Source organism: Pseudomonas syringae (assembly GCF_021605415.1).
Taxonomy (GTDB): domain Bacteria; phylum Pseudomonadota; class Gammaproteobacteria; order Pseudomonadales; family Pseudomonadaceae; genus Aquipseudomonas; species Aquipseudomonas syringae_S.
Map to the genome: position 1 here is coordinate 1 of NZ_WKEQ01000005.1, position 57,671 is coordinate 57,671.

47 protein-coding genes are annotated in these 57,671 nt (G+C 59.6%); 30 read left to right on the top strand and 17 right to left on the bottom strand.

Annotation, left to right across the window (positions count from 1 at the left end; genetic code table 11):
• The first annotated feature begins 398 nt into the window (after window positions 1–398).
• Entirely contained in the window at window positions 399–1,286 is an 888-nt protein-coding gene (rhtA, locus tag GIW69_RS04660) for a threonine/homoserine exporter RhtA (protein WP_236480967.1), read from the top strand.
• A gap of 169 nt (window positions 1,287–1,455) precedes the next feature.
• Window positions 1,456–1,737 (top strand): hypothetical protein, encoded by a 282-nt coding sequence (locus GIW69_RS04665; protein WP_236480968.1) that lies wholly within the window; start codon window positions 1,456–1,458, stop codon window positions 1,735–1,737.
• On the opposite strand, the gene GIW69_RS04670 is transcribed toward GIW69_RS04665, so the two are convergent.
• Window positions 1,724–2,317 (bottom strand): TetR/AcrR family transcriptional regulator, encoded by a 594-nt coding sequence (locus GIW69_RS04670; protein ID WP_236480969.1) that lies wholly within the window; start codon window positions 2,315–2,317, stop codon window positions 1,724–1,726. The genes GIW69_RS04665 and GIW69_RS04670 overlap by 14 nt on opposite strands.
• A gap of 91 nt (window positions 2,318–2,408) precedes the next feature.
• Here GIW69_RS04670 and GIW69_RS04675 point away from each other — a divergent pair, with 91 nt between their 5' ends.
• Window positions 2,409–3,137: an SDR family oxidoreductase gene (locus tag GIW69_RS04675; RefSeq protein ID WP_236480970.1), complete on the top strand. Its 729-nt coding sequence runs from the start codon at window positions 2,409–2,411 to the stop codon at window positions 3,135–3,137.
• Between the two features lie 32 nt (window positions 3,138–3,169).
• Window positions 3,170–3,784, top strand: a complete 615-nt coding sequence (locus tag GIW69_RS04680; RefSeq protein WP_236480971.1) for a 2-hydroxychromene-2-carboxylate isomerase — start codon at window positions 3,170–3,172, stop codon at window positions 3,782–3,784.
• An 11-nt stretch (window positions 3,785–3,795) separates the two neighbouring features.
• On the opposite strand, the gene GIW69_RS04685 is transcribed toward GIW69_RS04680, so the two are convergent.
• The 4 genes from GIW69_RS04685 to GIW69_RS04700 form a co-directional block, all read right to left on the bottom strand.
• Window positions 3,796–5,604, bottom strand: a complete 1,809-nt coding sequence (locus GIW69_RS04685; protein ID WP_236480972.1) for an aminopeptidase P family protein — start codon at window positions 5,602–5,604, stop codon at window positions 3,796–3,798.
• A 61-nt stretch (window positions 5,605–5,665) separates the two neighbouring features.
• Entirely contained in the window at window positions 5,666–6,832 is a 1,167-nt protein-coding gene (locus GIW69_RS04690) for an aminotransferase class V-fold PLP-dependent enzyme (RefSeq protein WP_236480973.1), read from the bottom strand.
• Between the two features lie 205 nt (window positions 6,833–7,037).
• Complete coding sequence (locus tag GIW69_RS04695) at window positions 7,038–7,652, bottom strand: LysE family translocator (RefSeq protein WP_236480974.1); 615 nt, start codon at window positions 7,650–7,652, stop codon at window positions 7,038–7,040.
• Window positions 7,653–7,755: 103 nt separating this feature from the next.
• The gene (locus tag GIW69_RS04700; protein ID WP_236480975.1) at window positions 7,756–8,028 is read right to left on the bottom strand and encodes a hypothetical protein; all 273 of its coding nucleotides are present in this window, start codon (window positions 8,026–8,028) and stop codon (window positions 7,756–7,758) included.
• A gap of 323 nt (window positions 8,029–8,351) precedes the next feature.
• Between GIW69_RS04700 and GIW69_RS04705 the strand changes: the two genes are divergently transcribed.
• The 10 genes from GIW69_RS04705 (at window position 8,352) to GIW69_RS04750 (ending at window position 16,324) form a co-directional block, all read left to right on the top strand.
• The gene (locus GIW69_RS04705; RefSeq protein WP_236480976.1) at window positions 8,352–8,810 is read left to right on the top strand and encodes a VOC family protein; all 459 of its coding nucleotides are present in this window, start codon (window positions 8,352–8,354) and stop codon (window positions 8,808–8,810) included.
• A 138-nt stretch (window positions 8,811–8,948) separates the two neighbouring features.
• Window positions 8,949–9,824, top strand: a complete 876-nt coding sequence (locus GIW69_RS04710) for an alpha/beta fold hydrolase (RefSeq protein ID WP_236480977.1) — start codon at window positions 8,949–8,951, stop codon at window positions 9,822–9,824.
• Between the two features lie 248 nt (window positions 9,825–10,072).
• Window positions 10,073–11,272, top strand: coding sequence for a PepSY-associated TM helix domain-containing protein (locus tag GIW69_RS04715; protein WP_236480978.1), 1,200 nt, complete (start codon window positions 10,073–10,075; stop codon window positions 11,270–11,272).
• On the top strand, window positions 11,269–11,811 hold the full coding sequence (locus tag GIW69_RS04720; protein WP_236480979.1) for a PA2404 family protein: 543 nt from the start codon (window positions 11,269–11,271) through the stop codon (window positions 11,809–11,811). Before GIW69_RS04715 ends, GIW69_RS04720 begins: the two co-directional genes overlap by 4 nt.
• The gene (locus GIW69_RS04725) at window positions 11,808–12,140 is read left to right on the top strand and encodes a hypothetical protein (protein ID WP_236480980.1); all 333 of its coding nucleotides are present in this window, start codon (window positions 11,808–11,810) and stop codon (window positions 12,138–12,140) included. Before GIW69_RS04720 ends, GIW69_RS04725 begins: the two co-directional genes overlap by 4 nt.
• Window positions 12,137–12,709 carry a DUF6162 family protein gene (locus GIW69_RS04730; protein ID WP_236480981.1) on the top strand — a complete coding sequence of 191 codons (573 nt, stop codon included), beginning with the start codon at window positions 12,137–12,139 and terminating at the stop codon, window positions 12,707–12,709. Before GIW69_RS04725 ends, GIW69_RS04730 begins: the two co-directional genes overlap by 4 nt.
• Window positions 12,710–12,744: 35 nt before the next feature.
• Window positions 12,745–13,674, top strand: a complete 930-nt coding sequence (locus GIW69_RS04735; RefSeq protein ID WP_236480982.1) for a metal ABC transporter substrate-binding protein — start codon at window positions 12,745–12,747, stop codon at window positions 13,672–13,674.
• Window positions 13,671–14,510, top strand: coding sequence for a metal ABC transporter ATP-binding protein (locus GIW69_RS04740; RefSeq protein ID WP_236480983.1), 840 nt, complete (start codon window positions 13,671–13,673; stop codon window positions 14,508–14,510). The genes GIW69_RS04735 and GIW69_RS04740 overlap by 4 nt, the downstream gene beginning before the upstream one ends.
• Entirely contained in the window at window positions 14,510–15,409 is a 900-nt protein-coding gene (locus GIW69_RS04745) for a metal ABC transporter permease (RefSeq protein WP_236480984.1), read from the top strand. The genes GIW69_RS04740 and GIW69_RS04745 overlap by 1 nt, the downstream gene beginning before the upstream one ends.
• On the top strand, window positions 15,410–16,324 hold the full coding sequence (locus tag GIW69_RS04750; RefSeq protein WP_236480985.1) for a metal ABC transporter solute-binding protein, Zn/Mn family: 915 nt from the start codon (window positions 15,410–15,412) through the stop codon (window positions 16,322–16,324).
• A gap of 142 nt (window positions 16,325–16,466) precedes the next feature.
• Here the strand turns inward: GIW69_RS04750 and GIW69_RS04755 are convergent, their stop codons facing one another.
• From GIW69_RS04755 to GIW69_RS04775, 5 genes are all read right to left on the bottom strand, one after another.
• A complete protein-coding gene (locus tag GIW69_RS04755; protein ID WP_236480986.1) occupies window positions 16,467–16,691 on the bottom strand; it encodes an MbtH family protein in 225 nt (74 codons plus the stop codon).
• Window positions 16,692–16,774: 83 nt separating this feature from the next.
• Complete coding sequence (locus tag GIW69_RS04760) at window positions 16,775–18,187, bottom strand: aspartate aminotransferase family protein (protein ID WP_236480987.1); 1,413 nt, start codon at window positions 18,185–18,187, stop codon at window positions 16,775–16,777.
• A 149-nt stretch (window positions 18,188–18,336) separates the two neighbouring features.
• Window positions 18,337–18,816 carry a GNAT family N-acetyltransferase gene (locus GIW69_RS04765; protein ID WP_236480988.1) on the bottom strand — a complete coding sequence of 160 codons (480 nt, stop codon included), beginning with the start codon at window positions 18,814–18,816 and terminating at the stop codon, window positions 18,337–18,339.
• 210 nt (window positions 18,817–19,026) lie between these two features.
• A complete protein-coding gene (locus GIW69_RS04770; RefSeq protein WP_236480989.1) occupies window positions 19,027–20,355 on the bottom strand; it encodes an ATP-binding protein in 1,329 nt (442 codons plus the stop codon).
• Complete coding sequence (locus GIW69_RS04775; RefSeq protein ID WP_236480990.1) at window positions 20,355–21,035, bottom strand: response regulator; 681 nt, start codon at window positions 21,033–21,035, stop codon at window positions 20,355–20,357. The genes GIW69_RS04770 and GIW69_RS04775 overlap by 1 nt, the downstream gene beginning before the upstream one ends.
• A 324-nt stretch (window positions 21,036–21,359) precedes the next feature.
• Between GIW69_RS04775 and GIW69_RS04780 the strand changes: the two genes are divergently transcribed.
• The 6 genes from GIW69_RS04780 (at window position 21,360) to dsbG (ending at window position 27,026) form a co-directional block, all read left to right on the top strand.
• Window positions 21,360–22,040: a hypothetical protein gene (locus GIW69_RS04780; protein WP_236480991.1), complete on the top strand. Its 681-nt coding sequence runs from the start codon at window positions 21,360–21,362 to the stop codon at window positions 22,038–22,040.
• 75 nt (window positions 22,041–22,115) lie between these two features.
• Window positions 22,116–22,802, top strand: a complete 687-nt coding sequence (locus tag GIW69_RS04785; protein ID WP_236480992.1) for a hypothetical protein — start codon at window positions 22,116–22,118, stop codon at window positions 22,800–22,802.
• Window positions 22,803–22,876: 74 nt separating this feature from the next.
• Window positions 22,877–23,554 (top strand): hypothetical protein, encoded by a 678-nt coding sequence (locus GIW69_RS04790; protein WP_236480993.1) that lies wholly within the window; start codon window positions 22,877–22,879, stop codon window positions 23,552–23,554.
• A gap of 123 nt (window positions 23,555–23,677) precedes the next feature.
• Window positions 23,678–25,411, top strand: coding sequence for a protein-disulfide reductase DsbD (gene dsbD, locus GIW69_RS04795; RefSeq protein ID WP_236480994.1), 1,734 nt, complete (start codon window positions 23,678–23,680; stop codon window positions 25,409–25,411).
• Window positions 25,411–26,283: a TlpA disulfide reductase family protein gene (locus GIW69_RS04800; RefSeq protein WP_236480995.1), complete on the top strand. Its 873-nt coding sequence runs from the start codon at window positions 25,411–25,413 to the stop codon at window positions 26,281–26,283. The genes dsbD and GIW69_RS04800 overlap by 1 nt, the downstream gene beginning before the upstream one ends.
• Window positions 26,259–27,026, top strand: a complete 768-nt coding sequence (dsbG, locus tag GIW69_RS04805) for a thiol:disulfide interchange protein DsbG (protein ID WP_236480996.1) — start codon at window positions 26,259–26,261, stop codon at window positions 27,024–27,026. The genes GIW69_RS04800 and dsbG overlap by 25 nt, the downstream gene beginning before the upstream one ends.
• A gap of 85 nt (window positions 27,027–27,111) precedes the next feature.
• Here dsbG and GIW69_RS04810 read toward each other — a convergent pair whose 3' ends face one another.
• Both GIW69_RS04810 and GIW69_RS04815 read right to left on the bottom strand, forming a co-directional pair.
• A complete protein-coding gene (locus GIW69_RS04810) occupies window positions 27,112–27,933 on the bottom strand; it encodes an alpha/beta fold hydrolase (RefSeq protein WP_236480997.1) in 822 nt (273 codons plus the stop codon).
• Between the two features lie 228 nt (window positions 27,934–28,161).
• Window positions 28,162–41,157 (bottom strand): non-ribosomal peptide synthetase, encoded by a 12,996-nt coding sequence (locus GIW69_RS04815; protein WP_236480998.1) that lies wholly within the window; start codon window positions 41,155–41,157, stop codon window positions 28,162–28,164.
• A 363-nt stretch (window positions 41,158–41,520) separates the two neighbouring features.
• On the opposite strand from GIW69_RS04815, the gene GIW69_RS04820 reads away from it, so the two are divergent.
• Window positions 41,521–42,075 (top strand): RNA polymerase factor sigma-70, encoded by a 555-nt coding sequence (locus GIW69_RS04820; RefSeq protein ID WP_236480999.1) that lies wholly within the window; start codon window positions 41,521–41,523, stop codon window positions 42,073–42,075.
• A 129-nt stretch (window positions 42,076–42,204) separates the two neighbouring features.
• Here the strand turns inward: GIW69_RS04820 and GIW69_RS04825 are convergent, their stop codons facing one another.
• From GIW69_RS04825 to GIW69_RS04835, 3 genes are all read right to left on the bottom strand, one after another.
• A complete protein-coding gene (locus GIW69_RS04825; RefSeq protein WP_236481000.1) occupies window positions 42,205–43,218 on the bottom strand; it encodes a GNAT family N-acetyltransferase in 1,014 nt (337 codons plus the stop codon).
• An 87-nt stretch (window positions 43,219–43,305) separates the two neighbouring features.
• A complete protein-coding gene (locus GIW69_RS04830; protein ID WP_236481151.1) occupies window positions 43,306–44,082 on the bottom strand; it encodes a type 2 periplasmic-binding domain-containing protein in 777 nt (258 codons plus the stop codon).
• Between the two features lie 112 nt (window positions 44,083–44,194).
• A complete protein-coding gene (locus tag GIW69_RS04835) occupies window positions 44,195–44,818 on the bottom strand; it encodes a TetR/AcrR family transcriptional regulator (protein WP_236481001.1) in 624 nt (207 codons plus the stop codon).
• A gap of 178 nt (window positions 44,819–44,996) precedes the next feature.
• Here GIW69_RS04835 and GIW69_RS04840 point away from each other — a divergent pair, with 178 nt between their 5' ends.
• The 8 genes from GIW69_RS04840 to ppnP all read left to right on the top strand — a co-directional run bounded on the left by GIW69_RS04840 (window position 44,997) and on the right by ppnP (window position 54,270).
• Window positions 44,997–46,793, top strand: coding sequence for an acyclic terpene utilization AtuA family protein (locus GIW69_RS04840; protein ID WP_236481152.1), 1,797 nt, complete (start codon window positions 44,997–44,999; stop codon window positions 46,791–46,793).
• Between the two features lie 14 nt (window positions 46,794–46,807).
• A complete protein-coding gene (locus GIW69_RS04845) occupies window positions 46,808–47,677 on the top strand; it encodes an SDR family oxidoreductase (protein ID WP_236481002.1) in 870 nt (289 codons plus the stop codon).
• Window positions 47,678–47,680: 3 nt separating this feature from the next.
• Entirely contained in the window at window positions 47,681–49,297 is a 1,617-nt protein-coding gene (gene atuC / locus GIW69_RS04850) for an acyl-CoA carboxylase subunit beta (protein WP_236481003.1), read from the top strand.
• Window positions 49,298–49,321: 24 nt separating this feature from the next.
• Window positions 49,322–50,479, top strand: coding sequence for a citronellyl-CoA dehydrogenase (gene atuD, locus GIW69_RS04855; RefSeq protein WP_236481004.1), 1,158 nt, complete (start codon window positions 49,322–49,324; stop codon window positions 50,477–50,479).
• On the top strand, window positions 50,479–51,273 hold the full coding sequence (locus tag GIW69_RS04860; RefSeq protein WP_236481153.1) for an enoyl-CoA hydratase-related protein: 795 nt from the start codon (window positions 50,479–50,481) through the stop codon (window positions 51,271–51,273). Before atuD ends, GIW69_RS04860 begins: the two co-directional genes overlap by 1 nt.
• A gap of 64 nt (window positions 51,274–51,337) precedes the next feature.
• Window positions 51,338–53,299: an acetyl-CoA carboxylase biotin carboxylase subunit gene (locus GIW69_RS04865; protein WP_236481005.1), complete on the top strand. Its 1,962-nt coding sequence runs from the start codon at window positions 51,338–51,340 to the stop codon at window positions 53,297–53,299.
• Between the two features lie 69 nt (window positions 53,300–53,368).
• A complete protein-coding gene (locus tag GIW69_RS04870; RefSeq protein ID WP_236481006.1) occupies window positions 53,369–53,911 on the top strand; it encodes an exonuclease domain-containing protein in 543 nt (180 codons plus the stop codon).
• A gap of 74 nt (window positions 53,912–53,985) precedes the next feature.
• A complete protein-coding gene (gene ppnP / locus GIW69_RS04875; protein WP_236481007.1) occupies window positions 53,986–54,270 on the top strand; it encodes a pyrimidine/purine nucleoside phosphorylase in 285 nt (94 codons plus the stop codon).
• Window positions 54,271–54,341: 71 nt separating this feature from the next.
• Here ppnP and GIW69_RS04880 read toward each other — a convergent pair whose 3' ends face one another.
• Window positions 54,342–55,148, bottom strand: coding sequence for an MOSC domain-containing protein (locus GIW69_RS04880; RefSeq protein WP_236481008.1), 807 nt, complete (start codon window positions 55,146–55,148; stop codon window positions 54,342–54,344).
• Window positions 55,149–55,351: 203 nt separating this feature from the next.
• The gene (locus tag GIW69_RS04885; RefSeq protein ID WP_236481009.1) at window positions 55,352–56,287 is read right to left on the bottom strand and encodes a chemotaxis protein CheV; all 936 of its coding nucleotides are present in this window, start codon (window positions 56,285–56,287) and stop codon (window positions 55,352–55,354) included.
• Between the two features lie 443 nt (window positions 56,288–56,730).
• Between GIW69_RS04885 and GIW69_RS04890 the strand changes: the two genes are divergently transcribed.
• The gene (locus GIW69_RS04890; protein ID WP_236481010.1) at window positions 56,731–57,198 is read left to right on the top strand and encodes a hypothetical protein; all 468 of its coding nucleotides are present in this window, start codon (window positions 56,731–56,733) and stop codon (window positions 57,196–57,198) included.
• The last annotated feature ends 473 nt before the right edge of the window (window positions 57,199–57,671 follow it).

Here is a 57,671-nt window from a genome sequence, read left to right on the forward strand (position 1 = left end):
ACCACTTGCGCTTCCGATCTCTCGTTAGCGGGAGGCGAATTCTACAGCGTTACTCGCTGTTGTCAACACCTCTTTTTCACCGCTTTCGACCGAGAAGATCGAACCGTTAAAAGAGCCACACATCACGGCCCTTCCAACTCCTTCCAGGCTTCGATGATCTGAAGCCAGTCGCTGTCGAAAACTGCTTAACTCATTGTTTACCAAGGAGTTTTCCGTTTCGACTGCGCCGGAAGTGGGGCGAATTATAGACACTCAGATTTTGCCGTCAACACTTAATTTCGCTTTTCTACGGAAAGCATAAAAAGCTCGCTTATATATAGACGCGCCCTCAAGCAATGCGCAATATATTGCTCATTACAACAACGTTAGCTTCTCCTTACTCTGGAAACTGCCTGTCAATGAACGCCCAGCCCCGCAGTCTTGCCTCGATCTTGTTCCCGGTTGGCCTGCTACTAATAGCCATGGCATCAATCCAGTCCGGCGCCTCACTGGCCAAAAGCATGTTCCCAATCATCGGTGCTCAGGGAACCACCACGCTGCGCCTGATTTTCGCCAGCATCATCATGCTGCTACTCCTGCGTCCCTGGCGCGCCAAGCTGACAGCCAAATCCTTGCGCACAGTAGTTGTCTATGGCTTGGCCTTGGGCGGAATGAACTTTCTCTTCTATATGTCGCTGCGAACGGTGCCGCTCGGCATCGCCGTTGCACTCGAATTCACGGGACCATTGGCCGTTGCGATTTACGCATCACGCCGGGCCATCGATTTTCTCTGGATCGGGCTGGCCGCCATTGGACTACTATTGTTGATACCCACCGGCACGGCAACCGCCAGTATTGATCTGGTAGGCGCCGGCTATGCCCTTGGTGCCGGCGTGTGCTGGGCGCTCTATATTATGTTCGGGCAAAAGGCTGGCGCTGATAACGGCGTACAAACTGCCGCACTCGGCGTGATGATTGCTGCACTCTTCGTCGCTCCCATCGGTATCGTTCATGCCGGTGCTGCACTGTTGACGCCTTCGCTGATCCCCATCGCCATCGGCGTTGCGATTTTGTCCACAGCGCTGCCATACACACTGGAAATGGTCGCCCTCACCCGCATGCCTGCACGCACTTTCGGTACTTTGATGAGTATCGAACCTGCATTCGGTGCGCTGTCCGGCCTGCTGTTTCTTCAAGAATATCTTTCCTTGTCACAATGGATGGCCATCCTGTGCATCATCTCGGCTTCTGTCGGTGCCACGATGACCATGGGCAACACTGCTAAACCGGCCATTGCAGCAGATTGAGACAGGAATTGACGAAAGTCTGGTAATCGGAATCCATTTAGGCCATGTTTAGGCACGCAACCCAATGCCAGACATGGATTTTTTCAGACAGGGACTTCAGAACGCTTCAAACGCAAGCGAATGTGGGGCAGATCCGAGCATCAGACTCGAGGCTGCCATAAGGACAGTGATGAAACGAATTTTGATACTGATCGCCGTACTGGCTGTTGCCGGTTGCACAGCGACCTCGAAAACCCAGGTCAAACACGGTAAAAGAGGGCTTCACATCAATTGCTCCGGTCTCTCGTCCTCATGGGACAAGTGCTACACCAGCGCTGCCAATTCCTGTGCGCCAAAAAGCTACAAGGTGATCGCCAAGTCAGGGGATGCGGTAGAGGAGCCGGGTGATTATCCTTTTGGCCTCAATCCGGCCGGATATACAAGTCGCAGCATGATCGTCATCTGCAAGTAAGTCCGCCGTCTGATTGGACTCGTTGAACGGCGAGTTGGCGGCCGATCTCTTCGTAACTGGAACTCAGCACGTTGCGCTGGATGGCCGGTGTGACCAGCATCCGCGCCACCACCAACGCGCCGACACATTGCGACAGAATCGCCCAAGCCAGGCTGTCGCTCTCCAGAATTTTTGCCCAACTTTCATGAAGCCTGCATATCCATTCTTGCGCCTCTTCGCGCACGGGCACGTCCGAACGCGCAATTTCCGCCCCTAATGTCGGAAGCGCACAGCCTGATTCAGGATGTTCGACATGGGCCATGCTCAAATATTTCTTGAGGCAGCGCTCAAGCCGGTCTCGATCCTGCGCCCCCTGTCCACCCAATCGTTCCAGACTCTGACTCAGCTCTCGCTCGACGATGCTGGTGAACAACGCGTCCTTTGACGAAAAGTGGCTGTAAAAAGCTGCACCGCTCAACCCGATGGCTTTCATCAACCCATCCACGCCTACCGCAGAGAAGCCCGACTTCTTCGCCGACAACGCACTGCTCTGCAGGAGTTTCTCTTTGGTTTCGAGCTTGTGACTGGCGGAGTAACGCACGCGACTGCCTCTTTTCTGATCACCTTGACGTTGTCAAAATCGTAGCATAACGTCCGTTCACTTAACGATCGTTAACTAAAGGGATCCACCCATGAATAACAAAAAGGTCGTATTGGTGGTTGGTGCGGGTGATGCAACGGGCGGTGCGATTGCCAAGCGTTTTGCCCGAGAAGGTTTCGTGGCCTGCGTTACTAGGCGAAGCGCCGATAAACTGCAGCCACTGGTCGATGCCATCAACGAGGACGGCGGCGAAGCGCATGGCTTCGCGTGCGATGCTCGTAAGGAAGAAGAGGTGATCGCGCTGATCGAGGACATTGAAACGCGCATCGGCCCCATCGAAGCCTTTGTTTTCAACATTGGCGCCAACGTGCCATGCAGCATTCTTGAAGAAACCGCGCGCAAGTATTTCAAGATATGGGAAATGGCCTGTTTCTCGGGCTTCCTCAATGCCCGCGAAGTTGCCAAGCGGATGGTCACCCGTCAAAGGGGAACGATTGTGTTCACCGGCGCGACTGCCGGATTGCGGGGTGCGTCCGGCTTTGCCGCGTTCGCAGGCGCCAAGCACGGCATCCGCGCGCTGGCACAAAGTATGGCGCGCGAACTTGGGCCAAGGAACATCCATGTCGCCCATGTCGTGGTTGATGGGGCGATCGATACCGACTTTATCCGCGACAGCTTCCCGGAAAAATACGCAACCAAGGATCAGGATGGCATTCTCGACCCGCAGCACATTGCCGAAAACTACTGGTATCTGCATAGCCAGCCACGAGACGCCTGGACATTCGAACTGGATCTACGGCCCTGGAACGAACGCTGGTAGCCCCCCTCAGAACAAGAAAGAGCCCAACGACCATGAGCAAATCCGTGGAGTTCTATTTCGACCTCGGCAGCCCGGCCACCTACCTGGCCCATACCCAACTGCCGAAAGTCTGTGCCGCAACCGGCAGCCATTTGATCTATATCCCGATGTTGCTGGGTGGAGTGTTCAAAGCCACCGGCAACGCCTCCCCGGCCATGATCCCAGCCAAGGGCCGTTACATGCTTGCGGATCTTGATCGTTATGCCAAACGTTACGGCGTACCGCTGAAATTCAATCCCCACTTTCCGATCAACACGCTGCTGCTGATGCGTGCAGTCACCGGCATTCAGTTGCGCCATCCGCAACGTTTCCACGCGTTCATTGATTGCTTGTTCGATGCTCTTTGGGTAGAGGGCCGCAGCCTCGACGAGCCTCAAACCGTCGTGGCGGTATTAAACGAGCATGGCTTCGATCCCGATGAAGTCCTGGCGCTGACCAACGACGAGGCCGTTAAGGCAACACTCAAAGAAAACACTGAAGCCGCCATCAAGCGGGGCGTTTTCGGTGCGCCGAGCATGTTCGTCGACAACCAGTTGTACTTCGGCCAGGATCGTCTCGACTTTGTCGAGCAAGCCCTGCGTCCTTCAGGCGCTAGTAGCAGCGCCTGAAGGACAAGCGGTCAGATAGCCGCCGTGCGGGTATTCAGCCAGTCCAGCGCCGCGCCGTCGAGCAGCGGGCTCAGGCGCTCACGCACTTGCGCGTGATAGGCGTTGAACCATTGTTTTTCTTCCAGGCTGAGTAAGGATGGCTCGAGGCAACGGGTATCGATCGGGCACAACGTCAACGTTTCGAACTTGAGAAACTCGCCGAACTCGCCGCCGCCAGCCTCGCAGTTCAACGCCAGGTTTTCGATTCGCACACCCCAGCGACCCGGACGGTAGGTGCCCGGTTCGATGGACGTGATCATGCCCGGCTGCATGGCCGTTTGCGGCGCCGGCACGGCCTGGTAGGCAATCACCTGCGGGCCTTCGTGCACATTGAGGAAGTAGCCGACACCGTGCCCGGTGCCGTGACCATAATCGACGTTATCGGCCCAGATCGGTGCACGAGCGATGGCATCCAGCAACGGCGAGAGAATCCCCTTGGGAAAGTGCGCACGAGACAGCGCAATCACGCCTTTAAGCACACGGGTGCAATCGCGCTTCTGTTCAGCGCTTGGCGTACCGACCGGCACCATGCGCGTGATATCAGTGGTGCCGCCCAGGTATTGACCGCCAGAGTCGATCAACAGCAAGCCATCCCCCTCGATCACCGCATGTTCTTCTTCCGTGGCGTGATAGTGCGGCATCGCGCCGTTGGCGTTGAACGCGGCAATGGTATTGAAGCTCAGCGAAACATAATCCGGACGCCGCTCGCGGGCTGCCGTCAGTTTTTCGTCGATGGTCAGCTCGGTAATGCGCTCGCGACCCCAAGCCGATTCCAGCCAGGCGAAGAACTCGCACAGCGCCGCGCCGTCCTGCTCCATTGCCTTGCGGATGTGTTCAGCGTCGGCAAGGCTTTTTTGCGATTTGGCCAGCGTGGTCGGGTTCAAGCCTTCGACCAGTTTGACGTTGCTGTCGAGGTGATCCATTAAACCGGTGGTGACCCGCGCCGGATCGACCAACAGGCTCGCGCCGCCAGGAATCGCCCTTAATGCATCGGCGACTTCGCTGTAGTCACGCAATGTGACGCCGTCCTGTTCCAGCGTGGCGCGCAGTGACGCATCAATCTTGCTCAACGCCACGAACAGCGTCGCTTGCTGGTGACCAATCAACGCAAACGACACAAACACCGGGTTAAACGACACATCGCCGCCGCGCAGGTTAAACAGCCAAGCGATGTCGTCCAGTGTGGCGATGAAATGCCAGTCGGCGCCACGCGCCTGCAACGTTTCACGCAGCTTGGCGAGCTTTTCGCTGCGGCTGACCGTCGCCTGCGGCGGCAGATGCGCATATATCGATGCGGTTGGGAGGCTCGGACGATCACTCCAGACTTCATCGAGCAGATCGAAATCAGTACGCAAACGAGCGCCTCGCGCTTCAAGCTTGCTAGCCAACGTGCGCGCCGATGCCACGGCCATTACTGCGCCATCAACGGCCACGACGCCGCCTTCCGGCGTTTGCTCGGCGAGCCAGTCCAGCGGACTCGGCTGACCCGGTTGCAGCTTGACCAGTTCGATACCGCTGCCGTTGAGTTCTTTGGTCGCTTGTTCCCAGTAGCGGCTGTCGGCCCAGACACCGGCGAAATCTGCGGTGACAATCAACGTCCCGACCGAACCGTAAAAACCGGACAGCCATTGCCGGCCCTGCCAGTAACCCGGCAGATATTCCGAAAGGTGCGGGTCGGCGGACGGAACCAACAGTGCATGGATGCCTTCGCGACGCATCAGTTCGCGGGTGTGCGCCAGGCGCTGGGGAACCGTTCCTTCGGTCAAAGACTGCGTACTCATCATGTCTCCTGCTAACCACTTGGTCATTATTGTTCGCGGCCGATCATTGTCGGTGCATTTATCAGAGCCCTGTCGCCCAGAATGCCGGAGCACTGGCGCAGGCGGTTTTAATCAACTTAACGGCTTCGTCGATATCTTCGGCGGTGGTAAAGCGGCCGAGACTCAAGCGGATGGTACGTCCGGCCAGCCGGGCATCATGCCCCAGCGCCAGCAAAACGTGAGAAGGCGTATTGCTCGCGGAATTACAGGCCGAGGTCGCAGAAAATGCGATGGAATGGCTCAACGCCGCACTGTTGAACTCACCTTCGCCGAACGTCAGGCTCAGGGTGTGCGGAATGCGCTGGGTGGCGCTGCCGTTCAGGCGTACGCCGGGCAGGCTGAGCAACTGCTCAAGCAAACGCTCGCGCAACCGGACGATGGTGCTTTTCTCCTCATCGAATGCCGCGCCAGCCAAGGCGAATGCCGCACCCATACCTGCGATTTGATGCGTCGCCAATGTGCCGGAGCGCAATCCGCCCTCGTGTCCGCCACCGTGAATCTGCGCCTGCAAACGCTGTTGCGCACCCGGGCCGACATACAGCGCGCCGATGCCCTTGGGGCCGTAGAGTTTGTGGGCGGAGAACGACATCAGATCCACTGGCCACTCGGCCAGATTGATCGCGACTTTACCGGCACCCTGGGCGGCATCGACATGGAACAGTGCGCCGCGACTGCGCACCACTTCGCCGATGGCACGGATGTCGTTAACGGTGCCGAGTTCGTTGTTGACCAGCATCAGCGAGACCAGAAAGGTGTCGTCGCGCAGAGCTTCGCTGACCGCTTGCGGCGTAATCAGACCATCGACGTCCGGCACCAGATACGTCACCGCGACGCCTGCGTCCTGCAATTGCCGAGCAGTGTCGAGAATCGCTTTGTGTTCGATTTGACTGGTGATGATGTGGCCGCCCGACACCGCGCGCGCCTGGGACACGCCTTTGAGGGCAAGGTTGTTGGATTCCGTGGCGCCGGAGGTCCAGACGATCTGCTCGGTTTGCGCGCCGACCAAATGGGCGACCTGGCGCCGGGCCAGCTCGACCGATTGCCGGGCTTTTTGGCCGAAGACATGGGAGCTTGAAGCCGGGTTACCGAAATTACCGTTGAACCCCAGGCAATCGACCATCACCTGGATGACCCGCTCGTCGACCGGAGTGGTGGCGGCGTAGTCGAAATACAATGCACGTTTATTCATAAAGGACTCGCAGAGCGTGTTCCGGGATCAGGAAGCGCGTCTCGGCAAACGACGAAACGCAGCTTTGTGAGCCGCGTCGTGTTTGCAGAACGTCATCAATACCCGATCGGATGCCGTTAAAGAAGTAGGGCTTCATTTAAAAGTGCGTAGGAACGCTCCTGAAACCGAGCTTAACAGGCATCAGGCCAACGGTTGAAGCGATGCGTCAGCGGATGTTTTCCAGCAACAGTGGATACAGCGAAATCACCAGCAACGCCGCCATGCCCCAATTGAACACGCGCAACCAGCGGCGATCCTTCAACACATTGCGCAACAATGTTCCGCACGCCGCCCAGACGCCAACACTCGGCAGGTTAATGATGGCAAACACCGCTGCAATCACCACCACGTTGGTGAAATAGCCCTGCATCGGCGTGTACGTGCTGATGGCGCCAATGGCCATGATCCACGCCTTGGGATTGACCCATTGGAAAGCAGCGGCGCCGAGATAACTGATCGGCTTGGCCTCGCTGTTCTCGTTATCGCCGACCGGCCCTGAGTGGGCGATTTTCCAGGCCAGAAACAGCAAATACGCCGCGCCTGCATAACGCAGCAACGTGTAGAGCAATGGATACGCTTGAAACACCGCACCCAATCCAAGGCCCACCGCCACCACCAACACGAAGAACCCGCAGGTGATGCCAAGCATGTGAGGAATGGTGCGGCTGAAACCGAAATTCACGCCCGACGCCAATAACATCGTGTTATTCGGTCCCGGCGTGATTGAGGTAACAAGCGCAAACAGGGCAAAGCCCATTAGCAGGTCAAGCGAAAGGGTCATGGAGGGCAGTCCTGGCAGGGTCATTCAATGTGTTGACCCTATCGCACGCCATCTCGCTAGCACACGGACAGTTGGAAGAAACTTGCGGCAGTACAGTTGGGGCTCAACTCGGACGGCCGTGCAGCTGTACCGCGCGCTCGGCACTCATTTCGCCCTGATTGTCGAAACCGAATGTTTTGCGTTGCGGCTCGCCGAGTAATTTGGCTCGTTGAGCGTGGTATTCATCGAAAGACAAGCCGCGACGGCCCAACGCCTCAAGGGCCAATTCACGGGTCTCCTCAGCGGTGTAGGGACGCAATTCGGGAGACACATGACTCGCGCAACCGGCGAGTACGGAGATGGCGAGCATTAAAACAACGGTCAGTGAGTGATTCATGGGAGCGTCCTGGCGAGCAATGTGGGTCGATGGACAAAGGCTACGCCCGGGCACTCTTCGGCAGAAATCAACGCTTTCAATAGTAGCTATCGGAATTCATGACCAAGGACTGCTTATTCTCAAAATGGCCCTTTGCACGATCTGCTGGAGTCCATCTCGACGCACCAGAACCAATCGCATACCAGTCTTTGCAGGTGCGCAGCTGAGACCGCCCGCAAGTCGCTGCTCGTCGCGCATCACGCCCCGGGCGCAAGACGGTTCTATAGTCAATCGACCGGACAACCGGCGGAGACTTTTTCAGAAAAAGAAACAGGGAGAACGTCATGAGCGTCAAACCCATCCCCGAGGGGTATCACAGCATTACCCCCTACCTCGGCATTCAGAAGGCTGCCGAGGCCATCGATTTCTACAAGAAAGCGTTCGGCGCCACCGAGGTCATGCGCTTGAGCATGCCCGACGGCGGTATCGGCCACGCGGAGCTGCGCATTGGCGACAGCGCGATCATGCTCGGCTCGCCGTGCGACCAAGGGCCGCTGAGCAACCCGGACCGTGCGGTATCGGTCGGATTGCACCTGTATGTGACCGATGTCGACAAATCGTTTCAACGCGCAATAGATGCCGGGGCGACTTCGGTGTCTGAGGTGAAGGATCAGTTTTATGGTGATCGCAGTGGCACGTTGAAGGATCCCTATGGCCACCTCTGGTTTCTGGCGACGCGCAAGGAGAATCTGACTCAGGAGGAAGTTGAGCAGCGGGCGAAGGAGATGTTTCAACAGGGTTGAACGTTTTTGTGAACGTAACGACCGCTTCGCGGGCAAGCCCGGCTCTTGTAGGTTCGTGTCGTATACATCGTCGATTCCTCCGCGAGCCATTCGATTAGACGATGCAGCCCAAAAGCCCCCTGAACAAGGATCAGCCCGATGTTTGCCGGATTTCAAAAAGACCAGCGCCATGTCAACGGTGTCGACATTGCCTATCGAATGGGCGGCAGCGGGCCGGGGTTATTGCTGTTGCACGGACACCCGCAAACCCACGTGATCTGGCACAAAGTCGCCGAACAACTGGCCCGGTATTTCACCGTAGTTGCCGCTGACCTGCGCGGCTATGGCGACAGTAGCCGTCCATCGGCCGATGACCGGCACATCAATTACTCCAAACGCGAAATGGCTCGGGATAACGTCGAACTGATGAAAAACCTGGGCCTGGAACGTTTCTCCGTGCTCGCCCACGACCGTGGCGCCCGGGTTGCCCATCGCCTGGCTCTCGATCACCCGGCCGTCGTTCAGCGAATGGTTTTGCTGGATATCGCCCCGACACTGTCAATGTACGCCCAGACCAACGAAGCGTTTGCCCGCGCCTACTGGCACTGGTTTTTCCTGATCCGCCCGGCACCGTTACCGGAAACTCTCATCGAAGCCGATCCCGAAGCGTACTTGCGCAGTGTGATGGGCAGTCGCAGTGCCGGCCTCAAACCCTTCTCTGCCGAAGCCTTCGCCGAATACCTGCGCTGCCTTAAGCAACCGGGGAGCGCACGCGGGATCTGTGAAGACTACCGCGCCAGCGCCGGGATCGATCTGAAACACGATCGTGCCGACCTCGATGCCGGCCACCGATTGACGCTGCCATTGCTGGCGCTGTGGGGCGCCGAAGGTACGGTCGGACGCTGTTTCGATCCGCTCAGGGAATGGCAACAGGTCGCTAGGGATGTACGCGGCAGGGCACTGCCGGCCGGTCATTATCTGGCTGAAGAAGTCCCCGATCAGTTGCTCGCTGAAGTACTGGATTTCTTGCGCTGACATTCCTGCCGGGTGTCGGGAGGCTGTGAGATGGCAACCTGGCAAGCACGCTCATTTCTACATTCCTGAAACATTTGCTAATTGCGAAACATTTGCTTTCATATCTTCAGTCAGGAATTCTCATTCTCATCCGTCATATAGAGATGCGATCCATTCGCGTCGGCAAAAGCCACGACTGGATTTCCCTGGGAACTCCGTGCTGCGAAGCCCGTAGCACCGTCCCTTTCCACTGAATCAAGACACCCATCATGTCGAAGAAATCCCGCTCCAAACTGTGGTTCCTGGTGCATAGCTGGCTGGCATTGCCGATCTGGTTCTTTGTACTGATCGTCTGTGTGACCGGCACGCTCGCGGTAGTCAGCCAGGAAATCGTCTGGCTGGCCAATCCGCAGATGAGGGCCTCGCAGCCTTCCGATGATGCTCCGCGTCTCAGCTATGACCAGATCATTGCCGCAATGAACAAAGCCGAGCCGCAAACCCTGGTGCAACGCATCAGCCGCCCGGACGAATCTCACTTTGCCCTCAATGCACAGGTCAGTTACCCGGACGGACGGTCGCTGACGGTTTACGTCAATCCATATACCGGGGTCATCCAGGGCATTGCCCCGGAATTCAACTTCCAGCAGTTCACCCGTGCCTTGCACGGATGGTGGCTGGTACCGTTCACCAACGGTTTCAGTTGGGGCTGGTACCTGGTGTCGGCGCTCGGTTTGCCGCTGCTGGTGTCGTTGATCACCGGCCTGGTGGTCTACAAGCGATTCTGGAAGGGCTTTTTCCGCCCGACCCTGCGCATTCGTCATGGCGCCCGTATCTTCTGGGGTGACTTTCACCGACTGAGCGGTATCTGGTCGATCTGGTTCATTGCCGTCATTTCAATCACCGGTACCTGGTTCCTCATCGAAGCGGCGTTGTTCGACAATCAGATTTCCATTTCCAGCGAACCCGTCATCGCCAGCATGAGCCGTGAAAGCGTGCCGCTGTCGGCAGACGGCAGCCCGACGCCGCGAATCAGCCTGGATAGGGCGATTGAAATCGCGCAGGAAAAAATTCCGGGGCTGGAAGCCAGCAATATCAGCCTGCCCGGCAATGCTTACAGTCACTTGGATATCCGGGGCCGCGGCTGGTATCCACTGATGTTCCAAAGCGCCACGCTCAACCCTTACACCGGTGAGCTGGCAGCAACCCGCGTGCTGAGCGACCGCACTTCGCTGGAGTTCGTCACCGAGTCCATGCGCCCGTTGCACACCGGCGATTTTGGCGGATTGTGGATCAAGTTGATCTGGTTCTTTTTCGGTCTGCTGCTGAGCATGATGGTGCTCAGTGGCCTGCTGATCTGGACCAAACGCACCGCACTGGCCACCGCCAACGCACTCAAACGCGAGGACAAGAAAAGCCGTATCAAGGCACAACCGGTGCTGAGCCGTGAAACTTCGGAGGCCAACCTGTGAGCAATTCGACGACTGCATCGCAACCTTCACGACTGAGCCAGCTCTGGCGCAAATGGCGCTTCCACATCAACGTGCTGCTGCTGTTGATCCCGCTGGGGTTCATGCCCAAATACTTCGCCGATGCGGCGCTGTTTCGCGGTGACAGCGGTTTGGGTGAGCGGGAAATCGGTGAAGTCCAGGTCGGCCCGTGGAGCCTGCGCCTGGCCGAGTTGCGCAACGATGCACCGCGTCAGGACGGCCCGGCCGGTTACCTGAAAGGTTTCAACGCTGCGCTGTGTGATGCCTGCATCGACCAGGTCAAAGCCACCTACCTGCGCATCGGCAAACCGCGCAGCCTGCGCGCCGCCGGTTCGATCTTCTTCGGCACGCCGTACCGCATGGGCACCGCAATGCCGGTGCCGGAAAAAACCAAAGCCGATGCCGAACTGTGGATCACCATGGAAGGCTGGGACGGCAGCATGCACCAAGCCTCTATTCCGCTGAGCCAGGCGTCTCCTGCGACCATCGCCTGGCTGAACCAACAAGGAGCCAAACCATGAGTCTCATTCAAAGCGCTCGCCTCAAAGCCGCGATGCTGGTGCTGTGCGCCGGCTTCAGCGCCAGCGCCTTCGCCCACAACCCGATGTGCGAATGCAAAGCCATCGACGACGAGCAGATCCAATGTAAAGGCGGATTTTCCGACGGCAGCGGCGCACCCGGTGTGACCCTCGACGTAGTGGGCTACGACGAAACCATTCTGGTGCCCGGCAAGCTCGGCACCGACTCGACCCTGACGTTCAAGAAACCCGGTGCCGAGTTCTATGTGCTGTTCGATGCGGGCCCGGGCCATGTCGTCGAAATCGACCAGGCGGATATCCAGGCCCCATGACTACGCCTACCACACAAGTTGTCCGCCCGGCCGGTGCCGGCCATGAAACCCTTAACGTGTTGCTGTTGTGCCTGCTGATTCTCGCGGTGGCCGCATCGATCGTTGCCTGGCGCGGCGAGTCTCACGAGCCGGAGCCGGTCGCCGGCAACCAGTTCGATGCCCGCCGCGACCTCAGCGCCGCCGAGCAAGGCATCTACGCTGACCTGCGCGTGACACTCGATGAAATTCATCTGCTGCGCGAAGAACAGCAGGCTCTGCCCACGCCGAAAAATCTGGCGGACGAAGGGTTTGCGCCATTTGCCCAGGACGCCAGTTCGGTCAGCCGTGGCGGTCATGTCTGGCAACTGTTGGCCGACACCGCTTACTTCGGCCACAGCCAGACACCTGACGTGGCCGGTTCGTTTCTGATGCGCCTCTCTGCAACCGGTGACGCACCGGACATCTGGCTCAATCGCAGCAATGACCTTCAGGCACCGACCGATCAAACAGATGCCGCCCTCTCCGGGGCTGGCTGGAAACAGATCGTCGCGCAATTCGATGCCGGGGTTACCCGCGAACATCGGCACTGAACCTTCGCCTTCATTCGAGAGAAGACCGCTTTCCCATGTCTATTTCATCTCAACGTCGTCCGTTTCTGCGTCTGCTGCTGGTTGGCCTGTGCGCCTGCCTGCTGAGCCCGATGGCCAGCGCCGATCAAACCAAGCGCCTGCGCATCGGCATCACCCTGCACCCTTATTACAGCTACGTGGCGAACATCGTCGGCGACAAGGCCGACGTGGTGCCGCTGATTCCCGCCGGTTTCAACCCGCACGCCTACGAGCCCCGCGCCGAAGACATCAAACGCATCAGCGGACTGGACGTGGTCGTGCTCAACGGTGTCGGCCATGACGATTTCGCCGACCGCATGATCGCCGCCAGCGAAACGCCGAACATCAAAACCATCGAAGCCAACGAAAACGTGCCCTTGCTGGCCGCCACCGGGATCGCTGCGCGCGGTGCCGGCAAAGTGGTGAACCCGCACACGTTCCTGTCAATCAGTGCCTCGATTGCCCAGGTCAACAACATCGCCCGGGAGTTGGGCAAGCTCGACCCGGACAACGCCAAGACCTACACCCAGAACGCCCGCGCCTACGGTAAACGTCTGCGGAAAATGCGCGCCGATGCCTTGGCGAAACTGACCCAGGCACCGAACGCCGAGCTGCGCGTGGCCACCGTACACGCGGCCTACGACTATTTGCTGCGCGAGTTCGGTCTGGAAGTGACGGCCGTGGTCGAACCGGCTCACGGCATCGAACCGAGCCCGAGCCAGTTGAAAAAAACCATCGATCAATTGCGTGAACTCGACGTGAAAGTGATCTTTTCTGAGATGGACTTTCCCTCCAGCTACGTCGATACCATTCAGCGTGAGTCGGGCGTGGAGCTGTACCCGCTCTCGCACATTTCCTACGGCGAATACACCGCCGACAAATACGAAAAGGAAATGACCGGCAACCTCAACACCGTGGTGCGGGCGATTCAGGAGTCCGGCGCATGACTGCCAAAGAAACCATCGCAAACCAATCCCCTGTAGGAGCGAGCCTGCTCGCGAAGGCGTCTAGCCAGTCGACATCAATACTGAATGAACAATCGCAATCGCGAGCAGACTCACTCCTACAGGTCTCGGGGCCGACGCTGGAGTTTGCGGAGGTTTGCCTGACGCTGGGACGCACGACGATTCTCGACAATGTCAGCTTTCAAGTGCAGCCCGGCACGGTGCATGCGCTGGTCGGGCCGAACGGCGGCGGCAAAAGTTCGCTGATCAAGACCTTGCTCGGCCAGATGCCCCATCAGGGTCGACTGAGCCTGGCGTGGCCCGGCGAACCCGGCACCATCGGCTACGTGCCCCAGGCCCTTGAGTTCGATCGCGGCTTGCCCATGACCGTCGACGATTTCATGGCGGCGATGTGTCAGCGTCGCCCGGCGTTCCTCGGTTTGAGCAAACATTACGCCGCTGCCATTGGCGAGGCGCTGGAACGGGTCGGCATGCAGGACAAGCGCAAGCGTCGGATGGGCGCCTTGTCCGGTGGCGAACGTCAGCGGGTGTTGCTCGCTCAAGGCTTGATTCCGGCGCCGCAATTATTGGTGCTGGACGAACCGATGTCCGCCCTCGACGAAGCAGGAATCCAGGTGTTCGAACGCTTGCTCGGTGACTGGCGCGCGACGGGCATCACGGTGCTGTGGATTGAGCACGATCTGGAAGCGGTGAAGCGTCTGGCCAATCGCGTCACCGGCCTCAATCGCCGAGTGCTGTTCGATGCTACGCCGCAAGAGGCGTTGACGCCTGAACGTCTGCTAACGCTGTTTTCAACCCATCCACGGAGCGCTGCCTAATGAGTTACGAAGCTTTCCGTTTGATGGTGCAAGGCTGGGCCTCCTCCGGTTATCTGCCGGAAGCCCTCGCCTACGGATTTGTCGTCAACGCCCTGCTCGCCGGCCTGTTGATCGGCCCGGTACTCGGCGGCCTCGGCACATTGGTGGTGGTCAAGCGCTTCGCATTTTTTTCCGAGGCGGTGGGTCACGCGGCGCTGACCGGTGTAGCCGTCGGCATTCTGCTCGGCGAACCCTACACCGGGCCTTACGGCAGCCTGTTCGGGTACTGCCTGTTGTTCGGCATTCTGCTCAACTATTTGCGTAACCGCACCGGCCTGGCGCCGGACACATTGATTGGCGTGTTTTTGTCGGTGTCGCTGGCACTCGGCGCGAGCCTGTTACTGATCCTCGCCGGCAAGATCAATGTGCACATCCTCGAAAACGTGCTGTTCGGCTCGGTGCTGACGGTCAACGGCAACGATTTGCTGGTACTCGCCATCGTCGGTTCGCTGGTCATGGCCCTGGCGCTGCCGCTGTACAACCGCATCATGCTCGCCAGTTTCAACCCGCAACTGGCGGCGGTGCGCGGCGTTGCGGTGAAGACCCTGGACTACCTGTTCGTGATTCTGGTGACGCTGATCACCGTCGCGGCAGTGAAAGTCATCGGTGCGATCCTGGTCGGCGCGCTGCTGGTGATTCCGGCGGCCGCTGCACGCTTGCTCAGCCAGTCGCTCAAAGGTTTTTTCTGGTGTTCGGTGCTGATCGCCACGGTGAGCACCCTGTGCGGGATTCTCGCGCCGATTGTGTTCGACCTGCCGATTCCGTCCGGCGCCGCGATCATTCTGGTTGCCGGTATCGCCTTCGCCCTCGCCGCCATTGCACGCGGCGTCGTCCCCAGCCTGAAAGGGAATCTCGGATAAATGTCTTTTTCACTGCGACAACTGACTCTGGCCATAGCCCTGTGCGGCGTGTTTTCCAGCCCATTGATAGCGGCCGAGAATGCCAAACCGCTGCGAGTGCTGGCCTCGTTGCCGATCACGTACGGCCTCGGTGAAGTACTGCTCAAAGGCACGGATGTCAGCCTCGAACGCGCCGCCCCGGCGAACCTGCCGGGCAGTCGTCAGACCGCTTACTTCACCGGTCGTGGCGCGCCGGCCCTGAGCAAACTGGCAACCGACGCCGACGCGGTGATCGGGGTGCGCTCGCTGTGGGCTGATGATCCGCTGTACCCGATGGCGCGGCGCAGCAACATTCGCATCGTCGAAGTCGACGCCGCGCGTCCGGTGGATGGCGCCCTGCCCGGCATCGCCGTACAGCCCGATCTGAAAGTCGATGGCCTAAACAGCCAACCATGGCTGGCGAGCAACAACATGGGGCGCATGGCTGACGTGATGGCGGCGGATCTGGTGCGCTTGGCGCCGGCAGCGAAGCCGAAGATCGAGGCCAACCTGGCGACATTGAAGCAGCGCTTGCTGAAACTCAGTGCCGACAGTGAGGCGCGTCTGGCCGAGGCTGACAATCTCAGTGTGATGAGCTTGAGCGATCACTTTGGTTACCTGATCGGCGGGCTCAATCTGGAATTGATTGGCCAGGATGCGCGACCGGATGCCGAGTGGACGCCCGACGATCTGCAAAAAATGACTGCAATGCTCAAGGACAATGACGTGGCGGTGGTGTTGCATCATCGTCAGCCCTCGGACGCGGTGAAAGCCGCGATCAGTGAATCGGGTAGCCGTCTGGTGGTGTTGAGCACCGATGCGGCGGATCCGGTGGCCGAGCTGGAAGGGAATGTCGATCAGGTGCTCAAGGGTTTGAAAGGCGGGCCTTCGGCCTGACATCAAAAGATCGCAGCCTGCGGCAACGCCTGCACGGATCCCTGTAGGAACTGCCGCAGGCTGCGATCTTTTGAGCGTTCCCGATACAACAAAAAACCCGCTGACCGTCACCGGTTCAGCGGGTTTCTTTTTGGCCACGCGCTTACTGAGTGGCAGCCTGCCCGTCCATCTTCTGGCGCAGGCTCAGTGGGCGCATGTCAGTCCAGGTTTCCTCGATGTAGGCCAGGCATTCCTTCTTCAGGCCGCTTTTGCCAACGGTGCGCCAACCTTGCGGCACGGCTTTGTAGTCGGGCCAGATCGAGTACTGCTCTTCGTGGTTGACCACGACCTGAAAGAGGATGTCCTCGCGGTCGAAAACTGAAGTCATGCTGTTTCTCCATCGCTGTATGGGTGGGCCGCGCAGCAGGCGCAGCCGGGTATGTAGAAAGAACGTTCGGCGCGCTGAAAAATTTACAGCGAAGCCGTTGCCGCGCTCAGCGCCCGGCCGAAGATCTCGGCGACACGGTCGATTTCGGCGCCGGTGATCACCAGCGGCGGCAGGAACCTCACCACGGCGCCGTGACGTCCGCCCAATTCCAGAATCAAACCGCGCTTGAGGCACTCTCGCTGCACCAGCGGCGCCAGACGAGCAAAGGCCGGCGGATGACCGAGGGCATCCGGCGCACCCGCCGGGTCGACCAACTCCACGCCGAGCATCAGCCCGCGACCACGAACATCCCCCAGCTGCGGGAATTCCCGTTGCAGGCTGTGCAGGTGTTCGCTCAGGCGCTCGCCCATGGCAGTCGCGTGTTCGCAGACCTTGTGTTCGACCAGATAACGCATCACCGCCGAGCCGGCAGCCATCGCCATCTGGTTACCCCGGAACGTGCCGGCGTGGGCGCCCGGTTGCCACGTGTCGAGCCATTCGCGATAGACCACCACCGCCAGCGGCAGGCTGCCGCCGATGGCCTTCGACAACACCACCACGTCCGGGATGATCCCGGCGTGCTCGAAGGCGAACATCTTGCCGGTGCGGCCGAAACCACTCTGGACTTCATCGACGATCAGCGCTACGCCAGCCTTCTCGGTGATACGACGTAAGCCGCGCAACCACTCGATGTCCGCCGGAATGACCCCGCCCTCGCCCTGCACCGCTTCGACGATCACGGCCGCCGGCAATTGCACGCCCGCTTCAGGATCGGAAAGCAGAGTTTGCAGGTAACTCAGGTTGGCTTTTACCCCCGCAGCGCCGCCGAGGCCGAACGGGCAACGGTAGTCATACGGGAACGGCATGAACTGCACGCCGTTGCTGAGCAATGCACCGAGTGGCTTTTTCGGCCCCAGACTGCCCATCAGACTCAACGCCCCCTGGCTCATGCCGTGATAACCGCCGGAAAACGACAGCACGGTGCTGCGGCCGGTGGCGGTACGCACCAGTTTCAATGCAGCTTCCACGGCGTCGGTGCCGGTCGGGCCGCAGAACTGGATCTTCGCTTCTGCCGCCAGTTCCGTGGGTAGGAGGCCAAACAAATCCTGGACGAATTGATCCTTCACCGGGGTCGTCAAATCAAGCGTGTGCAGGGGCAATTCATCGGCGAGCACTTGTTGGATCGCCTCGATCACCACCGGGTGGTTATGCCCCAACGCGAGCGTGCCGGCACCGGCCAGGCAGTCGATGAAGGTGCGCCCTTCGACATCCTCGACGTACAAACCCTTGGCCCGCTTGAGCGCCAGCGGAATGCGTCGCGGATAGCTGCGAGCATTGGACTCTTGAAGACTTTGACGCGCCAGCAAGGGCGATTCATTGAACTGGTAAAGCGTTTCGGCAGGCGCGGAGACGACCCGTGCCGACGACGCTTCGATAAGGCTGGTGGCGACTGACATCTCTCGACCCCTCAATACGTGATGGATGGTGACCAAAACTGTTTGCCTGGACGGTGTGCGCTTCGGATACGAAGCGCACACGCAGGTTTTCCTGTTCTGGAAACGCATCAGCGTGCCGAGGATTTAGACGCTTGATCGACTTGGCGGTCTCACGATGCCAGGCCCTTGTGCATGGGCAGGGCGTGCGGGCCGTTGCGCAGGGTCGGCAGCGTCGAATCTCGATAGCCAAGACGACGATAAAACGCTTCGCCAGTGCGAGTGCTGTCGAGGCAGGAGCGGATCGATCCATGCATGCTCAACCAACCTTCCAGATCCGCCATCACCGCCCTTCCCACTCCCCGTCGAAACCATTCCGGTTGCACATGACAGAACGCGATGTCGCCGCCGACCATCGCCATGCCCGCACCCACGGGTTTGTCCTGCAGCAGGGCGATGTTCAGATAATGTCGAGAGTCGGCAAGCCAGGCGCAGATGCGGTCGGCCGACCGCTGGTCAACCCATGAAGTCACGAGGTACGGATCGTTTCGATGATCAAGCGCACAGCCGACGCGAATCGAACGCTCGACAATGCGACTGATGATACCGGCGTCGGCCAGGGTGGCCGGGTGAAGATAGACGGGTGCATCCATGGCGCTGTTTCCTCATTCCATTGAGTCAAGGCTGCCGGGACGATACCGCCGTTGGGCGCAGATGGCTAACGCCCAGAAGTTACATTTGATGTGATGAAACAGTTTCGTGTGGGAGCTGCGGCACGATGCGATCTTTTGACTTTAAAAGACAAGATCAAAAGATCGCAGCCTTCGGCACCTCCTCCATGGGAATCCGTCACGGGTACCCTATCAACGTGGATCCGGTTGCAACGGCATGGTCAGCACTACACGCAACCCATCCGGCCGACTGTCGAAATGCAACGTACACCCACAGCGCTGAACAATCGCCTGAACAATCGCCAGACCCAGACCACAGCCCGTGCTCTGACCATTGCGCCAAAAGCGCTGAGTCAGGTGCTGCAAATCTTCGGCAGCAATCCCCGGCCCGTAATCTCGAACCATAAAGCGCACGCGATCAACGCTGGTTTCCAGGCTCAATTCCACAGCACAATCCGAGGGCGTGTGACGCAACGCGTTATCTAGCAAGTTGCGCAACGCAGCAATCGAAAGCACCGCCGGCATCTGCAGCGGCGCAGCTGAAAGCGTTGCCGGCAATATCAGCTTGATCCGCTCTTTCTCGCCGGTGGATGCATCCTGGATCGCCAGTTTTGCGACCTGTTCGGCGCCACACTGCACGCCATCGTCAAACGACAGACTGCCCTCGACCCGTGCCAGCAACAGCAACTGCTCGAGCGTGCGATGCAGGCGATCCGCCCCCTCCTCAGCGCGGGCCAGCGATTGATCACGGGCGCTACCTTCGGTCATGCGCGCCACTTGCAGGTGGGTCTTGATTGCCGTGAGTGGACTGCGCAGTTCATGCGCCGCGTCACCGGTCAGCCGCCGTTCACGTTCGATGGTCTTGCCGATGCGCTGAAACAGCTGATTCTGAGTATCGAGCAACGGTTTCAATTCACTGGGGAACGACTGCAATTGCAACGGCTCAAGGGAATCGGCACTGCGCCGCATCAACGCCTCGCGCAGGCGATTGAGCGGCGCCAAACCCTGGCCGATGCCCAGCCACAGTAGGCACAGACAACCGAGCAACGCGACGCCCACCGGCACTGAAGCGGCCAGCAGGATCGACATGTTCAACGCCTCGCGTTCGATCTGCCGATCCGCCGTGGTGATGCGCAAATCGCCCCGAGCCAGAGTGAAACTGCGCCACGGCGCTCCGTCGATGATTTGATCGTGGAAGCCCATTTTCTCGGCTTCCAGTGCCTGCTCGGGATTGTTGTGACTGCGGGCGAGAATTTCCCCACGCAACGAGCTGACCTGACAGGCCATGCCACCTGGAATGTTTAGCTGCTCGGCGCTGAAATGCGTACCTTCGCCCTTGTTTGGCAGCGTCGGCAATTGCTCCAGCAATCCGGCGACCATGCGCGCCGAGGCGACCAGGCGCTGGTCGAGGGAAAACATCATCTGGTTGCGCAAGTCGCTGAGCATCCAGGCCGCCGCCAGCGCCCAGATCAACGCGAAGGCAGCGCCCAGGGTCAGACTGAGGCGCAGGCGCAGGCTCATCACTTGTCTTGCTCTCCACCATCGGCCGGCCCAAGGCGATAACCCAGGCCACGCACGGTTTCAACAATGCCTTTGCCGAGTTTGCTGCGCAGGTGATGGATGTGCACGTTGAGGGCGTTGCTCTCCAGTTCGTCATTGAACCCGTAGACGCTGTCTTTCAGTTGCTCGGTGGACAGCACTCGACCACGGTTATGCAACAGGGCTTGCAGCAACGATTGCTCGCGCCGGGAGAGATCCACCGACTGGCCCGCCAGCATGGTTTCGCGACTGCTCGGGTCGTAGGTCAACGCACCGTGTTCGATCAGGTTGACGCTGCGCCCGGCCACTCGGCGCAACAACGTATGCAGACGTGCAGCAAGCTCGCGCAGGTCGAAGGGTTTGAGCAGGTAATCGTCGGCACCGGCTTGCAATCCGTCGACGCGGTCAGTGACCGAATCGCGGGCCGTGAGAATCAGCACCGGTATCTCAAGGCCATTCTGGCGCAACTGCTGCAGCAGTTTCAGGCCGTCTTCGTCGGGCAGACCGAGATCGAGCACCATGACGTCGAATTCCGCAACCTTGAGCATCGCCCGGGCTTTCGAAGCGCTGGCGACATGCTCAACGGTCAAACCCTGAGCCGTCAGCCCGGCAACGATGCCGCTGGCGATCAACTCATCGTCTTCGCAAACCAGTACGTGCATGGGAGCTCCCTGAGCAAAAACGCGAGTCAAACAGATGAGGATTAAGCCGCAATTATGGCAAGCGTATCGGCTGGCGAGAAGCTCGACGTATCGAAGTTTGGTCGTCGCGGCCCCACCAGCCCGATCGAGAATAGTTTTGATTATCCACTTATAACCGATCTGAAACAGCATGAAGTTTAAACTTGAAACACACCCGAACTTAATAACCATTCTAAAAAAAGCTCAATAGTACTAGGATCAATTTTGTCGAATATATAGACCGACACGACGACGCTAGATAATCCTATTTCAAGCAAATCAAATACCAACCAAAAGAGCACCACCATGAAAGTTAAAAGCTTCACCGCTGTTGACTGGCGCACAGGCCCTGATCGCATTTACTTCTTCTTCAAAGATACCGACACTTATTCACGCTTCAATTTAGGCGACAACAAAGTTGGAAGTGATTACCCGGCATCGGTTGCCGGCAACTGGGGCAGCTTCGACGAATCGGCTAAAACGCTGCGCTTTGGGTTCACCACTACTAATCCGAGCTGGAACGGCGGGATTGACACACTATGGCTGTTCTACCATCAAGGTAATGTGCCGTCGGTGTGCGAGTACAGTCAGCAAACCGATGAGGTCATCTCCAGGCTTCCCCTGTCGCAATCGAAATGGGCGGCGCTACTTCCTTACTTCGAGCGCATTGTTGGCGTCATGTGGAGCGACGATACGGCGTCCAGCAAAAAAATCGGGTTACTGATGAACGATGGCAACTATCTCGTTTATGAAGAATATTCAAAAACGTTACAAGTACGTTCCCTCGCGGATTCCCCTTGGTCAAAGCTGGCGTCCTACAAAGATCGCCTGATGACCGCCGTGATGGACGAGTACCCCACATTCGACAGTTACTCTTATATCTTCCTCAACGACAACCAATATTTCAAATTTGTGAAAAGCACAGAGACATTATCGGGGCCTCACGAAACCAACGATAACGCTTGGCCCGGCTTGTTTCGGGACTGACATCTACCGCTGACTTGACGGCAGACCTGCCGGCGAGTCCTTATCCAAATTAACTGTTTCAAAAGGAACAACACCATGCCTGCAATGAAAAACTTCGTCGCCGTCGATTGGCGGAAAGGCGATGATCGACTCTATTTCTTCTTCAAGGACAAAGGCACTTATTCAAAATTCCCCCTTGGTATGAACTACGTCGGCCCCAATTATCCGGCTTCTGTTGAAGGCAGCTGGGGTGATTTTGACCAACACGCCAAGGATCTGAAATTTGGATTTCACACGGACGCCATCGAATGGGGTGAAGGCGGTACCGATTTCATGTGGCTGTTTTACTATCAGGGCACTACGCCTATGGTCTGTAAATACAGCGAGACAAACGACAATGTCGTTTATAAAAGGCCCCTGTCGCAAACCCTGTGGCGCCTCTTGGGCCCTTATTTCGACCGTATCGTCGGTGTGATGTGGCTCAAGCGTTATTACAAGACGACACAGTTCAGGGTGCTGATGAACGATGGTAACTATCTCGACCTGGACATTAGAAAGAATACTGTGGAACAGAAGTCACTCATCGGCTCCCATTGGCAAAAGCTCCACTATTATAAAGACCGGTTGATCACCGCCGTACAAAATGATTATCCAATGTTCGACAACTACTACTACATCTTCATCACCAACAATCAGTACTTTAGATTCGACATGGATTCGAAATGGCTCGACGGCCCCAACGAAGTAGATGATGTCAGCTGGCCAGGACTTCTAAATGATTAAAAAATCCGATAACCAGATCGCTATTACACCGGTTCAACATAACACCCGATAGTGGATTGAAAGGACTCACTCGTATGCCTGGATTGAAAAATTTCGTCGCCGTGGATTGGCGTTCGGGCCCTGACCGCATTTACTTTTTCTTCAAAGATACCGATACCTACTCGCGCTACGATATTGGTGAAGAAAAACTCTTGAAGGGTTACCCGGCCACCGTAAAAAACCATTGGCACACCTTTGAACCCCATGCAAGAAACCTGCGCTTCGGCTTCACCACCACTTCCCTGGGTCAGGGGCTAGCATCGGATGAAGACATCGCGTGGCTGTTCTTTTACAACGCCGGCGTGCCAACGGTGTGCAAATATGATCAGGACGCAGACAAGGTAGTGGCGTTTTATAACGTTGAGAATTCCATCTGGGCTCCCCTGCTTCCATACTTTGACAAAATAGTTTGCGGCACGTGGTGGCAACGCCTGGGCTACAAATTCCTGTTCAAGTTTCTCACCCGTGACGGTCAGTGGTTGACCTACAACTACATCAAGCGAAAGGTCACCGTCGCGCCTGTCACAGGTGGACTGGAGCGATACAAGGATCGCATCATTACCGCCGCACAGAATGACCGGACCTTCGCAGACAGTCATTGGTACTTCTTTCTCACCGAGAATCAGTATCTGACGTTCAACTTGCAAACCAGCAAACTACTGGGCGGCCCCGCCAATATCGATGGGAAATGGCCGGAATTGTCCCAGGGCTGAAGCCCGGCATCCGTTGGACAGCGCCCTGCCTTGGTGAGATGCGCCAAAGCAGGGCATGGTTAATCACTGGTTAATCGCCGCCCGCCACTGTGCACTCACTTGCACAAGGATCGGGTCTCATTCATGCGTCATCTCTTTCTATTTTTTGCATTGCTGGTTTCGGGCGTCACCCACGCCAGCAATGATCCATTCGCGACAAAGGCAGATTTTCTACCGGTCGACAATGCGTTTGTTCTCACTTCGGAACGTCTGGAAACGGGCGAAACACAACTGTTCTGGCAGATCGCCGACGGTTACTACCTGTACCAAAAACGAATGAAATTCGACGGTTTGCAGCCGGGTCAGACGCCCACCTTGCCGCCCGGCGAAGCCCACAGTGACGAGTTCTTCGGCGAGCAACCGGTTTATCGCCAGGGGCTTGAATTGAAGATCCCGGCCACTGCCAGCGGCCAGATCAAAGTCAGTTATCAGGGCTGCGCTGATGCAGGTTTGTGCTATCCACCGCAAACGCGCGCTATTGATCTGGGCGGTCAGGCACCCGTGGCGTCCGCCGCGCAGGCACCGGATCAGGCCCTGGCCAGCGGACTTCAACAGCAAGCGCTGGGCTGGAGTCTGCTGGCGTTCTTCGGCCTGGGTTTGTTGCTGGCATTCACGCCTTGCTCGTTGCCGATGCTACCGATTCTTGCCGGAATGATTGTCGGCAGCGGCGCCACCCCGCGACGCGGCTTCGCATTGGCCAGCAGCTATGTGATTTGCATGGCGCTGGTTTATGCAGCGATGGGCGTGGTCGCGGCGCTGCTTGGGGCGAACTTGCAGGCCTGGTTGCAAAACCCGTGGCTGCTGGGCGCGTTTGCGGCAGTGTTCGTGTTGCTGGCGCTGCCAATGTTCGGTTTCTTTGAACTGCAACTGCCAGTGGCCCTGCGCGATCGGCTGGAACACGCCTCTCGCAGTCGACAGGGCGGCAGCCTGATCGGCGCCGGCGTGCTGGGCGCATTGTCCGGTTTGCTGGTCGGCCCGTGCATGACCGCGCCACTGGCCGGCGCGTTGCTGTACATCGCGCAGACCGGCAATGCGTTGCACGGCGGGTTGATCCTGTTCGCCCTCGGCATCGGTATTGGCGTGCCACTGTTGCTGCTGGTCACCGTCGGCAATCGTTTCCTGCCCAAACCCGGCGCGTGGATGAACCTGCTCAAAGGCGTGTTCGGTTTTCTCTTTCTCGCCACGGCATTGCTAATGCTGCGTCCGGTGCTGGCGCCGACGCTGTGGCTGAGTCTATGCGGCGCATTGCTGTTGATCGCCGCTTACTGCGCCTGGAAACAGTCCGAAGGTTTCGGCCGCGTGGCCCAGCTGTTCGGTGCCAGTTCGTTATTGCTGGGATTATGGGGCGGCCTGCTGGTGGTCGGCGCGGCCGGTGGCAGCGACGATCCTTATCAACCATTGCAGGTCTATAGCGCAGGTCGTGTCGGATCGGCCACTACCACCGCCCACGATGCGTTCATCACGATCAAGGATCCAGCGGCCCTGCAACGTGAACTCGACACTGCCCGGGCTCAGGGCCAATGGGTATTGCTCGATTACTACGCCGACTGGTGCGTGTCGTGCAAAGTCATGGAGAAACAGGTGTTCGGCAAGGACCACGTGATGCAGGCGCTGAGCGATGTACGCTTGCTCCGCCTGGACGTCACCGCCGACAATGCCGCCAGCCGCGAATTGCTCGGCCGTTATAAAGTGCCCGGCCCGCCGAGTTTCGTGTGGATCGGCCCCGACGGTGAAGAGCGCCGTAGCCAGCGCATCACTGGCGAAGTCGATGCCGACACTTTTCTGCAACGCTGGACGACCACCCGAGATTCTCGTTAATGCTGACTTTTACCCTCGGCACCTTTGCCATCGCCCTCAACCACTTGCTGCTGATCAGTGCCCTGGCGCTGGCGACCTTCGTCGGCTGGCGGGTGGCGAAACGCGGTGGCGATAACCCCGAGTCGGCGCTGTTCAGCCTGTTTCTGCTCGGCATGCTGGTGGCGCGTGTTGCGTTCGTCATCGTGTACTGGGCGCACTATCGCAATGATCCGTGGCAAATCATCGACCTGCGCGACGGCGGCTTCCTCGCCTGGCCCGGCGTCGTGGTGTTGCTGCTCGCGGCGTTGTATCGCGGCTGGCGCCGGCCCGGTTTGCGCCGTCCGCTGGGGTTTGGTGTGGCCAGTGGCGTGGTGTTCTGGCTGATGGCAACGCTATCGGTGAGTCTTTATGAACAAGGCACCCGCCTGCCGGATATTTCCCTACGCAATGCTGCCGGGGAAACCGTGAAGCTGCGCGATTATCAGGGAGGCCCTCTGGTCATCAATCTCTGGGCGACCTGGTGCCCACCCTGCCGCCGGGAAATGCCCGTACTGGAAAACGCGCAAAAACAACGGCCCGATCTGACGTTCCTGTTCGTCAATCAGGCCGAGAGCATGCAAAGCGTCGCGACCTTTTTGGAAACCCAGGGGTTGAGCCTGTCCAACGTGCTGTTTGATCGCAGCGGTCGTCTGGGTCAAGCCGTGGGTTCCATGGCGGTGCCGACTACGCTGTTCTATAGCCCGGACGGTCGTTTGCTCAGCAGCCACCTGGGCGAGTTGTCGAACGCCAGTCTGGCCCGTGCACTGGAAAGCTTCGACACACCAAACCCGACCGTTGCACCGGCCACCTCTTCTTCAAGGAAACTGCCATGCCCCGCCTCCGCCACCTGCTGACGCTGACCCTGGGCACTGCCCTGCTCCACCTGCCGTCGGTTCAGGCTGAAGAATTGCCCGCCGCGATCAAACAGATTGAAGCCAAAGGCGCGAAAATCGTCGGCCAGTTCGACGCACCCAGCGGCCTGCGCGGTTACGCGGCGCAGTACCAGAATCGGGGTATGGCGCTGTACCTGACGCCCGACGGCAAACATGTGTTGCTGGGCAATCTGTACGATGCCGATGGCAAGGATCTGAGCAGCGAGCCACTGCAGAAAATGGTCTACGCGCCGATGGCAAAGGAAGTCTGGGCCAAGTTCGAGGCCAGTGACTGGATTCAGGACGGCAACAAGGATGCACCGCGCACCGTGTACCTGTTCAGCGATCCGAATTGCCCGTATTGCAACATGTTCTGGGAACAGGCAAGGCCGTGGGTCACCGCCGGCAAAGTGCAATTGCGTCACATCATGGTCGGCATCATCCGCGAAGACAGCCCGGGCAAATCCGCCGCATTGCTCGCGGCCAAGGATCCGGCCAAAGCATTGGCCGATCACGAAAAGGCCGGCAAGGGCAGTTCGCTCAAGGCGCTGAAAGACATTCCGCCAGCCGTGCAGAAAAAACTCGCCGCCAACATGCAGTTGATGGAAGACCTCGACTTGCAGGCGACGCCAGCCATTTTTTACATGGACGACAAGGGTGAGCTGCAACAGCAGCAGGGGGCGCCGACGGCGGACAAACTGGCGAAGATTTTGGGGCCTAAATAAGCAAAGTAAAAAGATCGCAGCCTTCGGCAGCTCCTACAGGTATCGATTTCCGTGTAGCTGCCGCAGTCTGCGATCTTTTTTCTCATCAGCGACGCGACAGTTGCTCAGCCAAAAACGTAGACAACACCTCAGTCACAAACTCCGGGTTCTCCAGATTGGAGATATGCCCCGCCTCCGGCACCAGCACACACGGACAACCGATCAACCCGGCCATTTCCTGCGCTTCCACAGGTGGACGCGGTTTGTCCTGGTCGCCACACAACACCAAGGTGGTCAGCGCATTCAATTCGCCCAGACGCGGTAAAAAATCTTCCCGGGAAAACGTGATACGCCCCATCGGCACGATGCTTTCGCGCAGTCGCTCGGACGGGAGCGCTGCCAGCTTCGCGCGAAAATCCTGATACAGCGGTGATTGCGGATCGATGCCCGGACGGAAAAAGATCGGCACAACGATGTCGAGCAAAGGTTCAGGAATCGCGCCGCTCTCTTCAATCTGCTTGAACAGCGAGAAGTAATACTGACGAGTCGGCTCAGGCTCGACGCCCAGATAGGTATCCATCAACACCAGACCGTTGACCCGCTGCGGCGCCGACAACGCCAGCCGCGCGCCCCACATGCCGCCGACTGACAGCCCGATCAGCGTCACCCGGTCGATGTCCAGATGATCGAGTAAGGCCAATGCCTGACGCGCGATGTCATCCAGCGACGTCGTGCCTTGCGGCATCGGCCCGGAATCGCCATGCCCCCACAGATCCAGGGCAATCACCCGATAGTGTGGCGACAACGCGGCGATCTGCGGTGCCCACATGGTTTGATCCCACAGATAACTGCCGGCGAGCAGCACCGCAGGGCCCGAGCCTTGATCAATGTAATGAAGTGCTTGTCCGTCAATCGTGACAAAGGGCATCGTCAACCTCCTTGGCAAAAAAATGGAACAGGCAGACTGAGCTGCACACGTTCCATCGTCAACCGGAGAAATGTACGTGTTTGTACACCGATCTATTGTGGCGTCGGCGCGGACGCAATCGCTGGCAAGCCAGCTCCCACAGTCACCGGTTGTACACCTTTTTGTGAACAACACTGATACCTGTGGGAGCTGGCTTCCAGCGATGAGGCCCGAACACACACTAAAGAATCAAAGCCCCTCCAGCTCCGCCATCAGATCATTCAGCCGATCCACTTTCTCCTCAGTGATGTCGCTGGCCGCCAGTCCATCGATGTACTCGGCCAGTTCTTCCACCGTGCTGCACTCGAACATCGCACGCAACGGTACGTCGCGTTGCAGGGCCTTTTGCACCCGCGAGGCGATTTGCGTGGCCAGCAGAGAATGCCCGCCGAGTTCGAAGAAATTGTCGCGCACACCGACTTGCTCGATCTTCAGCACCTCGGCCCAGATCCTGACAAGGGTCTGTTCCAGTTCGTTGCGCGGCGCCAGGTAATCCTGGCTTTGCATCTGGCCGATTTCCAACGTCGGCAACGCCTTGCGATCCAGTTTTCCGTTGGCATTAAGGGGCAGTTGCTCCATCCACAGCCAGTGCAGCGGCACCATGTATTCTGGCAATTCGGCGCGCAGACGTTGTTTGATCCGCTCCAGACGCTCACCCGGATTGAGCGCCGAATCCGCCGCCACCAGATAGCCGACCAGATGCTTGCCGTTAACGCCTTCCTGCACGCCGACCGCCCCGTCGCGGACTTCCGGTTGTTCGTGAAGACGCGCCTCGATTTCACCCGGTTCGATGCGGTAACCGCGAATCTTCACTTGGTGATCGACCCGCCCGACATATTCCAGCACGCCGTCACTGCGACGTCGCGCCAGGTCACCGGTGCGGTACAGGCGCTCGCCCGGCGCGCCGAACGGGTTCGGCACGAAGACCGGCGCGGTGCGCAACGGGTCGCTGACGTAACCGCGACCGACACCAGTGCCGGCCACGCACAATTCGCCCACGGCGCCCAACGGCACCAGTTCCAGCGCGCCATCGACCAGGTAGAGCAAGTTGTTGTCGGTCGGCGTGCCGATTGGCAAATAACTGCCGCGTGTCGAGGCCATGTCGACGCGGAAGAACGCCACGTCGTCCGAACACTCCGCCGGGCCGTAAGCGTTGACCAGACCGATGTCCGGGTACCGCAGCAGCCATTGATGGGCCAATTCCGGCGGCATCGCTTCGCCGGTCGGCAGCATCCACCGCAGACCGTCGAGGCTCAAACGCTCCTGAGCCAACATGCCCTGAATCAGCGACGGCACGCTCTCCAGCACCGTGATGCCTTGCGCTTCGACGTGTGCCAGCAAACCCTGCGGATCATGGGCGATGGAGTTCGGCACGATGTCCACCCGCGCGCCGAACAGCGGCGCCGCGAGGAACTGCCATACCGAAATGTCGAAGCTTTGCGACGCGGTCTGCGCGATCACATCGGCATCGCTCAGGTTCAGGTACGGTACTTTGCTCAGTTGGTTGTTGAGCATGCCGCGCTGTTCGACCATCACGCCTTTCGGCAGACCGGTGGAGCCGGAGGTGTAAATCACATAGGCCAAATTATCCGGGCCACTGTAGATCCCAGGGTTCTCCACCGACACGTCACGCGCCTGTACGTCTTCCCACACCAACAGTTTCGGACGATTGGCACAACTGAACTCGTCGAGCAGGGTTTGCGCCTGTTCACGACACGCCTCGCTGCACACCAGCACCGGCGTGCGGCTCAGATCGACAATGCGTTGCAGACGCTGGCTCGGCAGGCCCGGATCCAGCGGCAGGTAACCGGCACCGGCCTTGAAGCTACCGATGATCATGCCGAGCAGATCAAGGTTACGTTCGGCAAGCAACGCCACCGGTTGATCCATCTTCACGCCCGCCGCGACCAAGGCATGACCGAGTCGGTTGGCGCTCTGATTCAGCTCGGCGTAGCGCTGTTGCCGGTCGAGGCAACTGGCGGCGATACGCGTTGGATGCGCCGCGACCTGCGCTTCGAACAGCGCCACGTAGCTGTGCTCCAGCGGATAGTCGTGCTGGCTCTGGTTGCAACCGTGCAACAGGAAATCCTGTTCTTCGGCACCGAGCAGCGGCAAGTCGGCCATGTCGCCATGGAACCCGTCGACCAGCGCCAGCAGCAGGCGTTTGAATTCGCCGAGCATGCGTTCGATGGTCGATTCGTCGAAATAACGCTGGTCGTAAGACAGGTGCAAACCGAGGTCATCGCCCGGGTAACACACCGCCGTCAACGGGAAGTTGGTGTGAGTGCGGCCGGAATCCGACGTGGCATTGAGGCTTTGCGCACGATCCAGCACCGAGACTTCCACCGGCGCGTTCTCGAACACGAACAGGCTGTCGAACAGCGGCTGGCCTTTCGGCAACTCGCTCTGTTCCTGGATGTTCACCAATGGCAGGTATTCGTACTCGCGCAGTTGCATGTTGTTGTCGAGCAAACCGCTCAGCCACTGACGCACGCCGCACGGCTGATCGTCCGTCGGCATCTGCACGCGCAACGCGATGCTGTTGATGAACAGGCCGACGGTGCGTTGCATCTGCGGCATCTCAACCGGACGCCCGGCCACGGTGACGCCGAACAGCACGTCGCGATCACCGCTCAAGCGGCGCAGCACCAAGGCCCACGCCGCTTGCGCAAAGGTGTTGATGGTCAGTTGATGGGCCTGAGCAAGTTCACGCAAACGGGCGCCATCCTCGACGTTGAGCCGGGTGTAGCGGTCGCCGACGACCATGCCACCGCTGTCCCCGGCGTGTTCGCGCAGGAATGGCCGGTCGCTCGGAATCGGCGTGGTGCGTTCGAAACCTTGCAGGTTTTGCTGCCACCACTGCCGCGCTTCGTCCAGGTTCTGGCGTTGCAGCCAGCCGATGTAGTCGCGGTAGCGCGGCGGCACGTCCAGTTGCGCTTCGCGGCCTTCACCCAGCGCGGTGTAAATCTCGAAGAAGTCGTTCATCAGCAACGAACGGCACCAGGCATCGATGAGAATGTGGTGGTTGCTCATCATGAACCAGTAACGCGCCTCACCGACCTTGATCAGGCGCAGGTGGAACGGTGCCTGATTGAGCAGATCGAATCCGGCTTCGCGCTCGCTTTTCAGCAGGGCTTGCAGCTTCGGTTCCTGCTCGGCGTCGGCGATGTTGCTCCAGTCGAGGTACTCGATCGGCGTGCGCACCGGCGTGTGGATCACTTGCAACATGTCGGCGCCGACGTTCCAGCAGAACGATGCGCGCAAGGCTTCGTGACGCGCCGCCACCGCTTGCCACGCCAGGGCGAAACGCTCGGGATCAAGCTCACTGTTGATGCGGTAGCGATCCTGCATGTAATACAGACCGGTGCCCGGTTCGAGCAAGGTGTGCAGGAGCATGCCTTCCTGCATCGGCGTCAGCGGGTAGACGTCTTCAATGTGTGCCGCTGGCACTGGCAAGGCGTCGAGCTGCATCTGAGTCAGTCGCGCCAGCGGGAAGTCCGACGGCGTCAGACCACCGGCCGAATCCTGCAGGCAATGTTCGATCAGGCTTTGCAATTCGCCAATATACGCATCGGCCAGATCATTGATGGTTTGCACCTCATAACGCTCGGCACTGAACGTCCAGCGCAGCAGCAATTCGCCGCCGTAAACCTGACTGTCGACGCTCAATTCGTTCGGCAACGGTGCTTGCGGATCATGGGCCGCACCGACCGGCTCGTCCAGCGGACGGAACAGCGCATTGCTGCCGAAACTCTGGTCGAACTGGCCGAGGTAGTTGAAGGTGATCGGCGCGTGCGGCAGTGCCGCCATGCACTCGCGACTGGCGTCATCGGCCAGATAACGCAGCACGCCGTAACCAAGGCCTTTGTGTGGCACAGCGCGCAGTTGCTCCTTGATCGCCTTGATCGAAGCGCCCTGCCCGCCGGCCTCTTCGATGTTGTGCGGGGTCAGGCGCAGCGGATAAGCGCTGGTGAACCAGCCGACGGTGCGGGTCAGGTCAATTTCGTCGAAGAGGGTTTCGCGACCGTGACCTTCGAGTTGAATCAGCGCCGATGGCTGACCGTTCCAGCGGCACAACACGCGGACCAATGCGGTCAGCAACAGGTCATTGACCTGTGTGCGGTAGGCGCTTGGCGCCTGTTGCAGCAATTGCCGGGTGCGCTCGGCATCAAGGCGCACGCTGACGGTTTGCGCGTGGCGGTTCTGCTGGCCGCCCTGCGGATTTTCGCAAGGCAGACCGGCATTTGGCCCGGCCAGTTGGGTCTGCCACCAGTTCAGTTCTTCACGCAGGGATTCGCTGCCGGCGTAGGCCTGCAAGCGTGCCGCCCAGTCCTTGAAGGCGCTGGTTTTCGCCGGCAGTTTCACCGCCTGTTCAGTGTCGATCTGGCGATACACGGTTTGCAGATCGTCGAGCAACACGCGCCACGACACGCCGTCGACCACCAAATGATGGATCGCGATGAACAGACGTTGCTGAGCATCCGGCCCGTCGACCAGCAAGGCACGCATCAACGGGCCGCGTTCCAGATCGAGGCTGCGCTGGGCATCGGCAAACAATGCGACGCACTTGTCCATCGATGGCACACGCACTTGCCAGAGCACGGCGTCTTCGCTCACCGGTTGATGCGTGGCGTGCCATTCGCCTTGGGCCTCGGTGAAGCGCAAGCGCAAGGCGTCATGTTGTTCGATCACCGCCAGCAGCGCTTGCTCCAGACGACGAGGTTCGAGAGTGTGCGTGGGTTCCAGCAGTAACGCCTGGTTCCAGTGCTGACGCTGGGCAATGTCGGTGTCGAAGAACCAGTGCTGAATCGGCGTCAAGCGCGATTCGCCAGTCACTAGACCTTGCTCGGCCGTCACTTGCTCGCTGCGGCTGGCGACGGCGGCGAGGGTCTGCACGGTCTGGTGCTGGAACAAATCACGCGGACTGAAATGAATGCCTTGCTGTCGCGCGCGACTGACCACTTGAATCGACAGAATCGAATCACCGCCCAATTCGAAGAAGTTGTCGTTGAGGCCGACCTGCTGAACGTTGAGCACCTCGCACCAGATTCGCGCCAGGGTCAGTTCAAGATCATTGCTCGGCGCCACGTATTGCTGGCGATTGAGTTCTGGATCCGGCGCCGGCAAGGCGCGGCGGTCGAGTTTGCCATTGGCGGTCAGCGGCATGCTGGCTAGCAGAATCAAGTGCGTTGGCACCATGTAATCCGGCAGTTGCGATTTGAGGTGCGCCTTGAGCGCCTCGCGCAGTTCGGCTTGCTCGGCTTCGCCTTGCCCGGTGACGTCGGTCACCAGATAACCGACCAGTTGTTTGCCGCTCGGGGCGTCCAGCGCGAGCACCACGGCTTCGCGGATGGACGCATGTTCGAGCAGACGGGTTTCGATCTCGCCCAGTTCGATGCGGAAACCACGAATTTTCACTTGATGGTCGATGCGTCCGAGGTATTCCACCAGACCGTCAGCGCGCTGGCGCACCAGGTCGCCAGTGCGGTACATGCGCCCGCCCTGCGTGGCGAACGGGTCGGCGACAAAACGCTCGGCCGTGATGCCCGGACGCTCGTGATAAGCCTGGGCCAGACCGGCGCCACCGACGAACAATTCGCCGGTCGCGCCTTGCGGCACCAGCGCCAGATCGGCGTCGAGAATGTACGCCACGCGCGCACCGATCACGCTGCCGATCGGCACGCTGCCGGCCCCCTCTTCCAACACTTCAGGGGCGAGACTCGCCAGCGGCATGACCACAGTTTCGGTCGGCCCATAAGCGTTAAAGAACACGCTCGGTTTGAACGCCGCGCGGATACGCGCCAGATGCTCGCCGGTCAGGGCTTCGCCGCCAGTGATGATCATGCGCACCGGCAACACATCATTTTGCGTCGCCAGCCATTGCGCCAACTGACTGCCGTAGCTCGGGGTAAAACCGAGGACGTTGATGCGATGGGTACGAATCAACCCGCAGATTTCTTCCGCGTCCCACTGCCCTTGCGCTCGCAATACCACGTGCGCACCGCTGAGCAATGGCACCAGCAGACGCTCGGTGGCGGCATCGAAGTTGATCGAGTAGAAGTGCAGTTCGCAGTCGTCCGGGCGCATCGCGAAACGCTCAATCACGGCTTGGCAGTGCATGGCGATTTCACCGTGGGACACCACCACACCTTTCGGCTTGCCGGTGGAGCCGGAGGTGTAAATCAGGTACGCCTGATGCTGCGGCAAACTGATAAACGGCAACTCGCTGGCCGGGTAATTCGCCAGTGCAGGGCTGTCGTCTTCAAGGCACCAGTGCGCCACGTTCGACGGCAGTTCGCCAAGGGCAGCAAACATCGCGCGGTCACTGAGCAGCAGGCCGACGCCGCTGTCTTCGATCATGTAATGCAGGCGATCGAGCGGGTATTCCGGATCCAGCGGCACGTAAGCGCCGCCAGCCTTGAGAATCGCCAACAGGCCAATGACCATTTCCAGCGAACGCTCCAGCGCCAGACCGACCCGCACTTGCGGGCCGACGCCGCGCTCACGCAGCACCCAGGCCAGACGATTGGCGCGGCTGTCGAGTTCGGCATAGCTCAAGGTCTGCCCGGCAAACGTCAGCGCCGGCGCGTCTTGGCGCAGCAAGGCTTGTTCGGCAAACAGGTGATGGATGCACTGGTCGAGACGATGTTCGCCCGGCTCTTTACCGAGGCTCGACAACAGATGTTGTTGCTCCTGCGCATCGAGCAGCGGCAATTGGCTGAGGCGTTGTTGCGGGTCGGCGATCAGCGCTTGCAGCAGGTTGCGCCAATGTTTGGCCATGCGCGCGATGCGTGGTTCGTCGAACAGGTCCGTGCTGTAGGTCAGGCAGCAACCGAGGCGATGGTCGAGGTCGGTGACCTCCAGGTTGAGGTCGAACTTGGTCGCCCGGGCGTCGTTGACCAGGTACTCGACGGTCATCCCCGCAAGACTGCGCGTCTGCTGGAATTCCCAGCGCTGGACGTTGCACATCACCTGGAACAGCGGGTTGTATGCCGCGCTGCGCGGAGGCTGCAACGCTTCAACCAAATGATCGAACGGCAGATCCTGATGGGACTGCCCTTCGATCACCGTGTGGCGAACCTGCTCGAACAACTCGCCGACCGACATTTGGCCGTCGAGCTGGCAACGCAGCACCTGAGTATTGAGAAACGCACCGATCAGGCCTTCGCTTTCCGGGCGGATGCGGTTGGCGACCGGAGCGCCGATGCGCAAATCGGTCTGGCCGCTGTAGCGGTAAAGCAGCACCGCCAGCGCGGCCGTCATGGTCATGAACAGAGTCAGACCGTTTTGTGCATTGAACGCACGCACGCGCCCGGCGAGCTCATCGCTCAGGTCGAAGCGGAACAATTCGCCCCGGTGGCTTTGCACCGGCGGACGCGGACGATCACCCGGCAATTCCAGCAGCGGATGTTCGCGGCCCAGTTGCGCCGTCCAGTAATCGAGTTGGCGCTGACGCTCGCCGGCTTCCAGCCAGTCTCGCTGCCAGACGCTGTAGTCGAGGTATTGCACCGGCAGCGGTTCCAGCGGCGACTCGCGCTCATCGATGAATGCTTCGTAGAGCGCGCTGAGTTCGCGGGCAAAAATATCCATCGCCCAGCCTTCAGTGACGATGTGGTGCAGGGTCAGGACGAAGTAGTGCTCGCGCTCCGCGGTCTTGACCAGACAGGCACGCAGCAGCGGACCAGTTTCCAGATCGAAGGGCAGGTGCGCCTGTTCGTCGGCGAATCGCTGGACGCGTTGCTCGCGTATATCGGCGGCCAGTGCCGAGAAATCTTTCCAGTCCATGCGCACACCGGTTTCGCCATGCACCTGCTGACGCGCCACGCCGTCGACGCTCGGGAACGTGGTGCGCAGGGTTTCGTGACGCAGGATCAGCGCCTGCAACGCCGCCTCGAAACGCCCGACATCGAGCACGCCACGCAGGCGTGCCATGCCGCCGACGTTGTACGCCGGACTGTCCGGTTCCATCTGCCAGAGGAACCACATCCGTTGCTGGGAATAGGACAGCGGCACCGGTTGGCTGCGGTCGACTGTCCCAATAGGCGGTTGTTTGTTGGTGCGACCGCTGGCCTGGATCTGACGGATCTGTTCGGCGAAATCGCTGAGTTCGCTGTGCTCGAACAGCGCGCGCAACGGCAGTTCGACGTCGCAGGCCTGACGGGTGCGCGAGATGATTTGCGTGGCGAGCAACGAGTGCCCGCCGAGGGCGAAGAAGTCGTCGCGCAGGCCGACTTGAGGCAGGCCCAGCACGTCGCGCCAGATGGCGGCGATTTGCTGCTCCAGCTCAGTGACCGGCTCGACGTGTTCACGCAGTTGCCATTGCGGCTCGGGCAAGGCGCGCCGGTCGAGTTTGCCGCTCGGGCTCAGCGGCATGGCATCGAGGCGCATCAATTGCGCCGGCACCATGTATTCCGGCAGTTCGGCGGCGAGTACGGTTTTCAGGCGAGCGATCTGCGCGTGGGATTCTTCGAGGGCATTGATGGCGGTGAAGTAGCCAATCAGTTGCGCGCCGGCAGCCGTTTCGCGCACCAGCACGACGGCTTGGGCGACGCCGTCCTGAGCCAAAAGGCGCGCTTCGATTTCCTCCGGTTCGACGCGAAAGCCGCGCAGCTTCACCTGCTGATCGAGGCGACCGAGGTATTCGATCACGCCATCGGCGTTCCATCGCGCACGGTCGCCGGTGCGATACAGACGCGTGCCGTTGTCGCTCAGTGGATCGACCACGAAGCGTTCGGCGGTCAGTGAAGGACGGCCAAGATAACCCCGCGCCAGACCGGCGCCGCTGATGCACAGCTCACCCGGCACGCCCGCCGGAACCGGGTTGAGGTCGCCGTCGAGAATGCGGCAGACCACGTTGCCCAGCGGTCGGCCAATCGGCGAGCGCACGCCATCGGCCACGGAGCAGTGCCAATGGGTGACGTTGATCGCTGTTTCAGTCGGGCCGTAACGGTTGTGCAATTGCACCGCCGGCAGTTGCGCCAGCACGCGGTTGCGCAGATCCGCCGGCAACGCTTCACCCCCCGAAAATATACGACGCAGGCGGGTACAGTCGGCACTCAGCGGTTCGTCGATGAACAACGCAAGCAGCGGCGGCACGAAGTGCAACGTCGTTACGCCGTACTGTTGAACGAGTTGTGCGATGCGATGCGGATCACGGTGTTCGCCGGGACTCGCGATCAACAGGCGCGCGCCGGTGATCAGCGGCCAGAAGCATTCCCACACAGACACGTCGAAACTGATCGGCGCCTTTTGCATCAGCACGTCGCTGTCGTTCAGACGATAGGTGTCCTGCATCCATTGCAAGCGCTCGGCCAACGCCGCGTGGGTGTTGCCGACGCCTTTCGGTTGGCCGGTGGAACCCGAGGTGTAAATCACGTAGGCGAGGTTGTCGCCTTGCAGGTGCAGCCCCGGCGCCTGGCTCGGCCAGTTTTCAAGGTGCAAGGCATCCATGGCGATCACGCAAACGACGTCGCTGGCCGGCAAGCGGTCGAGTAGCGCGGTCTGGGTCAGGAGCAATTCGACACCGCTGTCGGCGAGCATGTAGGCCAGACGATCCGCCGGGTAATCCGGATCCAGCGGCACGTAGGCCCCACCGGCCTTGATGATCGCCAACAGGCCGATCAGCAGTTGCGGGGAACGCTCGGCGGCGATGGCCACGCACACGTCCGGGCCGACGCCTTTATCGCGCAGGTAATGGGCGAGGCGGTTGGCTTGAGCGTGCAGTTCGGCAAAGTCGAGGCTGCCACCCTCCCACACCAATGCTGTGCGTTCAGGGGATTGCCGCGCTTGTTCATTAAGCAATTCCGGCAGCCATTGCTGCGCCGGGGCAGTCGGTGCGATGGCCCATTTTTGTTGTTGAGCGTGTTCACTGGCGGCGAGAAGTTGCAGATCGCCGATGGCCTGTTGCGGGCGTTCGCAGACGTCGCGCAGCAGGTTATTGAAATGCTCGGCCAGGCGCTCGATGGTCGCTGCGTCGAACAGTTCGCTGGCGTAGTCGAAGGACAGGGTCAGGCGCCCGTTACGATCCTCTTCGCTATGCAGTTGCAGATCGAACTTGGCCTCGCGGCTGTGCCACGGCAGCTCTTCGGCGAGCAGACCTGGCAGACGCTTGAGCGCGCTCAAGTCGCGCTGTTGATGGTTGAACATGACCTGAAACAAGCCTTGTTCGCGGGCCTGCGGAAATGCTTCGAGCAGTTGTTCGAACGGCAGATCCTGATGCGCTTGTGCGCCGAGTGCGGCTTGACGGGTTTGCGCCAGCAAATCGCTGAACGGTGTCCGGGAATCGATTTCGGCGCGCAGCACTTGGGTATTGATGAAAAAGCCGATCAAACCTTGGGTTTCCAGGCGCGGGCGGTTGGCGTTGGGCACGCCGATGCGGATGTCGCGCTGACCGGTGTAGCGGTGCAGCAAGCTTTGGAACGCCGCGAGCAACAGCATGAACGGCGTCGCTTGCTGTGCCTGTGCGCTCTGGCGAATAGCGGCGCTGAGGTCGGCGCTCAGGCGCACGGTGTGACGCGCGGCGCTGTGGGTCTGCCTGACCGAGCGCGGATGGTCGGTGGCCAGTGCCAGCGTCGGGTGTTCGTCGCCCAACTGGGCTTTCCAATAGCCGAGCTGACGTTCGCCCTCGCCTTGCGCCAGCCATTGGCGCTGCCAGCTGCCGTAGTCGGCGTATTGAATTGGCAACGCGGCGAGTTGGGCGCGCTGACCTTGAGAGGCAGCGGCGTACAGGCGTGAGAATTCATCGATCAACACGTTCAACGACCAGCCGTCGGCGATGATGTGGTGCATCGTCACCAGCAACAGATGATCTTCATCGTCGAGGCGCACCAGCGTCACCCACAGCAGCGGACCATTTTCCAGATCGAATCGGGTACGCGCCTCATCTTCGCGAATCTGTTGCGCGCGGGCTTCACGCTCAGCGAATGGCAGGTCACTGATGTCGATGATTTGCAGGTTGAATGCGCCCGCCGCGTTGACCTGTTGCAGCGCTACGCCGTCGCGTTCGAAAAAACGTGTGCGCAGGGATTCATGGCGTTCGATCAATTGCTGGAAGCTGGCGCGCAGTGCGTCTTCGTCCAGTTCGCCACGCAGGCGCAGCGCGCCGGGAATGTTGTAGGCGCTGCTCTGCGGATCGAGTTGCCAGGTGATCCACAAACGGTTTTGTGCCAGGGATTGCGGCAAGGCTTCATGGCGAGGCAGTGCGGCAATTTCACCTTGAGCGCTGCCGCCGTCCTGCTGTTGGGCGACGGCGGCGGCGAATGCGGACAGGGTCGGCGCTTCGAACAGCAGACGCAGGTTCAGCTCCAGACCCAGTTCCTCACGGACCTTCGCGATCACTTGGGTGGCGGCGATGGAATTGCCGCCGAGCAGAAAGAAATGATCATCGGCGCCGACGGTTTTCACGTTCAGTTGCTCGGCCCAGATCGTGCCGATCAGCGTTTCCAGCTCGGTCGCTTGCAGCGTCGATCCGCAACGTTGCACATCCGCCGGCGGGAACAGTGCATAACTGTCGAGGCTGCCGTCCGCCAGTCGATTGCGGCACGCCGAACGTTGCAGCTTGCCGCTGGATGTCTTCGGTAATGCGCCCGGATTGAGCAGCACCACAACGCTCGGCGCCTCTTGATACGCTTCGGCCACGGCTTGGCGAATCGCTTTGATCAGCGCTTCGGGCGGGAGGATTTTCTGCACGCTGCGGCTGATTTCCGCCGCAATGCCGATGCCCTCCTCACCGTTCCGAGTAACCGCGAACGCAGCGACGCGGCCCTTGCGTACGACCTCCACTTCGCGCTCGATGGTTTGTTCGATGTCCTGCGGGTAGAGGTTGTGGCCTCGGACGATGAGCATGTCTTTCAGGCGGCCGGTGACGAACAGTTCGCCCTCACGCACAAAGCCCAGATCCCCGGTACGCAGCCAGGTGCGACCGGCGTGCTGGACGAAAGTCTTGGCGCTGGCCTCTGGGTTGCGCCAGTAACCGAGGGCGATGCTTGGCCCGGCGGCCCAGACTTCACCGACGGCGTTGTCGGCCAGTTCTTCGAGGGTAGTCGGCTCGACGATCAACACGGCATGCTGCGGCTGGCTGATGCCGCAGCTCATGATCGGGCTGCCGTCGCCTGGTTCGGCGCGGTTCTGCGCGAGGGCTTGATCGTCGACGCGCAGTGCGGGAATGCCGTGCCCGCGCGGCGTGCCGGCGACGAACAGCGTGGCTTCGGCCAGACCGTAGGACGCCATGAAGCTGTCTTTGCTGAAACCGCTCGCCGCGAACTTTTCGGCGAAGCGTTCGAGGGTATCGAGACGGATCGGTTCGGAACCGGAATACGCCACGCGCCAGCGACTCAGATCGAGGCGTTCCAGCGCCGATTCGCTGACCCGTTCACTGCACAAACGGTAGGCGAAATCCGGCCCGCCGCTGATGGTGCCGCCGTATTGGTTGATCGCTTCGAGCCAGCGCAATGGTCGGGCGAGGAAGTACGCCGGCGACATCAGAATGCACGGCACACCGCTGAAAATCGGTTGCAGCAGACCGCCGATCAGGCCCATGTCGTGGTACAGCGGCAGCCAACTGACGATCACGTCGTCCGGGTTCACGTCGATGCCGAAGCCGTGGCGGATCAGCACCTCGTTCGCCACCAGATTGCCGTGGCTGACTTGCACGCCTTTGGGCAGCGCGGTGGAGCCGGAGGTGTATTGCAGGAAGGCGATGTGCTCATGCGGCAGTTCAGGTTCGATCCACTGCTCGGCCAACGCGCCGTCAAGGATGTCGACACAGAGCAACGGCGGCGCGCCTTCGATGTCTTGCAACGCGTCGCGCAAATGCGCGCTGGTCAGCAGCAGCTTCGGCTCGGCGTCGGCGATGATCGACAGCAAACGCTCCTGATGATGTCGGCGTGCCGATTCCGGTGGGTAGGCCGGAACCGCAATCACACCGGCATACAGGCATCCGAAGAATGCCGCGACGTAATCCGGCCCGCTGGGAAACAGCAACACCGCCCTCTCGCCAAAACCGGCTTCAGCCTGCAATGCCGCCGCAATCGTGCGCGCACGTTGATCGAGTTCGCCGTAACTGAGCACCTGCGCCTGCTCCTCGGATTCAGCGAGAAAACGCAGCGCCAGGCGATCCGGCGTCAGGGCCGCGCGGCGCTGAAGGGCTTGGACCAGGGTGCTGGGGAGTTCGAACGCGTCGGTCATGAGGTTTCCTGCCTGAATTCGGCTTGCTAGTGGAATCGGGTTGTTGCGTCACGCCCTTCGGGCATGCAGGGCGCGGTCTGTGCCGACCGCGCAAGGCTTGGGAATGCTGTGGTTCGGGCTTATTCAGCCGAAGCCATTCACCCATGAGAACGGATGGCCACTGGAAATAATTAGTCGGCAGGCTGGATCGCCAACGGAACCGGATGCGGCAGCGTGTCGCAGTTCTCGTTTCGCACCGTCATGGATCAATAATTCTTTTTCTCATTTGACAATCATTATCATTCAACCTAATTTGTCGCTCGATGTGTAGGACGGTTCACCCCCAAAACGTCCCACTAACCTAATGGCAGCAAGGTGATTTCCATGACGGAACCAGTATCCACAAGCAGGTGCGATTCACCGCTACTTCAGGCCTTCGTCGACAATCGATTGATTCTGGTCAAGATTGCAGCCCGCATTACCGGCTGCCGCTCGCGGGCCGAGGACGTAGTACAAGACGCGTTTTTCCGACTGCAATCGGCGCCGCCGATCACTTCGTCGATCAAGGCGCAGTTGAGTTATCTGTTCCAGATCGTGCGCAATCTGGCGATCGATCACTACCGCAAGCAGGCGCTGGAACAGAAATATTCCGGCCCTGAAGAGGAGGGTCTGAACGTGGTGATTCAAGGTGCCTCGCCGGAAATCTCCCACATCAACTTCTCGACCCTGGAAAACATAGCTGACGCGCTGACCGAGCTGCCCAGCCGCACCCGCTATGCGTTCGAGATGTACCGCTTGCACGGCGTGCCGCAAAAAGACATCGCCAAGGAACTCGGCGTCTCGCCAACCCTGGTCAATTTCATGATTCGCGATGCGCTGGTGCACTGCCGCAAGGTGTCGGGCAGTCGTCGTGAGCCGATGGCCGTAGGGCGTCGGTAAGACCGGGAGTAGCGCTGCCCCCATTCGCGAGCAGGCTCGCTCCCACAATGGTTCTGCGTATCAGGAAGGTGGGAGCGAGCGTACTCGCGAAGACGCACTCAAGATCACAAAGATCTTGAGTGCTGTGCATCAAACCAACTTGCACCGATCAAAAAACCGCTCACGCCCCAACATCATCAGCGCCGCGCGCTTATGCGGAAAATCGAATTCCTTTTCGCAGTGGAAGCATTGGTTCTGCATGTGGCCGATCATCTTCGCGTTGTCGGCGCGCGGCTCGGCGACCACGCGCTGGGTGCGCGGATCGTCCAGAAACAGGTAATGCACCAGCGCCGACAACCAGCTCGCCACTTTGTGTGGGCCACGGTGATCTTCTTCCCCCACCAGCATGTGAATGCCACGGTCGTAATTGTCCGCGTCGTAGAACGGCGCAATGCGATCTTCCTTGGCCCAATAGGCTTCGAAATAGGCAAACGGCTGATCATCAAAACAGCCGATCAGCGTCAGGGTGTGGGGATCGGCATCGAGTTTGTTCAGGTACTCGCGATGCTTTTCGAGGCTGCCCTCCTCTTGCCAGAAACTGGCGACGCGCGGGTTATTCTGCCAGCGGTTGAAACGCGGCAGATCCTGCTCGATCTCCACGGTGCGCAAGGAAATCCAGGCACCAAGGCGCGCATCGAAACGCCGATAGACTTCACCACGCGGCTTTACCGGGCGACGCGGATGCCGCTTGCCCTCGCTGATAACCATCTGCTGCGCATAGCTGCCGGTCAGAGAGTGGCCAAGCCAGGGCTGCGGCAACTGCCAGAACAATGTGCGTTCGCAGCGATAGATTCCGGCGACCTCTGTGCCGACCAGCAAACCGCTGAGCAATGCTTCGGTGGGAGGCTCATCCAGTTGCCAGGTCAATTGCCCGCGATCCGGGTCGCGGGCGAATAGCCAATAGCAAGCAGCCCAAACGGCCTGGCCGAGCGGACGGCCAAAGTGTTCCTCGATCCGGATCGGCCCTTCGACGGCGGGATCGAGGCACAGTCGGATCAACGCTTGCCCATCCAGGCTGAGGTTCAGACGGCTGTCGGTGGTATCGGCGATTAGTTGACTGCCCGTCGGCAACGCCAGGGCAGTCAGGTCATTCAGAGTGGACATGGGGCGGGCTCACGATAATCGTAGAGAGTTCAACGATGTGACGTGAGCGGGTGCCGGAAATTTAAGGCGCGAGGGCAAATCTGCTGTTCAGATACCCGGCACCGGCACCACTGCAATCCGGTACGGATCAAAAATCTTCAGCATTTCGCCATTATCACGCAGCCTTCTCAGCAGCTCACCGAACGCTTCGCTACTGATCGGCGCGGCCGCACGCAGAATGGCGTAATGGTGATAGACCTGATCGATGCGTTGAGACACCAGCAGTTCATTGCTGATCTGCTCGTTGCGCAGGAGGTAGTCGCTCAGATACGAACGGGTCACCAATGCGATGTCCGCGCGACCGCGCAGCACCATCAGCAAGTTACTGTCATGGGAATACGTCAGCGTAGCGTTGTATTGCTGGCCGAGGTATTTGGGATCGGCGTTGAAACCGGCAAATTCGTAGTGATAACCGCTGAACAGCGCCAGGCGTTTGCCTGCGAGTCTAGCGAAATAGTCCTGCTGGCGATCCGGCTTGCGTTGCGCAACGAAAATTTCCGCATCTTCCAGGCCCATATCGACGCTGGTATGCGGAATCTCTTTCCAGCCCCATTCAGGGTTTTCAAAAATTGCCATGTCGATCCGGCCTTGCTTGAAATCACCGAAGCGCCGCGGAATCGAAGTGGGCACGAGGACAAATTGATAATCGCTTTGCAGGCGATTCAACGCCTCGACCAGTTGCGGCAGCAGGCCGGTGTCGGCACCGTTTTCCGGGCGAATGGTATAAGGCGGAAAGTGCGCGGCGCCCACGCGGACCAGTTGCGACGCCTGAGCGGGCAATATCGACAACGCCGTCAGCAGCGCGAGTAAAAGCCCCGAGGCCATCCGAATTGGCAAAGACTTCAAAACAACCCACTCCCCCGAAAATGTAGCGCAACGCCTTCACGCCAGGCGCGTTTGGCCCAGTTAGCCAGTTTCCCGGCGTATTGGAAAGCGTCTAATGCTCCTCCAGCACCAGAATCAGTGCCTCGTCGGCCAGTTGATCGAGACTGAGATTGCCTCCGGCGCGGAACCACGTCGTGGTCCAGGACAGCGCACCGGTCAGAAAGCGCCGAGTAATGAACACATCGCCGCGAATGAAACCCGCGTCCTTGGCTTCCCCCAGCACCTGCAACCAGATCTCTTCGTAAATATCACGCAGCGCCAGCACTTGGGCCTGACCTTCTTCGGACAGCGAACGCCACTCGTAAACCAGCACCGCCATCGCTTCGCCGCTGCCACCCATGATCGACTGCAATTCGCAGCGGATCAGCGCCAACACACGCTCGCGCACGTCATCGGCCTCGGCCAGCGCTGCACGCATCAGCGCGGTGTTGTAGCGGATGGTCTCTTCCATCACCGCGCGGAGGATTTCGTCCTTGCTTTTGAAGTGGTGAAAAATGCTTCCGGACTGAATACCGACCGCACCGGCGAGATCACGCACGGTCGTACGTTCGTAGCCTTTGTTGCGAAACAGGTGGGCCGCCACTTGCAGCAATTTGCCGCGCGCGCTGTCGGGGTCGGTCAGCTGACCCGCCTCGACCAGCTCGCGCATGACCCCCAGGGCTTTTTGCTCGTCCACCCGTTCTCTCCTACAGTCGATCAGTCAATTGCATCCCGGAAGCGCCGGGTTGCGGGCAATTTAAGCCGCCGGCAACGACCAAGCAAGCGCTTGGGCAGAAGATAATTTTCATTGTTTACAAACCAAGCGCTTGCTTGGTAGCCTCACAACACTTCTGACGGAGGTCACCGTGTCGCCGATAAAAACGCCCACAACAATCCGCATCGGTTGCGCCAGCGCATTCTGGGGCGACACGTCGACCGCCGCCGCGCAACTGGTCGAGGGTGGCCGGCTCGATTACCTGGTGTTCGATTATCTGGCAGAGGTCACGATGTCGATCATGGCCGGCGCGCGGATGAAAGACCCGCAGGCAGGGTTCGCAAACGACTTCATCGACGTTCTCGGTCCGCTCCTGGGGCAAATCGCCGAGCAGAACATTCGTGTGATCAGCAACGCCGGAGGCATCAACCCTCAAGCATGTGCCGTCGCGCTGCAAGCGGCGTGCGACAAGGCAGGCGTGGCGCTCAAGATTGCAGTGTTGTCCGGCGACGATCTGCAACCGCAGTTCAAACACCTGAGCCGCCAAAACATTACTGAGATGTTTTCCGGCGCACCACTGCCAGCCTTTTGCGTGTCGACCAATGCCTACCTTGGCGCCCCAGGCATCGTCGAAGCCCTGCGTCTGGGCGCCGATATTGTCATCACCGGACGCGTCGTCGACAGCGCCGTGGTCAGTGCCGCGCTGGTACACGAATTCGGCTGGTCGTGGCACGACTACGACAAACTCGCCCAAGCCGCGCTGGCCGGGCACATCATCGAATGCGGCGCGCAATGCACGGGTGGCAACTTCACCGATTGGCGCGACGTGCCGGATTACGAGCACATCGGGTTCCCCATCGTCGAAGTCAGCGCCGACAGCCAGTTCATCGTCAGCAAACCCGAAGGTAGCGGCGGACTGATTACACCGTTCACCGTCGGCGAACAGATGCTGTATGAAATCGGCGATCCCCAGGCGTATCTGTTGCCTGACGTGGTCTGCGACTTCACTCAGGTCAAACTTCAGCAGCAAGGCAAAAACGCCGTTCACGTACACGGCGCGACAGGCCTGCCACCCAGCGACAAATACAAGGTCAGCGCCACCTGGCTTGACGGCTTCCGTTGCACCGCCAGTTGCCTGATGGCAGGCATCGACGCGGTAGACAAGGCCCGTCGCGTCAGCCAGGCGATCATCCACAAAACCTCGGAGATGTTCAGCCAGCGAGGCTGGGCGCCATACAGCGAAGTCAACATCGAACTGCTCGGCAGTGAAGCCACCTACGGCCCTCACGGCCGACGCCACGACAGCCGTGAAGTGGTGATCAAAATCGCCGTGCGTCATCCCGACAAACAGGCGCTGATCCTGTTTTCCCGTGAGATCGCCCAGGCTGCCACCGGCATGGCACCGGGGTTGACCGGCATCGTCGGCGGTCGGCCGACGGTGTATCCGCTGATCCGTCTGTTTTCGTTCCTGATCGACAAAAGTGCCTGCACGCCGCGTATCGATCTGGCCGGCGAACAACACCCTGTCGCCCTGCCCATGTTGTCGCCGCTCGACAGCGATAGCCTGCCGAGCCCCCACTCACTGCCAAAACCTCAAGGCCGAGCCGACGCCAGCGTACCGTTAGTAAAACTGGCCGTGGCGCGCTCCGGCGACAAGGGCAATCACAGCAACATCGGCGTCATGGCGCGGCATCCCGACTACCTGCCGTGGATCGCCGAGGCGCTGACGCCTTCGGTACTCGTCGACTGGATGCGGCATGTGCTCGACCCGACATTCGGCCGCGTCGAACGCTGGTATCTGCCGGGCACCCACAGCCTGAATTTCTTGCTGGAGAACGCCCTCGGCGGCGGTGGCGTCGCCAGCCTGCGCATTGATCCACAGGGCAAGGCCTTCGCCCAGCAACTGCTCGATTTCCAGATTCCGGTGCCGCAAAGCATCGCCGATCAGCTCGACTAAGAAGGACTGACGCCATGGCTTACGACTCGATTTTCAAAGCGAATCTGTTCGATGGCCAAACCATCATTGTCACCGGTGGCGGTAGCGGAATCGGTCGCTGCACCGCCCATGAACTGGCCGCGCTCGGCGCCAATGTCATCGTGGTCGGGCGCAAGCTTGAAAAGCTGCAACGGGTCGTTGCAGAGATCATTGAAGACGGCGGGCGCGCGCACTGCAAAGCCTGCGACATCCGCGAGGAAGAAGCGGTTCGCCATCTGGTTGGCGAACTGATCGCCGAACACGGGCCCATTCACGGTCTGGTCAACAATGCCGGCGGCCAGTACCCGTCGCCCCTGGCTTCTATCAATCAAAAAGGCTTCGAAACCGTGTTGCGCACCAACCTGGTCGGCGGCTTTCTGATGGCGCGGGAAGTGTTCAATCAGTCGATGAGCAAACACGGTGGCAATATCGTCAACATGCTCGCCGACATGTGGGGCGGCATGCCCGGCATGGGCCACTCCGGCGCAGCGCGATCGGGAATGGACAATTTCACTAAGACTGCCGCGTTCGAGTGGGGTCACACCGGGGTGCGGGTCAACGCCGTGGCGCCGGGCTGGATCGCGTCCAGCGGCATGGACACTTACGAAGGCGCATTCAAAGCGGTGATTCCGACCTTGCGCGAACATGTGCCGCTCAAGCGCATCGGCACCGAATCGGAAGTCAGCGCGGCAATTGTTTTTCTGCTGAGCCCGGCGGCGGCGTTCATCAGCGGCAGCACACTGCGCATTGATGGCGCGGCGAGTCTCGGCGGTCGTGCCTGGCCAATGCAGAAGGCGACCAACAGCCAGTCTTACAACGGTTTCCATCGCGCCTACCTGCCCGACGTTCTCAAGGACAAGGAGTAAGCCATGCCGGAGATCCTGTCCCTGCTCGACCCGCACAGCGAAGACTTCGCCCGTAACCGTGCGGCAATGTTGGCCGCTGTCGAGCAGATCCGGCAGCTTGAGCAGAATCTTTTGAACAAAGCTGCCGAAGCCAAGCCGAAATTCGACAAGCGCGGCCAACTGCTGCCTCGTGAGCGCTTGAACCTGTTGCTCGATCCCGGTGGCCCATTCCTCGAACTGGCGAGCCTCGCCGGTTACAAGCTGCATGACGACAAGGACGGCAGCGCGGCCGGTGGCGGCTTGATCGCCGGTATCGGTTACGTATCCGGCGTGCGCGCATTGATCGTCGCGAACAACAGCGCGATCAAGGGCGGGACGATTTCCCCCAGCGGTCTGAAAAAATCCCTGCGCCTGCAACAGATCGCCATGGAGAACAAACTGCCGGTGATCACCCTCGCAGAAAGCGGCGGCGCCAACCTCAACTACGCTGCGGAAATTTTCGTCGAAGGCGCGCGCAGTTTTGCCAATCAGGCGCGAATGTCGGCCATGGGCCTGTTGCAGATCACCGTCGTGCATGGTTCGGCGACGGCGGGCGGCGCTTATCAACCGGGACTGTCGGACTACGTGGTGGTGGTGCGCGGCAAGGCCAAGTTGTTTCTCGCAGGACCGCCGTTGCTCAAGGCTGCGACCGGCGAAATCGCCACGGACGAAGAGCTCGGCGGCGCCGAGATGCACGCACAGGTCGCCGGCACCGCAGAATACCTCGCTGAAAATGACGCCGACGGCATTCGCCAAGTGCGCGAGATCCTGCAGATGCTGCCGTGGAACGAGCAACTGCCATGGCTCCCTGAGCCGCAATACAAAGAACCGCTTTACCCCATCGACGAGCTGCTCGGCTTGATCCCGGACGACCCGAAAAAGCCCTATGACGTACGCGAAATCATCGCGCGAATTGCCGATGCCTCGAAGTTTCTCGAATTCAAAGGCGAGTTCGATCAGCAAACCGTCTGTGGCCAACTGAAGATTCAGGGCCGGGCCTGCGGCTTCATCGGTAACAACGGACCGATCACACCAAACGGCGCTATGAAGGCTGCACAGTTCATCCAGCTGTGCGATCAAAGCCAGACGCCGCTGCTGTTTTTCCACAACACCACCGGATTCATGGTCGGCACCGAATCGGAGCAGCACGGTGTGATCAAACACGGCTCGAAACTGATTCAGGCGGTGGCCAATGCGCGGGTGCCGAAACTGACCATTGTGGTTGGCGGCTCCTATGGCGCCGGCAATTATGCAATGTGCGGACGCGGCCTCGACCCGCGCTTCATCTTCGCCTGGCCCAACAGCCGCACCGCCGTAATGGGCGGTGCCCAGGCTGGCAAGGTGCTGCGCATCGTCACCGAAGCCAAGCAACGCAAGGACGGTCTGGAGCCGGATCCGAAAATGCTCGACATGCTCGAACAGGTCACCACGCAGAAACTCGACAGTCAGTCCACGGCGCTTTATGGCACCGCGAACCTGTGGGATGACGGGCTGATTGATCCACGCGAGACCCGCACCTTGCTCGGCTTCCTGCTCGACATCTGCCACGAAGCGGATATCCGTGACCTGCAATCCAACAGCTTCGGCGTCGCCCGCTTCTGAGCGGACTCAAGGAGAACAATAAAAATGATCTTCACCCCGGAACACGAAGCACTGCGCCGCACCGTCCGCCAATTCATCGACCACGAGATAAACCCGCACGTCGATGAATGGGAAAAGGCCGGGCGCTTTCCGATCCATGACATCTTGCGCAAGGCCGGCGACCTTGGCTTGCTGGGGATCTCCAAACCGGAAAAATTTGGCGGCATGGGCCTGGATTACAGCTATTCGATCGTCGCCGCCGAAGAGTTCGGCACTATTCATTGCGGCGGCATCCCGATGTCGATTGGCGTGCAAACCGACATGTGCACCCCCGCCCTCGCCCGCTTCGGCTCCGATGAACTGCGTGAAGAATTCCTCCGGCCGGCGATCACTGGCGAACAGGTCGGTTGTATCGGCGTCTCGGAAGTCGGTGCCGGCTCCGACGTTGCCGGGCTGAAAACCACCGCGCGCAAGGACGGCGACGACTACGTCATCAACGGCAGCAAAATGTGGATCACCAATTCGCCAAGCGCCGACTTCATTTGCCTGCTCGCCAACACCTCCGACGACAAGCCGCACATCAACAAGTCGCTGATCATGGTGCCGATGAACAGCCCCGGCATCAGCCTCGGTTCGCATCTGGACAAACTCGGCATGCGCAGTTCGGAAACCGCCCAGGTGTTTTTCGACAATGTGCGCGTGCCCCAGCGCAACCGCATCGGCCACGAAGGCGCAGGCTTCATGATGCAAATGTTGCAGTTTCAGGAAGAACGCCTTTTCGGCGCGGCGAACATGATCAAAGGCCTGGAATATTGCGTCGACAGCACCATCGAGTACTGCAAGGAGCGCAAAACCTTCGGCAATGCGCTGATCGACAACCAGGTGATCCACTTCCGCCTCGCCGAGTTGCAGACCGAAATCGAATGCCTGCGGGCGCTGGTCTATCAGGCCACAGAGCAATACGTGCGCGGTCAGGACGTCACGCGCCTGGCCTCGATGGCCAAACTCAAGGCCGGGCGCCTCGGTCGGGAAGTCAGCGACAGTTGCCTGCAATATTGGGGCGGCATGGGCTTCATGTGGGACAACCCGGTGGCACGCGCCTATCGCGATGTGCGGCTGGTGTCGATCGGGGGCGGCGCCGACGAAATCATGTTGGGGATCATTTGCAAGCTGATGGGCATTCTGCCGAGGAAAAAGAAATGATCAGCCTGCCCGAATGCCTGACGCTGTTGTTGGAACTGCACAACAGCGTGCTGCACATCACCCTCAACCGCCCCGAAAGCCGCAATGCGATGAGCCTGCAAATGGTTGCCGAATTGCGTGCGGTGCTGGCGGCAGTGCGCGATGACCGCACTGTTCGAGCCTTGGTTATCGGTGGTGCCGGTGGGCATTTTTGCGCCGGTGGCGACATCAAGGACATGGCCAATGCCCGCGCCCAGGGTGCCGAGGCTTTTCGTGACTTGAATCGTGCGTTCGGTGCTTTGCTGGAAGAGGCGCAACAAGCACCGCAAGTGGTGATCACTGTGTTGCAAGGCGCGGTACTGGGCGGTGGCTTTGGTCTGGCGTGTATCAGTGATGTCGCCATGGCTGACGACAAGGCGCAATTCGGTTTGCCGGAAACCAGCCTCGGCCTGTTGCCGGCGCAGATTGCACCGTTCGTGGTGCAACGCATCGGCCTGACCGAAACCCGGCGATTGGCGCTGACGGCGGCACGGTTTGACGGCGGTGAAGCGCAGCGCATGGGACTGATACATTTTGTCGAGCACGATGCGCAGGCCTTGGCGCAACGATTGGAGGAAGTGCTGGGCGATGTGCTGCGCTGCGCCCCGGAGGCGAACGCCGCCACCAAAAAATTACTGCTGGCCAGTGCGGGTCAGCCGTCGACTGAGTTGCTGGATGAAGCGGCGCGGTGGTTTAGCTCTGCGGTTACTGGAAGTGAAGGTGTCGAGGGGACGATGGCATTTGTACAAAAACGCAAACCTCGGTGGGCCACCTAAAAGCATCGCTGGCAAGCCAGCGATGAGACCTTCACGTTCACCGCCCATTTTCAGGAAAACCATCATGCCCGCCATCCAGAAAATCCTGATCGCCAATCGCGGTGAAATCGCCTGCCGCATCCAGCGCACCGCCCAGGCTTTGGGTTACCGCACCGTCGCCGTGTTCAGCGATGCCGACGCCGATGCGCTGCATGTACACATGGCGGATCAAGCCGTGAATATCGGCCCTGCACCGGTGGCGCAATCGTATTTGAACATCCCCGCCATCCTCGACGCCGCCCGGCGCAGCGGTGCAGACGCTATCCATCCCGGCTATGGCTTTCTTTCGGAAAACGCCGAATTCGCTCAGGCTTGTGCGGAGGCGAACCTGACTTTCATCGGGCCAAGCGTTGACGCCATCGAATTGATGGGCAGCAAGCGCCGCTCGAAAATCGCCATGCTCGCCGCTGGCGTGCCATGCATTGCCGGTTATCAGGGCGCCGAGCAGGATGACGCCACGCTGCTGCGCGAAGCCGAGCGCATCGGCTTCCCACTGATGATCAAGGCCAGCGCCGGGGGCGGCGGTCGCGGCATGCGACTTGTGCACAGCGCCGACGAACTGCCGGCACAACTGCGCACCGCAAGATCCGAGGCCTTGAACGGCTTCGGCAGCGACGAATTGATCCTCGAACAGGCGCTGATCGATCCCCGCCATGTTGAGGTGCAGGTGTTTGGTGACCAGCATGGCAACTTGATTCACCTCGGCGAACGCGACTGTTCGATCCAGCGCCGCCATCAAAAGATCATCGAAGAAGCGCCCTGCCCAGTGATGACCGATGAACTGCGCCAAGCCATGGGCGAAGCAGCGCTCAAGGCCGGGCGTGCGGTCAATTATGTCGGCGCCGGCACGGTGGAGTTTCTTCTTGATGCCAACGGGCGGTTTTACTTTCTCGAAATGAACACACGCCTGCAGGTCGAGCATCCGGTGACGGAACTGATCACGGGGCTGGATCTGGTGGCAATGCAACTCTCGGTCGCCGAAGGACGGCCATTGCCGCTGGCACAGGATCAACTTCGACTTAACGGGCATGCCATAGAGGTGCGGTTGTACGCCGAAGATCCGGCGCAAGGATTTTTACCTCAAACCGGACGCATTGAAGCCTGGGAACCCGCGTTGCTCGAAGGGGTGCGGATCGATCACGGCGTACGATCCGGCCAGTGGGTGAGCCCCTTTTACGACCCCATGCTCGGCAAAATCATTGCCCATGGTGCAACCCGTGAAGAAGCCCGTCGCAAGCTTCTGCGCGCGGTGCAAAACAGCGTATTGCTCGGTGTACAGAGCAATCAACGGCTGCTCGCGGCTCTGCTGCAACATCCGGCATTCATCAGCGGCGGGTTCGGCACGGGGTTCATTGAGCAACACTTCGCGGACCAGCCTTGCCTGCATGCCTACGCGCCCTCCCCCGAAGAACTGGCCGTCGCCGCCGTGATGTTTTATCAGGCTGCGGTACAAAACCAATCATCGACGCCTGGCGGATGGCGCAATACTGCCGGTGCGCCTCTGCACTATCGACTGGGTCTGGAGGATCGGGACTGGGCCGTGCAATTGCTCGCAAAACCCAAGGGGCATTTTGAGATTGAAGTGGCCGGGCAAACGCTGGCGGTCACACTCATTGATCACAACCAACAAGCCGTGACGCTACAAATCGATGGCCTGCGGGAACGCCACGTCTATCGGATCGTCGATGAGCATCTCTGGCTCTGCACCGAGCCTGGCAGTTTGTGCCTGACGGATCGAACTCACGCGGTGATCGACAGTCAGACCAGCGTCAGCTCCGGCACCTTAAAGGCACCGATGGACGGCGCGATCATCGACGTGCTGGTCAGCGAAGGCAGCCCCGTCAGCAAAGGCCAATTATTGGTGGTGCTGGAGGCGATGAAAATGGAGCACCCGCTCAAGGCCGGTATCGACGGCGTGCTCAAGCGGGTGCAGGTCAAGGTCGGCGATCAGGTGAAAAATCGTCAGGTTCTGTTGCAGGTCGAGTGAGTCGCCAGGCGCAACCGCAGGGTTTGACTACGCTCTGATGATCAGGACGCGGAAATCAGGAACCCTGCGATGCCCCACTGGCTGGTCATTGATCTGGAAGCCACCACCGATGAAGGCGGGTGGCCGGTCACGGAAATGGAAATCATCGAAATCGGCGCGACCCTGGTGGATCGCTCCGGTCGCGAACAGGATTACTTTCAATGCTTCGTCAAACCGGAGCGGCGCCCCGTGCTGACGCCGTTTTGCCGCGAGCTCACCCACATCACCCAGGCAAATGTCGACGCGGCGCAGCCTTTGATCGAAGTGTGGCCACTGTTCGAACACTGGCTCGGTCAGCAACCCAATCGCCTTGATGGCTGGGTCAGTTGGGGTGATTACGATCGCAAGCAGTTGTTGCAGGAATGGCAGCGGTTGCGGCTGGACAGTGCGCTTAGCCGCGTGCCGCACATGAATCTCAAACAGCGCTTTGCCAAGGTGCGTCGCCTGGAACGCCCCATGAGTCTCAACGCCGCGCTGCAACTGGCCGGCCTGCAGTTCAGCGGCCAGCAGCACCGGGCACTGGAGGATGCGCGAAATACCGCGCGCCTGCTGCCCCAGGTTTTGCCGGTTTAGACGCGTGACGGCGCGATGGGCCTTGTGCATACTGGCCGCCCCCTTTTTCAGTCCCTTTTGTTGAGGAATCGCCCATGTTTAAAGTCAACGAGTACTTCGACGGCACCGTCAAGTCGATCGCCTTTGGCACCGCCGAAGGCCCGGCGACCCTCGGCGTCATGGCCCCGGGCGAATACGAATTCGGTACCAGCCAACGTGAAATCATGCATGTGGTGTCGGGCGCGCTGACCGTGAAGCTGCCGGACAGCACCGATTGGGAAACCTTCGCCGCCGGCACCCAGTTCAACGTTCCGGCCAACAGCAAGTTCCAGCTGAAAGTCGCGGTCGACACCGCGTATCTGTGCGAATACCGCGGCTGAACCCACGGGTTTTCACGGCAAATAAAAAATGCCCGTGTCCAAGGACACGGGCATTTTTCGTTCAAGCCTGATTACTCGAGGATTTCCACCGGCATGCCGACTTCGAGTCGACCGTTACCGTCGTTAACCAGATTCTGACCAAACATCGCGCCATCGGCTTCGGAGCGATATTTCTGCAACGTGACAAAGGGTTCCCGCTCAGGGTCGCGCTCACCGGTTTGCGGATCGATGGTGGTCATGATGCAGCGTGAACACGGCTTGACCACCCGAAACTCGACGTCACCGATGCGCAAGCGCTTCCAGCTGTCCTCCGCATAAGCCTCAGCGCCTTCGATCACCAGGTTTGGGCGAAAGCGCAACATTTCCAGCGGCCGGCCCACTTGTTGCGAAAGCTGATCCAATGATGCCTGGCCGATCAGCAGCAAGGGATAGCCATCGGCAAAAGCCACTTGATCGTCATCCTTGCCGTAGCCGGCCTGGGTGATTCGAGCACGATCCAGCGGCACTTGCACCAGCCGGGTCGGTTTGCCAATGAATTCGCTGACCCAGTTCGCCGCCTCGTCACCGGCATCCGGCACGCGCAAGGTGTCACGCCAGATTGTTACGCCGCGCAGATCGGCACCGCTGTCGGGCAAGTCGATTTTGATCGTCGAATGCTCTGGCGCACTAAGCGTCAGGCCACCTTCGGCATTCCACAGCGCCGACAATTGGCTCATCTTCGCGACGGCACGCTGGGTCAAAAAACGGCCGCTGGCCTCGTCCACCAGCATCCAGCGGCGATCGCCCTCAAGCCCCAGCTTGTCGAGGCCGATTTCTTGGAGAATCTCACCTTTGCCGGATTTCAACGGGTAACGATAAAGCGCGCTCAGACGCAACATGGTCAGCTCCCTGGTGGACAAAAAGGCCACCCTATACGAGCTTGATCGGCGAATCAAAGGCTGAAATGTTCGCGCCGCAAACGTTGCAGGAGGAGCCTGCTCGCGATGGCGATTATTCAGCGAGCCTCTTGGCTGAATGAGCAGCCGCTGTCGCGAACAGGCCCGCGTCTACAGGTGATCTGTAAGCGGCTTACCGGCCGTTTTCAGGCCGGGACTTCATCGAGCATCAGACGCTGACGCACGACGTCGACGAGTTTGTCTGGCTGGAATTTGGAGAGGAAGTTGTCGCAACCGACTTTCTTCACCATCGAATCGTTAAAGCTGCCGGACAGCGAAGTGTGCAGCACGACGTACAAACCGCGCAGACGCGGATCGTTGCGAATTTCGGTGGTCAGGCGATAGCCGTCCATTTCGGGCATTTCGGCGTCGGTAAAAACCATCAGCAACTTGTCGGTCATATGCACGCCAGTGTCCGCCCAGCTTTTGAGCAGGTTAAGCGCCTTCAAGCCATCGCTGGCAATATGCATCTTCACGCCGAGTTGGCCGAGTGTGTCGCGCAATTGCGATAACGCGACGTTGGAGTCATCCACCAGCAGCACTTCACGACCACGAGCACGCTCCAGCACCGGGTCGTCGAGTTTGTCGCGCGAGACCTTGGCATTGTAAGGGACGATTTCAGCGAGAACCTTTTCGACGTCGATGATTTCCACGAGCTGGTCGTCGACCTTGCTGATCGCGGTCAGGTAATGCTGGCGGCCGGCGCTGGTCGGCGGTGGCAGTATGGCTTCCCAGTTCATGTTGACGATGCGATCGACACCACCGACCAGAAAGGCCTGCACGGAACGGTTGTACTCGGTGACGATGATTGTGCTGTTCGGGCCCGGCACCAGTGGGCGCATGCCGATGGCCTGGGACAGATCGATCACTGGCAGCGTCTGGCCACGAAGGTTGACCACGCCACAGACAAAAGGATGGCGCTGGGGCATCAGGGTCAGCTTCGGCAGTTGCAGCACTTCCTGCACTTTGAACACGTTGATCGCGAACAGCTGGCGTCCGGCCAGGCGAAACATGAGAATTTCCAGGCGATTCTCACCCACCAGTTGCGTGCGTTGGTCTACCGTGTCGAGAATGCCGGCCATCAATGACTCCTGGGCTGTGTTCGGATGATTGCGTTAAAGAGAGTTATCGACTGTTGTCGATAAATCTTGATGCCCGTACAAAATGCCACGGCCAACCATTGATGTCACATTAACATCATGGTTTACTTGCGAAGTGTTTTCTCTCTGCTACATTTTCCTCAGCGCGACCTCGGCTTGCGCGAAAAGTTCCCCTGCCTAAGGGTTTCCCCTATCGGCAATCAGGCCCAACCTGATGTTCGCAATATCCAATAGCCATTAATGTGACGCCATTCTCATTGCATGAATGGAGTCAGGCTTTTGTGTGCGATCGCAGGTCAGTGGCCAATCCCCCTCTCTTATCCTCCAGTCCATGCTCAGGCATGCCGGGGTGCGATCTCTCGACGATCCTTCATCGCCGACACACACGACATCCACTCATCAGACATGACGTTATGGAGATAAGCATGCCGTACGATCGTAAAGAGTGGACGCAGCGATTCCCCGAATTTCTCGTCGAGGCTGAAACACTCCTGGCCAAGTCCGAGGAATGTCTCAGTCACCTGCAATTGATCAGCAACGACAAAGACGCCATCGAATGCATGCTCAGCACGCTGCTCAAGCTTGCGAGCAAAGCGGACGCTCTCGCGCTCGAAGCGATATCCGAATTTTCCCTGCACATCCACAGCCTTCTCAACCGCGCAAACGATCACGTCGACTTACACGACAGTGCGCTGGATGCTCTGAAAGACTGCTTTACGTTGATGGCCTGGCAACTGGAACTCGTCGATCAGCACACCGGCCAGCTCGGTCTGGACAACAGCGAACAGACCACATTGATCGAAGCCTTCGCCTTTCAAGTTCGCCAGCGCCACTTTCAGCCACTGACCGGCGCCAGACCACTCGTCCTGAAGACTTCAGCACGGCAGGTTTGAACGACTCATAAATATCCGTCGCGATTGCTAGCTATATCCACGTGCTGAGTGAACGTCGCTTTGCGGCCAGTCATACCCGCAGGCGACAACTTACAAAAAATAATAACGATTATTTGATGGCGGCTTTTGCGGCCAGACTCAGGGTTTCCCTGTATACGATGTACAACTTCAAAACGACCGTTTACGTCTGCGATATCACAACGCCTCCACTTGGAGCCAAAGTCCAACCAAGGGTTTCCTGACTTTTTGGACATATAGGGCAGGCGCGACCGGCGGAATCGTAAGTGGTACTATGCCGCGCATTAACTTGGTTTCATTTAATGGACAACTAGAAATCGGTAACATGCGATCACCAAAGTTGGCGGTCGAATGCCGATCACTGCACAACACTTAAAGCACCGGTACAAACAACAGTTTTTTTCATTCAGAGATCTGTCTCCCGACCGGTCTGCCCGCAGCGAACATCCATTGGC

Coding starts and splice junctions, on each gene's coding strand:
- rhtA (WP_236480967.1), top strand. CDS start 399: ATGAACGCCCAGCCCCGCAGTCTTGCCTCGATCTTGTTCCCGGTTGGC.
- GIW69_RS04665 (WP_236480968.1), top strand. CDS start 1,456: ATGAAACGAATTTTGATACTGATCGCCGTACTGGCTGTTGCCGGTTGC.
- GIW69_RS04675 (WP_236480970.1), top strand. CDS start 2,409: ATGAATAACAAAAAGGTCGTATTGGTGGTTGGTGCGGGTGATGCAACG.
- GIW69_RS04680 (WP_236480971.1), top strand. CDS start 3,170: ATGAGCAAATCCGTGGAGTTCTATTTCGACCTCGGCAGCCCGGCCACC.
- GIW69_RS04685 (WP_236480972.1), bottom strand. CDS start 5,604: ATGAGTACGCAGTCTTTGACCGAAGGAACGGTTCCCCAGCGCCTGGCG.
- GIW69_RS04690 (WP_236480973.1), bottom strand. CDS start 6,832: ATGAATAAACGTGCATTGTATTTCGACTACGCCGCCACCACTCCGGTC.
- GIW69_RS04695 (WP_236480974.1), bottom strand. CDS start 7,652: ATGACCCTTTCGCTTGACCTGCTAATGGGCTTTGCCCTGTTTGCGCTT.
- GIW69_RS04700 (WP_236480975.1), bottom strand. CDS start 8,028: ATGAATCACTCACTGACCGTTGTTTTAATGCTCGCCATCTCCGTACTC.
- GIW69_RS04705 (WP_236480976.1), top strand. CDS start 8,352: ATGAGCGTCAAACCCATCCCCGAGGGGTATCACAGCATTACCCCCTAC.
- GIW69_RS04710 (WP_236480977.1), top strand. CDS start 8,949: ATGTTTGCCGGATTTCAAAAAGACCAGCGCCATGTCAACGGTGTCGAC.
- GIW69_RS04715 (WP_236480978.1), top strand. CDS start 10,073: ATGTCGAAGAAATCCCGCTCCAAACTGTGGTTCCTGGTGCATAGCTGG.
- GIW69_RS04725 (WP_236480980.1), top strand. CDS start 11,808: ATGAGTCTCATTCAAAGCGCTCGCCTCAAAGCCGCGATGCTGGTGCTG.
- GIW69_RS04730 (WP_236480981.1), top strand. CDS start 12,137: ATGACTACGCCTACCACACAAGTTGTCCGCCCGGCCGGTGCCGGCCAT.
- GIW69_RS04735 (WP_236480982.1), top strand. CDS start 12,745: ATGTCTATTTCATCTCAACGTCGTCCGTTTCTGCGTCTGCTGCTGGTT.
- GIW69_RS04740 (WP_236480983.1), top strand. CDS start 13,671: ATGACTGCCAAAGAAACCATCGCAAACCAATCCCCTGTAGGAGCGAGC.
- GIW69_RS04745 (WP_236480984.1), top strand. CDS start 14,510: ATGAGTTACGAAGCTTTCCGTTTGATGGTGCAAGGCTGGGCCTCCTCC.
- GIW69_RS04750 (WP_236480985.1), top strand. CDS start 15,410: ATGTCTTTTTCACTGCGACAACTGACTCTGGCCATAGCCCTGTGCGGC.
- GIW69_RS04755 (WP_236480986.1), bottom strand. CDS start 16,691: ATGACTTCAGTTTTCGACCGCGAGGACATCCTCTTTCAGGTCGTGGTC.
- GIW69_RS04760 (WP_236480987.1), bottom strand. CDS start 18,187: ATGTCAGTCGCCACCAGCCTTATCGAAGCGTCGTCGGCACGGGTCGTC.
- GIW69_RS04765 (WP_236480988.1), bottom strand. CDS start 18,816: ATGGATGCACCCGTCTATCTTCACCCGGCCACCCTGGCCGACGCCGGT.
- GIW69_RS04770 (WP_236480989.1), bottom strand. CDS start 20,355: ATGAGCCTGCGCCTGCGCCTCAGTCTGACCCTGGGCGCTGCCTTCGCG.
- GIW69_RS04775 (WP_236480990.1), bottom strand. CDS start 21,035: ATGCACGTACTGGTTTGCGAAGACGATGAGTTGATCGCCAGCGGCATC.
- GIW69_RS04780 (WP_236480991.1), top strand. CDS start 21,360: ATGAAAGTTAAAAGCTTCACCGCTGTTGACTGGCGCACAGGCCCTGAT.
- GIW69_RS04785 (WP_236480992.1), top strand. CDS start 22,116: ATGCCTGCAATGAAAAACTTCGTCGCCGTCGATTGGCGGAAAGGCGAT.
- GIW69_RS04790 (WP_236480993.1), top strand. CDS start 22,877: ATGCCTGGATTGAAAAATTTCGTCGCCGTGGATTGGCGTTCGGGCCCT.
- dsbD (WP_236480994.1), top strand. CDS start 23,678: ATGCGTCATCTCTTTCTATTTTTTGCATTGCTGGTTTCGGGCGTCACC.
- GIW69_RS04800 (WP_236480995.1), top strand. CDS start 25,411: ATGCTGACTTTTACCCTCGGCACCTTTGCCATCGCCCTCAACCACTTG.
- dsbG (WP_236480996.1), top strand. CDS start 26,259: ATGCCCCGCCTCCGCCACCTGCTGACGCTGACCCTGGGCACTGCCCTG.
- GIW69_RS04810 (WP_236480997.1), bottom strand. CDS start 27,933: ATGCCCTTTGTCACGATTGACGGACAAGCACTTCATTACATTGATCAA.
- GIW69_RS04815 (WP_236480998.1), bottom strand. CDS start 41,157: ATGACCGACGCGTTCGAACTCCCCAGCACCCTGGTCCAAGCCCTTCAG.
- GIW69_RS04820 (WP_236480999.1), top strand. CDS start 41,521: ATGACGGAACCAGTATCCACAAGCAGGTGCGATTCACCGCTACTTCAG.
- GIW69_RS04825 (WP_236481000.1), bottom strand. CDS start 43,218: ATGTCCACTCTGAATGACCTGACTGCCCTGGCGTTGCCGACGGGCAGT.
- GIW69_RS04830 (WP_236481151.1), bottom strand. CDS start 44,082: ATGGCCTCGGGGCTTTTACTCGCGCTGCTGACGGCGTTGTCGATATTG.
- GIW69_RS04845 (WP_236481002.1), top strand. CDS start 46,808: ATGGCTTACGACTCGATTTTCAAAGCGAATCTGTTCGATGGCCAAACC.
- atuC (WP_236481003.1), top strand. CDS start 47,681: ATGCCGGAGATCCTGTCCCTGCTCGACCCGCACAGCGAAGACTTCGCC.
- atuD (WP_236481004.1), top strand. CDS start 49,322: ATGATCTTCACCCCGGAACACGAAGCACTGCGCCGCACCGTCCGCCAA.
- GIW69_RS04865 (WP_236481005.1), top strand. CDS start 51,338: ATGCCCGCCATCCAGAAAATCCTGATCGCCAATCGCGGTGAAATCGCC.
- GIW69_RS04870 (WP_236481006.1), top strand. CDS start 53,369: ATGCCCCACTGGCTGGTCATTGATCTGGAAGCCACCACCGATGAAGGC.
- ppnP (WP_236481007.1), top strand. CDS start 53,986: ATGTTTAAAGTCAACGAGTACTTCGACGGCACCGTCAAGTCGATCGCC.
- GIW69_RS04880 (WP_236481008.1), bottom strand. CDS start 55,148: ATGTTGCGTCTGAGCGCGCTTTATCGTTACCCGTTGAAATCCGGCAAA.
- GIW69_RS04885 (WP_236481009.1), bottom strand. CDS start 56,287: ATGGCCGGCATTCTCGACACGGTAGACCAACGCACGCAACTGGTGGGT.
- GIW69_RS04890 (WP_236481010.1), top strand. CDS start 56,731: ATGCCGTACGATCGTAAAGAGTGGACGCAGCGATTCCCCGAATTTCTC.